Here is a 47,627-nt window from a genome sequence, read left to right on the forward strand (position 1 = left end):
GCTGTCCTAGATGACGCAGCCACGTCGCCGCATGCACTTCCTGGGCGCATAACGTGTTGTTGAGCCGCGCGCCGTCTTTGCGCGTCGGCTCGAACTAAAAGTTAGATCACGATGCATATAGCGTCACTAAAGTAGTAACCAGGGATAGCAGAACAGTTGCGACAAACCACAAAACGCCGTCTTTATGCGTTTTATAAAAGACGTTCAATCTGCCAAAGCAGGTATCTAGCTCTCTGGCCAAATCTGCCCCTGTTCCTGTTACAGCGATACGAAAACCACCGCCATCTTTTCTATACCGAATAGACCCAGATGCCTGAAGATATGCTAACGGTCTAGCAGCTGCTGCAGATGTAGCGCCGATAGTGGCTAGGTAGTTATCGGTTTCATTTTCTACCGACTGTGGCTTTCCGTCGGTGCCTCGCCATTCTTTTCCTTTTGAAATGGGGTGATGCACCAGCCAATTAATCTCGGCCGCTGAATACAGCACCTCCTCTTCAACGATTTCGCGATAGTAGTACAGACCGTGAAGAATGCTCGCTTCTTCTTTGTTCATGTGAGATCTAACGATGATTGAACGGCCCATCCACGGTATATTCAATATACCGTGGCCGGGAAATAGCTGAAAGCCGTTTGAGGTCAGGCATCTGGGATGAATACCTCGAAGAGTGTGTATCCGCAATATACTGCAAACCCACGGGATAAGTGAATTGAACCGCGATGTGACGGTTTAACAGTACCTACAGCGAACTGTATTCGCTACGGCGGGAATGACCTAACTTAGGAAGGTTTTGCTAATCACCCCGTATGGCGCGCTGTGTACCGAAGCCAAGCCGGGGGTCGTCGCAAGACTCAATGTATTGTCATTCCGGCGAAAGCCGGAATCCAGTTATAACAAAGCGGGATACAAATCCTTCCACTCTGGATTTTCATGTTCGATCAACTCCAGTTTCCAACGGCGTTTCCATTCCTTGATCGCTTTCTCGCGCACAATTGCGGATTCCATGGAATCATGTAATTCATACCATACCAGCTCGTGCACGCTGTAACGTTTGGTAAAGCCGGGGACCAGGTCATTCTTGTGCTCCCAGACACGTTTTATGAGATCAGAAGTCACGCCAACGTAAAGCGTTCCATTGCGGCTGCTGGCCAGAATGTAAACACACGGTTGTTTGAACATGGTTTATTTATGATTCTGGATTCCGGCTTTCGCCGGAATGACAGCAATTCTCCCGCAAAAAGTCAAAAGCCGCCAAAAGGCGGCTTTTGATTATTTACTTCCTGGGTCCCCGCCTTCGCGGGGACGACGAAAAATAATCAAACGCTCATCGGCCGGCTGCGCGCCCAGCGTCGCACCTGCGCCGTGTGCCGACGGCTGACGTCGAGTTTCTTGTCAAATCCCTTGAGCCGGATCTGCCAGGTGCCGGCGGGATTTTTCTCGATCCCTTTGATCGCCCCGGTGGATACCAGGGCGTTGCGATGGATGCGCAGGTACCGGTCGCCAAATTCCTTTTCCAGGTTCACCAGCGAATCCTCTATCAGGTGTTCCTCGGTCTCTGTGCGCACCACGACATATTTGCTGTCGGCCAGGAAATAAAGAATCTCGGGAAGCGGGACGAGACGGATGTTGCCGCGCAGATGCACGCTGATGTGCGTGCGCGAGGCCGGTTCCGAGCGCGCCTGGTTGATCTCGACGACCTGTTTCATGGTGAGCTTGTGCGCCTTGGAGAGCGCTTTGGCCAGTCGATCCTTGCGAATAGGTTTCAGCAGATAATCCACCGCATTGACATCGAAGGCGTCCAGCGCATGCTGGTCGTAGGCCGTGGTAAAGATCACCGCAGGCGGATTTTCCATGCCCATCAGATGCATCGCCGCCTCGAGACCGTCCATGCCCGGCATGCGGATGTCCATCAGCAAGACGTCAGGATTGAGTTCGCCGGTTTTTTCCACGGCCTCGGCCCCGTTCATGGCTTCACCGACCGCGGTGTAACCGCCAATGTCGTTCAGCAGTTCACGCAGTCGATCACGCGCAAGTTTTTCGTCATCTACGATCAATACTCTCATGGGTTACCTCCACGCGTAGGCAGCACGACTGTGACGGTAAATCGACCGTCTTCCTCAGTACTATGTAGTGTAGCCTCCTCGCCGTAATGGCTTTGAAACCTCTGACGTATGTTTTCCAATGACTGGCCCGGCATTGTTTTCGGCGGCCTGCTTCTGACCTGGGGAAGCGGGTTGGACACCCGGATATATATCCGGTCGTTTTCCTCCCACAGCCGGACATCCACGACGCCGCCCGTGGCCAGGTCCTCGATGCCGTGCCGGATGGCGTTTTCCAGCAATGGTTGCAGCGTGAGCACCGGCATCACCGCCTTGCGCGGGAATTTGCCGATATCCCAGTTGACCGTCAGCCGGTTTTCCAGCCGCAGCGCTTCGAGCGCCAGGTATTTGTTGGCGACATCGATTTCATTTTTTACCGGCACCAGGTTCTCGTCCTGGGAGAGCATCATGCGAAACAGGTCAGCCATGTTTTCGATCGCGGCTTCGGCCTTCGCGGGTTCGCTCCGCGTCAGGGAGGCGATGATATTCAGGCTGTTAAAGACGAAATGCGGACGAATGCGCGATTGCAGCGCCTGGAGTTTGGCGCGCGCCTCCGACATCGTGCGCTGCGTCAGTTCATGCTTGGCGAGAAACAGTCGCAGCAACAGTCCGTTGACGATGGCGCTGATGGTCAGATTCAGGATATGAAAATCGGCATACCAGGCCGGACGCGCCGTCTGTATCCGTCCGATGCCCCACAGCAGCCACACGGTGCATTCGCTTACCACAAAGGTGGTGAGGAGCAATAACAGATAGGCCAGGCCGAGCGCGGGCAGGTTGGGCAAACGATTGAGGTATCGGCGGGTGTAACACAACACGGCCGTGCCCGCGAGCGCCACCCACTGGATGAAAATCGAGACAAGCAGCAGATCCTGCAACGCGGTGGGCGAGAGAAAATTGCGCGGAATAATCAGGTTGATGACGATGGCCAGCATTTCCGCAACGACAACGACGTTGAACACCACCTCGCCGGTGCAGAAATTCGGCAGGAACTCGGTTTTTTCGCCCGGTACCGTTTCGGTGCTCGGCAGCTTTCGATCCAGGTACTCCAGGACGGCGCGTTTACTCACCTTGAGGCGATCGAGAAACATCCGGCTTTTGGTGGCGAGTTCCATGATTCAGCCCCGGATAACCGGCATTTTTACCTTGACATGATATTGGCCGCCTTCTTGTATGACCTGCATGCTGGCCGCATCGCCGAACTGCGTGGCGAGCCGCTGGCGGATGTTTTCCTGGGCAATCTTGTTGCCTCTGCCGTGAGTTTCTTTTTGCACATCGGGCAGCGGGTTGCTGATCATGATGTTCAGTGTTTCGCCCTCGTGCCACATCTCGATTTTTATCAAACCGCCGGCAAACCGCGGTTCGATGCCGTGATAAATCGCATTTTCCAGCAGCGGTTGCAGGGTCAGCGCCGGCATCAGGGCGGCTCGCGGAATATTGCTCACATTCCACTTGACCTGCAGCCGGTCTCCCAGGCGCAATTTTTCGAGTTCCAGGTATTGGCGCGAAATCTCGCGTTCGGCGGTCACCGGTACGAGTTTGCGCGCGTCCGCGAGCAGGACGCGGAACAAATCCGCCAGATCGTGTAAAACCGCCTCGGCTTTGGCGGGATCGCTGCGAGTGAGGGAAGCAACGCTGTTCAGGCTGTTAAAAAGAAAATGCGGACGGATGCGCGATTGCAGGGCCTGGAGCTTCGCTTCCTGCTGGAGCTTGCCTTCAACTACAGCTCGTTCCTGATATATAAGGTAGCGGACACCGAACCAGCCGATGATACCGGCAATCATGAGGCTTCTGATCAGAAACGATTCGCGCCACGGTGGCCAACGCTCTTGAATCAGCCCAATGTCGTGGAGCAGGTAAATTACGGCGTCGGTCACGAGAGTCGTCACCAACAACAGCACCAGTAATGTAAATACCGAGCCCGTGGTCGTCGAGGTTCGCTTAAAGAGCGGCGAAGCGACTTTCAGAACGATGATGCTGCACAGTGCGATGAATACGGCAAAAAGAGACAACAGCGTGAAGTCTTGCCAGGCCTGATCGTTGAATTCGTTGTTCCGCCCGATCGTGGTGACGATGGCGATCAATTCGGCCAGGAGAACGAATTTTATTATCATGCTGAACGACCCGAACTCGGGAATATAATGGGATCTTTCAGCAGTGGCGTTGGGCATGGAGTCCGTTCGAGCGAGCAGCAGTCAGGTGTTCATCATGAATCGGTTATTTAAATTGGCGCGACGGCGCGAGTGCCGAATATATATTTCCCGGTACCGGGGGACTTTGACGAATGTGTCGAATCAGTCTCACTGCGACGCTCATGGCTTAATTATATGATTTTCAGCGAGTTGGTGGGCGTTAGAACTGCAAAAATCACCGCTTCATTTGCCGGACATCTCCAGTATACTTCCGGCGGCGAGGGCGAAAAAAACCCCCCGTTTTTGAGGCGGGGGGCCTAATCCCTGGTTCGGAATTCGGGGTGGGGGTGCACAAAGGAGAGTCCGAACCAGGTGCTACAGACCAGAAACATAGCCCCGTTATATCACGGCAACAATGCAAGGCCGATAATCGTCAGACGAGTACGGACAGGCGGTGCCCGACACGTACATGCCCCTGTCGCGGATGAACACATTCATGGCTAACGAAAAACCTTGGAGTGGACGCTTCACGGAACCCACCGATGCCGTCGTTGAGAACTTCACGGCATCGGTGAAATTCGATCGCCGTCTATATCGCCACGACATCATGGGGTCAATCGCCCACGCGCGGATGCTGGCGCACGTGGGCGTGCTTACGGAAAAAGATCGCGATGTCATCATCAAGGGTTTGCAGGACATTGAATCCGAGATTGATGCAGGCAATTTTGCCTGGAGCACGGAACTTGAAGATGTACACATGAACATCGAAGCGCGTCTTATCGTCCGCATCGGTGAGATTGGCAAAAAACTTCACACGGGCCGCTCGCGTAATGACCAGGTGGCGACCGATTTGCGTCTCTATCTGCGTGATGGGGTGGATGCCGTCATCCGGGCGACGGTAACACTGCAGAATGTGATTCTGGATCTTGCCGAGCGTGAAGCGAATACGCCGGCGCCCGGGTACACGCATTTGCAAATCGCACAACCGGTTACTTTCGGCCATCATCTCCTGGCATGGTTTGAAATGCTCGCGCGCGATGCCGATCGACTGAGCGACTGCCGGCGTCGTCTGAACATCATGCCGCTGGGCGCGGCGGCACTGGCCGGCACAAGTTTTCCGATCGATCGGTCTTATGCCGCGAAACTCCTCGGGTTTGACGCACCGGCGGAAAACTCGCTCGATGCGGTTTCCGACCGTGACTTCGCCATCGAATTCGTTTCGAATTCGGCCCTGTTGATGACCCACCTCTCGCGCATGTCGGAGGAACTGGTGCTGTGGTCTTCGACCCCGTTTGATTTTGTCGAGTTGTCCGATGCCTACTGCACCGGCTCGTCGATCATGCCGCAAAAGAAAAATCCCGACGTGCCCGAGCTGGTGCGTGGCAAGACTGGACGCGTGTATGGCCATCTGGTGGCACTGCTCACGCTCATGAAAGGACAGCCGCTCGCGTACAACAAGGACAATCAGGAAGACAAGGAACCGGTGTTCGATACACTCGATACCGTTCTCGGCAGTCTGCAGGTATTTGCCGGAATGATTCCGTCCATGACGGTTAAACGCGAAAATCTCGCGCGCGCCGCGGCATCGGGTTTTTCCACCGCCACCGATTTGGCCGATTATCTGGTGCGCCAAGGGGTGGCCTTCCGCGACGCCCATGAAATCGCGGGCAAGGCGGTGCGCCTTGCCATTGACACGGAACGCGACCTGACGCAAATCGATATCAAGGAATACCGGAAGCTGACCCCGGCCATTGGAGAAGATGTATTCGACGTGCTGAGCGTGGAGGGTTCGCTGAAGGCGCGCGCCCATCTGGGCGGGACGGCGCCGGTACAGGTACAGGCCGCCATCATTCGTGCCCGCCAGCGCATCAAGAAATTCGGCCAATAACGGGTTGTAGCGAGGTAATATCGGTATGGATACCCTCGGCGAACTCCAAAAATGTCTGCGTGATTTCGCTCACCAACGCGACTGGGAGCAGTTTCACTCGCCCAAGAACCTTTCGATGGCGCTGATCGTTGAAGCCGCGGAACTGGTGGAGCATTTCCAGTGGCTGACGCCCGAGCAGAGTCATGCACTTCCTGAAAATGTCCGGCACGAAGTCGAGCTGGAAATGGCGGACGTCTTTATTTATCTCTTGCGTCTGGCTGACCTATTGGGTGTGGATCTGGTGAAGGCCGCGAATCACAAGATTGAAATCAATGCCGTAAAGCATCCGGTATCCACGGTGCGCGACAGAGCGGATAAAAAATAATCCTAAAGCTAGAGAATTACATTCCGATTGATGATAACAGTCTTGCATTATTTCAGCTGATTTTGGAGGAGCCATATGTTTAAAGGAGTCTTGGAAGAACACGGTGATATAAAAATAATCGGCATGGACTCGATCACCCATGTTGAAAAAGAAGACTCTGGTCACCTTATACTGTCCGCCTCGCACGGCGGTTCAAGCGCCGGATCCTATGGCTTGAAATATCCCTTCGCGGCGGTGTTTTTCAATGACGCCGGCGTGGGCAAGGACAACGCCGGCATCACCGCGTTAACCATGCTGGAAGAGGCGGGGATAGCCGGGGGCACTTACAGCCACATGACCGCGCGCATCGGGGAAGCCAGGGATAGCTGGGAAAATGGCGTGATCTCCCACGTCAACCAGGCGGCGCAGAAGCTGGGATTTCGTCAAGGTGACTCGATTAAAGAAGCCTTGCGACGCGTCGCCAAAGCCATTTCAAAAAAATGAGAAACGACATTGTTGTTTCTCATTCTCGGAGTTCGTCCGGTTGGTGAACGGCAGATCGTTCTCGAGCCATGTGGCAATACACAATAAAAATTATTCTTACCCTGGTTGTTATCGTCGCGGTTTCTGAAATTGCCAAGCGCAGTTCATTCTGGGCCGCGGCGCTGGCCTCCTTGCCGCTGACTTCATTGCTCGCGTTCGTTTGGCTTTACGTCGAAACCGGCAACACGCAGAAAGTCATGGCGCTGTCGCACGGGATTTTCTGGCTGGTGATTCCATCGCTGGTGTTGTTCGTCTTGTTTCCGTTATTCCTGCGGACCGGCTGGAATTTCTGGATAAGCCTCGGAATGGCTTCCGTTGCAACTGCCTTGGCTTATTTCTGCATGGTCTGGCTGTTGGGCCGATTCAACGTTAATTTATAGTTGTGCATGCCCGGCTATCGTCCGGGACGACCTGATTCCCCGGCACGTGGGCGCTGACCGCGTTCACCGTATACATCGTGACTTTTCCACCGTTTTTCTCTGATGCGCTGCCGTTCCTCCGGCGTCATGTTTTTCCACTTTTCGCGAAGTTCGGCACGCCGTTCCGGGGACAGACTTTTGAACCATTCATGCCGGCGGCGAAGCCGCTCTTTTTCTTCGGCAGGCAGTTGTCGGTAACGCTCGTAGCGTTTCCGGGCTTGCTCGCGTTGTTCCGGTGTCATCGATTGCCAGCGCTCGTAGCGTTTCCGGGCTTGCTCGCGTTGTTCCGGTGTCATCGATTGCCAGCGCTTCGCGCCTTCGCGCAGTTTCTCCTGTCGCTCCGGAGCCAGATTAATCCAGCGCTCCTGAAATGGTTTCAGGATTTCCCGTTCTTCCGTACTCAGCTGGTCCCAAGATGAGGCCGTATTGCTGTCTGCGGCGAAGAGCATTAGCGGCCACAGCAATAGCAGACAGAAAATTCGACGTTTATGAGCGCTCATGTATGCTTTCGTTGGGTGAATCCCGATTAAATTTCCACAATTGAGGCAGCCTATGCTTCGACTCCGGGCGCCTTGCCGGCTTGATAGTTGTTGAACATGCATTCATGTTCAGGTATCGGATAAGGGATGCTTCCATGAATGGGCCTCGAACAAGATCGGCCGGTCGGTACCGGATCGTGTATTTCAACTGGAATCGGAGTTGTCGAGCCACGCGAAAAAATCCAGATCAGCGAAAAAATCCGGATTTTCGCGCGCCATCAGTAATTCAATGTCGTCCACGCTTGCCTGCCAAGGCGGAAGTCCGTTCGGTGAACCGAGCCAAAATAGTCCAGCCACGGCAATCACGATGCCTGCGGCGGCTATCCCGCCCAGCGGCAGAAGCCAGATTGGCTGTTTGCGAACCCGCTTATTCAGCCTGTTTTCGAGGGCTTGTCTGCGGGCGATACGCAAGCGCGAGACAGTTGTGGCATCAAGATCCATCACTGCTTGCTCAAAGATACTTTTGACTTTGCCCAGAAATTTCGGTTCGTTTTCGATCATTCCAGATGCCCTTCCATTTTTTTACGCAGTGCCTGAACCGCGCGTGAGTAGTGGGTTTTAACGCTGCCCTCGGAGCAGCCCATGACCTTTGCTGTTTGCGCCACATCCAGCCCTTGCCAGACCCGTAACTGGAACGCTTGTTGTTGTCGCGTCGGCAACTGCTGCCATGCGGCTTCAAGGATCGCCATCGCCCGTTTGTCCCCCATTCGTCCTTCCGGATCAGGACTGCGTGCGTCGGCAATATTTTCCAGTTGATCGCCGATATCGTCTTCGTCTCGGCCTAACCAGACGCGTAACCGGTTGCGTACCTTGGTCCGTCGCCGCCAGTCGCTGATGCGGTTTTGCAGAATGGTGTAGAACAACGCCCCCCATTCCTGCTCGCTGCGATCGGCATAGCGCCTTGCCAGTTGCATCATCGCATCCTGGACGATGTCGAGCGCTTCGTCGGCATTACCGATCGCCAGTCGCGCCATGACAAAACCGCGCCGTTCCACGCTGGCGAGAAAACGATCCAGGGCTTTCGTAGGCTCCAGCAGCGATTCCTCGTTTGGTTGGTTCCCGGCCTTGTCCCGTGCGGGTACCTGACATGCCTCACGGCCAAGTCCGGTGATGAACTTATATCTTCTGACAGTAGCGCGATTGTCGCCAGCACGCTCAAGGTTTTGTTGCCCTTTAATCCATTGTAATAACGTTGGATACGTCTTCCGGTTGACCGGGAGAGCGCCAAGGATTGGGATTATTCAGCCGGGAATGGTAGATTTCGTTGCTCAGGGCGGGCGGGTATAGTTTCGGCCCGGGGGTAAGGGGTGCATGGTGGTGCCGGATAGCAACACGAAAGTTTCCGATTTCCGTAATCATGGCGATCGGCGTAAGACCGAACGCCGCGGGCAGGAGAGCGACCGGCGAGGCATACTTCGCTGGGACCCGAATATGAAAGACCGGCGGGCGGAGCAAGATCGGCGAGACGGCTTTTCCGGCAAAACTCGAAGAAGCTGAACCAGCCTCATACCCTCCAGAACGCGCCCAGGATATTTTCCAAGGAAGGCGGCGAGAGGGGAAACTGTTCGTGCCGCATCGTATTCAGCGTGCTGGAAATCTTCCCGAAATCATGGTGCAGATGCCAGTACACCTGCCGTTGTCGCGGGTTTAATTCGCAATCGGCACAGCGCCAGTAGGCGCTGCTTCCATGGGCGATGTAATAATCGAGTTCTCCGCGCCGGCGCAGACGTTCGCGAAATAACCCGCTCATGAACAAGGCGTATTCTCCCACATGCCGCAGGATGAAACGTCCACGCACCGCGCTGGCTGTCTCGCTTTCGGCCTGTTGCGATGCTTCAAGCATATCGACGATGTACTCAAGCGGTCTGCCCGAGATATCCTGAAGCGGATAAAGCCGCCGAGTTTCGGCGAAACGAGTCAATATCTCACTGACGTAATCCACGGTCGCCGATTCCGTTATACCCTGGCGGTTAAAGCCATGGCTTACCTGGTGTCGGAAAAACTGATAAAGCGAAGGCAGACGCATCGTTACCTCCTCTTGCTGCTTTGACCGGAGAAGTCGGCCGTGAATTTCCCGGATTGAGCGCGCTGTCCGACTGCGCAGTTCATTAAATCCTGGACGCTCGGCAATTTTCACCTGTGACGAAAACCATCACGCGCTTGTATAACCTGTATCAAGATAAATAATAGTCGATCTGGTGGGAAGTGTATAAACCGTACAGTGCGGCTCAGGAAGCGGCGTGATTTACTAGGGTTCCCTTAAAAAGGGACTCCTAAATATAGCGGAGAGATAATTCCTAAACCCTCGCCGCCTTTTTACACGAGCGAGTTAAATATGTTCTTACCCGAGCACGATGTCCTCGCCTGACTGGTCATGAATCAACCGCGACAGATCGCTCATGAGTTCACCTCCGGTCTGCTGGTTAATCCATTTACCATCGACGTACCCGTAGTGAAAACCACCGGACTTGGCGGCTACCCAGATTTGTCCGGCCGCGCCCTGCTTGTTGATGATGATCTTCGACCCATTCTCAAATTCGAGCGTCAGGACACCGCCGGTAGCCGCTAAATCTATTTCCGCGCCGCTTCCATCGATCGCCTGCTCGATGTTGAGCATGATATCGGTTGCCATTTTATCGAATTCAGAATCGTTCATGGCATCGGTAATTCCTTGAGTCTGGGCGAGCATGTTAGCGGAGGAGGGTACTCATGAACAGGCCATCTGATATGATGCGCCGCAGTCATGGGAAAGAAAATTCTCGTTCTGGGAGGGTATGGAACATGCGGACGGCGAATCAGCCGGTCGCTTGCCACGATGCCATCCGTGGAATGCGTCATCGGCGGTCATCATCCCCATAAAGCCGGGCAATCCGCAGCTGGAGAAATTTCGGCCATCACCGTAAATATCAACGATCCGGCGAGCCTGCGACGGGCGTTTGACGGAGTTTTTGCGGTGGTCAACACCGTTGGTCCATTTCAGGAACGCGACTATATGGTGGCGGAAACCTGTGCCGGCATGGGAATTCATTATGTGGACCTCGCCGATGCCCGCACCTATGTCGAGGGGATCTCGCGCCTGCAGCGGCGAGCATCGAATAAAAATTGTCTCATTGTCTGCGGCGCGAGTGCTGTTCCCGCTGTATCCTCCGCCCTTGTCGATACCGTTGTTTCCGAATTCGATCGTATCAGCGAGATTCATACCTGTATCTCACCGGGAAACAAAAATCCGTATGGCATGGCCACCGTCCGCGCGCTGTTGAGTTATACCGGAAGCCCGCTTCGTATCAAGGAAAATGGACGCTGGCGCTATGGCTACGGCTGGAGCGAATCGCAAGTGGTCTCATTTCCAAAACCGGTGGGGAGGCGAAGGGTGTATCTCTGCGACGCTCCGGACCTCGATCTGTTCCCGACACGCTACGGTGCGCAAACGGTGACCTATCGCGCCGGAACGGAGTTGAAGCTGTTCAATTACGGATTGGCGGTCCTCGGGAGATCGAGACGGTCGGGATTGATAAAAAATCTGCCGGGTTGGGCAAAAGGATTAAACGCGGCCAGCCATCTGTTTCGCGGTTTCGGCAGTAGCTTGGGCGGCATGCAAATCCGGGTACAGGGCCGAAAAAACGGAGACGAACTGGCGCACACCCTGTGTTTGATCGTGCGCGATGACAACGGCCCGGCGATCGCTTGCAGCCCGGCCGTGGCACTGATCCGAAAATGGGTCGAGCATGGTGTTCCGGAGAGCGGTGCCATGCCCTGTGTCGGATTACTGACTTGGAATGAAATCAAGGCAGAAATGGTCGATTACAATATCACCCTGGTGAGGGTTTAAAATTCATACCACTGGATGTAGCGCAAACAGGCGAGGTAAGCTTCGATTATGAGATCTCGCGAAAATCTTCCTTCATCCCGATGCCGGTGGCGAATCATTCTGCCGCTGGGCGCACTGGTTGTGCTGATGTTTTCTGCATGCGGGAAGAAAGGGCCTTTGTATCTGCCGGATGAGGCCGGCACGCCGGAGAAAACGATTCAACCCGCCGACAAGAACAAGGCTACGGAATCGTATCAATAACGCCATTCCCCCTGCCATGAATCCCTTTGCCTATCAGGACCGGCAGCTTTATGCCGAAGATGTAAGACTTGCCGATGTTGCGGAGAAGATCGGTACGCCTTGTTACGTCTATTCACGCCGCTATATTGAAGACCGGTTCCGCGCCTTTGACGGGGCGCTCGCGGGGCGCGACCATCTCATCTGCTACGCGGTGAAAGCCAACTCCAACCTGGCCGTTCTGAACCTCCTCGCGCGTCTCGGTTCGGGTTTTGACATTGTTTCGGGGGGCGAACTTGACCGCGTGCTCGCGGCGGGGGGCGATCCAGCCAAAGTCGTTTTCTCGGGTGTGGGCAAGACTCGCGAGGAGATGCAGCGCGCCCTTGCGGTTGGTATTTATTGTTTCAATGTCGAATCTCAAGCGGAACTCGATAGCTTGAATCGTGTGGCGGAGCAGCTCGGCAAAACCGCACCTGTGGCACTGCGCGTCAACCCGGACGTCGATCCCGTCACGCATCCCTACATCGCCACCGGGTTGAAGCAGAACAAATTCGGGATTGATATCGCCCAGGCGGAGTCGGTGTATCAGCGGGCCCGGTCACTGCCAGGCCTGCGCATTCTGGGTGTTGCCTGTCATATCGGATCGCAGCTGACCGACATGGTGCCCATCATCGAGGCGTTGGACCGGGTGATGCTTCTTGCCGGAAAATTGCTCGATCAGGGAATGCATTTGGAACATCTCGATCTCGGCGGCGGACTCGGCATTCGCTACAACGAAGAGCAACCACCGGAACCGGGCGATTACGTCCATGCACTGCTTGACCGGCTGCGGGCGTCGGACTCGCGTTTTCAGAACTTGCGTCTGCTGTTCGAACCGGGCCGCGCCCTGGTGGGAAACGCCGGGGTGTTATTGACACGGGTATTGATTCTCAAGCATGGACCGGAACGAAACTTCGCCGTGGTCGACGCCGCCATGAACGATCTGCTGCGCCCGGCACTGTACGATGCCTGGCACGACATTACCCCGGTTGATGTCAATGAACCGCGCGAATTTGGGAATTATGACGTTGTCGGCCCGGTGTGCGAAAGCGCGGATTTTCTCGGGCACGATCGCAAACTGGGGATCGCGGCCGGCGATCTGCTCGCGGTGATTTCCACGGGCGCCTACGGTTACACAATGAGTTCGAATTACAATACCCGTCCACGAGCGGCGGAAGTAATTGTCGACGGCAACCGTTTCCACGTCGTCCGCCGCCGCGAAACCGTGGCAGAGCTGTTGGCATCCGAATCCGTGCTGCCAAAGAAAAAATAAACCGCCGCGCCGGATCGGCCTTCCTTCATGAATAGATTGGAACGCATCCCGGAGCCGGAACTGATGGACGATCCGGAACAGGCTCGTGCCTATGCCAACGCCGATTTCTCCGAGCCGCATCAGGCTTTCATCGAACGTTTTTCCCGCTGTTTTCCGGAGCATCGCCCGCAACGCGTACTCGACCTCGGGTGTGGCGCTGCGGACATCACGATTCGTTTTGCCCGTGCCTTTCCCGAATGTGTGCTCCATGGCGTGGATGGTGCGCCGGCCATGTTGTCCCACGCGCGTACCGCACTCGCACGGGCGAAACTCGAAGATCGTATTTGCTTGACCGAGGCGCGTCTGCCTGAGGACCGTTTGCCACGCCGCGCCTTTGATACGCTGATCAGCAACAGCCTGTTGCATCATCTGTCCGATCCATTGGTGCTCTGGCAAGCGGTCAGGTGCTATGCCGCGCCGAACGCAGCGGTGTTCATCATGGATTTGCGCCGGCCGGATACACGCGTGCAGGCGGGGCGGTTAGTGGATGAGTACGCCGGCAATGAACCGGAAATACTGCAGCGAGATTTTTTACAATCGCTGCTCGCGGCTTATCGTCCGGAAGAAGTATCCGCGCAACTTGAACACGCCGGCATTAATGGATTTCATGCAGCACCCGTGGGTGATCGCCACCTCGTGGTGTACGGTCGAAATTGAAATTCCACATGGAAATATTTCACAATCCACCGGAAGCGGAAATCAGGGAACTGCTGAGTCGGACGCACGTCATCGCCGTGGTGGGTCTATCGCCCAAACCGCATCGACCGAGCCATCAGGTCGCGTCCCGCATGCAGCAATTCGGCTACCGGATTATTCCGGTTCGACCGGCAGTGGATTCGGTATTGAATGAAAAGGCCTATGCGTCGCTTCGGACGGTACCGGAGCGAATCGAGCTCGTGGATGTCTTCCGGGCGCCGCAACATGTGGACGAAATTGTCGATCAGTGCATCGAACTCCGTCTGCCGGCGATTTGGCTGCAGGATGGCGTGGTCAATCCCCGGGCGGCCCGCAGGGCCCGTGACGCGGGCATCAAAGTCGTTATGAACCGCTGTGTCTACCGAGACTACGTGAACTTCTTCGGCACGGCACCGCATTCTTGAAGCACCAAACACGCAGTTTATTTGGCGCGCGGCAATCGGTAAGCTTGGACCATGTCAGTTCCATTTACCAAGATGCAGGGGGCCGGGAACGACTTTGTGGTGTTTGACGGTTACTCCCGACCCATCCGTCTCACCCCGGAGAATATTCGCCGCCTCGCCGATCGTCATTTTGGCATCGGCTGCGACCAGGTGCTGGTCGTGGAACGCCCCACCGTGCACGGCGCGGATTTCCGGTACCGGATTTATAACGCAGACGGGGGCGAGGTTGAACAATGCGGTAACGGCGCGCGCTGTTTTGTCCGCTTTGTCCGCGATAAACGGCTCACCGCCAAGGATGAAATCGCGGTGGAGACGCTCTCCGGCATGATTTACCCGCGTCTTGAGCCGGACGGGAAGGTGTCGGTTAACATGGGCGCGCCCGTGTTTGAACCGGCGGCAGTGCCGTTTGAGGCAAGTCATCGAGAAAGCGTCTATGATTTGATCGTGGGCGGGAATACGGTAAGCGTGAGCGTTCTTTCCATGGGCAACCCCCACGCCGTGCAGGTTGTGCCGGATGTGGACGCAGCGCCGGTAACAAGCCAGGGCCCGTTAATTGAACGGCACCCGCGGTTCCCCAAGCATGTGAATGCCGGTTACATGCAGATTATGGACCGACGTCACATCCGCCTTCGGGTGTATGAGCGCGGCGCGGGCGAGACCCAGGCTTGCGGAAGCGGGGCGTGCGCGGCCGTGGCGGCGGGACGTCAGCTGGGATTGCTCGATGAGAAAGTTGCAGTGAAACTTCCAGGCGGCACCCTGCACGTTTCCTGGGCCGGAGAAGGGCAGCCGGTATGGATGACCGGTCCGGCGACGACGGTGTTTGATGGTACAATCGAACTGGATCGGCTATGAAACAGAAATCACCCAGCAGTGAATTGCAGACGGAACTTTCCTGGGAAGAAGCCATCTCGCGTTATCTTGAAGATCATCCTGATTATTTCCAGCATTATCCCGAAATCCTTTCGCGGCTGGTGTTGTCCCACGAGCACGGCGGCAAAGCGGTATCGCTGATCGAGCGTCAGGTAAAGGTGTTGCGCGAACAAAGTCAGGCGCTACAACGTCAACTGCGTGAATTGGTCAATAATGCCCGCGAGAATGACATACTGAGCGGCCGGCTTCACCGCTTTGCCACCGCCATGATCGGCTGCACATCTCTCGATGATAAGCTGGACACCACTTACGATCTGTTGCGCCAGGAATTCAAACTTGATGCGGTCGTGATACTACTTCAGGGAAAACCCGTCCAGGGCGGTCGCCCGGAACTGGTTCCGGAAGACGACAAGCGGTTGAACAGCCTGTTCGAACAATTCAATTCCGGCAAGCCGATCGTCGGCGGTAAATTTGACGACAGCCTGATGAGTTATCTTTTCGGCGGGCGTGCAGCGGAAATCAGATCCGTCGCGCTGATCCCGCTCGGAGAGAAACATCCCAGGGGGATACTGGGTCTCGGCACATCCGATCCGCACCGTTTTCATTCCGGAATGGGAACCGTCTACCTCACGCGGCTGGGAGAATTGCTGACCCACAGTCTCGCTCGTCACCAGGAATAGAACATCACGCGTGCCACGGATGCACGAGGACGCCCAACAGCATCTGGACAGGTTTTTCCGCCACTTGAGCACTGAACGTCAATTATCTCCTCTGAGTTCAGTTCATTATCGCCGTGATCTCACGCAGTGTATGCGTTACTGCGATACCGTCGGCATCCAGGACTGGGATCGCCTGACCACCCCAGAGGTACGAGGTTGGGTGGCATCCATGCACCGGCGGGGGCTTGCAGGAAAAAGCATACAGCGCGCCCTTTCGGCTTTGCGTACCTTTTTCCGGTATTTGCTGCGTGAGCAGGTCGTGACAAGCAACCCCGTCGGCGGCGTGACGGCTCCCAAAACCGCACGCCGGCTGCCCAAGACACTGACGGCCGACCAGGCGACAAAGCTCGTGACGCGGGATGACCGAGCTCCGCTGATGTTGCGCGATCGCGCGCTGTGGGAACTGATGTATTCTTCCGGCTTGCGTTTGTCAGAGGTTGTCAATCTCAATCTGGCCGAGCTTGACCTCCCAAGCGGCACTGTCCGCGTGACCGGCAAGGGAAAAAAGGTGCGCGATGTCCCGGTTGGCACCAAGGCATGCGAAGCGCTGCGCGCCTGGTTGTCGTGGCGTCAGCAAGTTGCCGATACGGATGAGCCAGCCGTATTTGTCACTCGCAACGGAGAACGGCTGACGGGTCGCGCGATTCAAGCCCGCTTGAGACAGTGGTCGGTCAAGCAAGGGATGGAAGTCCCGGTGCATCCGCACATGCTGCGTCATTCTTTTGCCAGCCATGTTCTGGAGTCGAGCGGCGATCTCCGGGCGGTGCAGGAAATGCTCGGTCATGCCAACATTTCCACCACGCAGATTTATACCCATCTCGATTTCCAGCATCTGGCGAGCGTCTATGACAAGGCGCACCCACGGGCGCGCAAAAAAACCAAGCCATGAACCAGGCCCGCTATTACAGCATTCGCCGGTTTCCCCCCTACCAGGGAACGGCGCAAGTGGTGGAAACTCCGGACTTTCGGGCTATAACGACCGATGGCATCTCCTGGCGCGTGCAGTTTCTGAATCAGCGTTCGCGGTTGTCCAACAACGCGGTTTGGCGGGCCGACGATGCTGTCGAAACGGTGGCGGACGGGCGCGCCAAGAATTTCACCGAGGTGATGCGGAATCATCCACCCTTTCCATTCCCGCCGGCGGATAATCTCGAGTTGTGGTTACTGGATGCCAGCGTGCGCAATCCCCTGGCGATTCTTGCCAGCACGCTGGACCGCGGTTCAACGCCCCGCGTGGGAGACACCGTCTGGCGTGCCGCGCTTGAAGGCGATGACAGTTTCACCGCGCCAAGTCTTTCATCAAGTCCCGATGGTCAAGTTCCGATGACGCCAATCCCTCACAGCGAAGTGCTGAATCGCTGTGTCCAAAAGGCCGCAGGACCGCTCGACCGTGCCCAGTGGTTTCGGCGCGAATCCGACGGCAGCGGTACCGGTCTTCACGGCAGCCGCATCGATCCGGAACAGATCGGCAGAAAACTGGATCGCGACGCTTTCCCCGAGTTGCTGCTGCGCGAAGCATGGGAAGACGCGCGGGAGAAAAATCTGGTCGATGACTATCATGACTGGCAGGCGCCGAATCTGCTGACTCACTTGAACATCAAGCGCGACACGCGCCACCGTCTCGAACTCGCCGCCTGTCGTCAGGCGGAAAAGCTCTACAGGCTTCGTCATTTTCTGCCTGAAATAGTAAATACCGACAAGATGAATGTCGCATTTGTCGAGGCTGTGATCCGTGGCTCCGCGTAGTTGTATCGACGCAGGATTTTCTCGTCTTACCACCCCGGCTGGAAAGGACTAGAATAGTCCGACCCGTCAACGTGGAGATCGTGTCTTGGCCGTCAAACCAACGCGGGACAAAATCCTCGATGCCGCGCTCGATCTGGCCGGTAAAAAATCCTGGGAGAGCGTGCGTCTCCACGATGTGGCCGCGGAGATGGGGATCACGCTGAATGACATCCGCGAGCATTTTCGCGAGAAAGAAGATCTTACGGATGCGTGGTTCGACCGGGCTGACGCCAGCATGTTGCAGGAAACCGCCAAGACCGGATTTCAAAAATTGTCATCACGTCAGCGGGTGCATCGCTTGATCATGACGTGGTTGACGGCATTGACGAGGTATCGGCGCGTCACGCGGCAGATGATCTATGGAAAGCTCGAGCCCGGTCATGTCCATTACCAGTTTTCCGGATTGTTGCGGGTCAGCCGGACGGTGCAATGGATCCGTGAAGCGGCGCACCGTGACGCCGAACTCCCGTGGCGGGCGATCGAAGAAACGGCGCTGACCATGATTTACCTTGCGACATTTTTCCGCTGGATGCGCGATGATTCGGAAAATGCCGTGCGGACATCGGATTTCCTGAACGAGATGCTGAGACAGGCTGAGCGTGTCGCGGCCTGTATTCCAGGGATTGACGGTTCGTCAAGGGAATCCGGCGCTCGTTCTGCGGCACCTTGACCGGGAGATACCGGTTTTTCGGCCGAATTGCCACCATGCCCGATCAGCTCAAATTCATTCCAATCGTTTCCGCCGGGGCGGCCCAGGAAAATCTGGAAATAAAAAGCTGCGCCGAGGCTGAACCGTATGCACTGCGCGTGATCGGCGACAGCATGGCCCCCGAATTCCTCGATGGACATATCATCGTCGTGGATCCCGTCATGTCACCCCGGGATGGCGCTTTTGTCGTAATCGATTACCGGGGAGAAACCCTCTTTCGCCAGTTTATGGTGAAGCACGACAAAAAATTACTTAAAGCGCTTAACGAGGCTTATCCAACGGTCGAAATGGAGGAGAATTACCGGGTGCGCGGCGTTGTTATCCAACGTGCCGGCCCTCGGCGCTCAGATCACAAGCATTATGTTTGAAGTGGAACGGAAGGTTTATCCGCAGGCAGGGGCCTTCGAAGATCTACTCGGTGAATGCGCTTTTGTCGACCTTAGAGAGATTCATACAAATGCGCGCGCGTCCAGGGAAGATTATTGTTGGTACCCCGGGTGAATGAAATCTGAAACAGTTGTAGCGAGCCGGTAGTGAAGGCGGCAATGGAGCCAGCCAGATACAGCCGCCAGGCGCGCATGAACGCCCGGTCAAATTTCTGTTCGATTAAATCCGCATTCCGGTTAAACCTCTCGAGCCAATGTCCCAGTGTCTTGGCGTAGTGCATTCGCAGGTTTTCGACATCGAGTACGGAAAATTCGTGGTCTTCGAAAACATCCATCATTTCACGCAAGGTGGGTGGATAGGCCCCCGGGAAAATACGCTTTTCGATCCAGGCGTTCATTAATTCGGGCTTGTTTCGTCCGATAGAATGAATTAGCCCGCGTCCTTTCGATGTCAGAGTGCGGTGAATGACATCTCCCAGTACACGGTAATTATCCCGGCCGACGTGCTCAAGCATGCCGATGGTTACGAAAACATCGTATTTTCCCTCAATATTGCGGTAGTCGTCCTCGACGTAATCCACGCTCCCTTCGAGCCCGTCGGCCTTGGCCTTTTCCCGGGCGTAGAGGATTTGTTGACGGGATATGTTGTAAGACCTGACTTTGGCGCCGTACTGTTTCGCCATGTGGCGTGCGAGACCGCCCCAGCCGCATCCGGCCTCGACCACACGGTCTCCCGGCTTCAATCCGAGCTTGCGACAGATATAATCCATCTTGGCACGTTGCGCCTCCTCGATTGTCAAATCCGGAGACGGGAAGTAGGCACAGGTATATTGCAGGGCTTCTCGATCAAGCCAAAGCTCGTAGAAATCATTGCCGATGTCATAGTGATGATGAATATTTTCGCGGGAATTCAAAAGTCGATTCTGACTGGGCCGGTAGAATAGACGCGTTTGAGCAATCTTGAGTTTTATATATTTCGGCGAGCGGGCGATTGCGGAATAGACGGTTTTCAGAAATTCCGCGAGATCACCCTCGATTTTAATGCGACCTACGCTGTAGAGATCGCCGAAATGCAGGGCAGGATTGATTAAGAGTTGATGTAATACCTCGTTATCATGAATGTGAACCCGGGCGACCAGGGACTGGTCAGAAGTTGTGATCTCCTCGGCGTTCCACAGCACGAGACTAATGGGAGGATTGCCGAGCAGGTCCAGGAGTTTACGTGCCAGCCACCGATAGAGCGAGGAAACACGAGCGCGCGAGGGAGCCAACTCAGCCGTATAGGCTCCCCCACCCCTCGGCGGAATATTGAGCGACGTACCCTTGTTTTTCTGAAAGTCCTTTGCCATAACGCAAACGATCAATGCCTGTCGGCTTTTATCCTACCTCGCTTGAGCAACGTAATTCAAATCTTCTTCGCGATATGTTATTTTCACAGGATTATTGGCAACTTTATGCCAGAATCCCGATTGAAAGCTCCCAAAAACGATATTGATTTTTCGCGGTTGCCTCACTTTAAACGATCAAAGCATGTAATATTTACGCATGACAGGCACACGGGTTACTCCCTGTTTTTCGTATTTCGCTCTTGGTCTGTGCCGGATTTTTTTGGCCTGTCTGCTCATCATGGGGATGGTTCCCTCAAAGGCCATGGCGGATGAAACGGGAGAATATGTTCGCGGTTATGTGGATGCATTGCTGGACAGCCGCTATCCGGGACTGGGCCTGCGTGTGCTGGCGCTTACCCGAGATGGCAGAGTCACGTTAACCTCCACCGCGTGTCTTGGTCCGTCGCAAAAACGCGACATCGTGCATATGCTGTCCAATGCGGGAAATGTCAAAACCGTCCGTTGGACCCTGCCTGCGGTCTGCAACGAGCCTGCGACAGATGAGCAATCTGCCGATGCAGCTTCAGAGGATGTATCCCCCATCACTATCGACATCCGCGCATTCCCGGAGCAGGAACAGTTCGCGCCGCTGCTCGCCGATCCACGCCAACCACGGTTTTCCGTGAGCTATCAACACTACCGCGGCCCGTCCAGAGAATTTGCCGCAGCCAGTGTCGCATTGGGTGAATACTTCGGCATCGCTTCAGGATTTTTCGGCGAAGCAGGCAGCTCACAAATCGGAATTCAGGCGGCTGTTTTTGCCTTATTCAACCTTGATGCGCCTTCCAGCGATCTTATCAATGCGGATTACTGGATCGGGTTGCCGATGAGTTATCGTCGCGGCCCCTGGTCTTATCTCGTGCGGCTGTATCATCAGAGCTCACACCTGGGTGATGAATTCATACTCGGCAACCCGGGAATTAACCGCGTAAATCTGAGTTATGAGGATCTTGAAGGGCTTGTGTCCCATGAATGGGAACGCTGGCGGGTGTATGGCGGAGGCGGGTATCTGCTAAACTCGGAGCCGGATTTGTCCCCCAAGCATCTTCATGCCGGAGCCGAGTACATCAAGCATAACGCCGTCGGCAACCTGAATTTCATTGCCGCCGCCGACGTGCGCGCGTCCGAGGAGCTTGATTGGCGCCGCAGCCGTTCCTATCAGGCGGGATTTGACTACCGCAGCGCCGGCAAGCGACGAATCCGCCTGATGCTGGAGTATTTTCGCGGCCACTCGCCAAATGGCCAATTTTTTCGGGAATCGTTGCGTTATACCGGGCTGGGTCTTTATTTTGTTTTCTGATGGATGCATTGCCGGAGAGACCGTATAGCCGGGATAATAGCGATTGGCAGAATATGCCGGGCATACTATTCTTAATTTAACTTGGAAATCACAGGCAGGTGGTCCATGAGTCTCGATAAAAAATCCCTCATTCAAATCGTCATATTGGTCATACTCGTGGCGGTTGGCGGCGGCGCCTATCTGATGCAACAGGACGACGGATTAAATCTGGACTTCATCACTGAATTGTTTGAGAGCAAACCCGCGGTGACGCGTGCACCGGTTGCCAAGGCACCGGCCCCGGTCACTAAACCCTCTGCCACGGTTGTGGTTCCGCCTGTTGCCAAGTCCAGGCCCGATGCCCCCGCCATCCCGTCAACTCCGGCGAAGGGACAGATTCAGGGCAAACCGTTCATGGTCGATGCCAGCACGATTGAGAACGGCGTCCTGTCATTGCATCAGGGCAGGGACGTAACGTCAGAGCTCGAAGTAAGGCTGATGCTGGGTACTTCACCCTGGGACGTTCCCGCGGGAAAGAATTTCAGGATTTCCGGGGGGAATGCAACCGATGCACCGCAAATCTTGCTCGCCTGGAAAGAGAAAGATAACGTCGCGCCCACGGAAAAAAAATTCTCGGGTAATTATTCGCTATTACTCGAGCTGGGACAGGAGAAGGATGGGAAACTTCCGGGAAAAATTGCGCTCACCCTGCCGGATGAAGAAAAAAGCAATGTTGCCGGAACTTTTGAAGCAACGATCAAGGGTTTTCGGATCGTCAGCGGCAAACCCGATCTCACCGTGGATTCCGTGGATACGCTGCAATATCTGGCGCTTCGCGAACTGCTCAAGGATGATGCGAACAAGACCCTTGAGGTGCTCGGATTTCGCGACGGTCGTTATTCTCAACCCGATTCATCGTCCAAGAACATGACCGGATATATCGAAGCGGAATACCGCAAAAACCAAAGCGCACCTTCGGTTCGCCGATTTCAATTTGAAAAAGGCGCGGGAACGTGGAAGCTGGTTAAGACCCTCAAGGAAAATCAGCTGAATGAGGCGCACCCGTTACAAGCGCCCAACAAGAAGGATTCGCCGGCTAAGGTGCTGACTCATCTTGCCGCCAAGAAGCTGGAGGTGGATATCCGTAAGAAATTCCCGGCCAAGGGAATTTATGAGCCCATTTTTGTAACCCGGCACAGTGATAAATTCAAGATTGGCGTGTGCGAGGCCAATTACCGCCTCGAACCGGCCGGAGTGCCGGTGAAAACAGCTTATCTCTTCAGGCGCAAGGCCGACGGCTGGGCGCTTGATCGCGAACTCGGCAAAAAGGAAAAGGTCGATTTCGACAACGGACGCATCGTGAAACGTTAAGACACGAATCTCAGTCCGGAAAAATAAATAGGCGAGACCCCGCCGTTATGACGGGATTTTTAGTTTCAGCGGAAGCAACGGCGAAACGGACAGCGCTAAGCCATCGGTTTTACAACCGTCGCCTGCATCCCCTTTGGGCCCTTTTGACTCTCGAACTCGACCTGCTGGCCTTCGGCAAGTTTTTTGTAGCCTTCGGATTGAATGACTGAGTAATGCACAAACACATCCGTGCTCCCATCCTGTGGAGCGATAAAACCAAAACCCTTAGCCTCGTTAAACCACTTCACTGTTCCAATACGCATTACGAATGTCCTCACTTATTGATTTAATTGATTGAATTATTTCGTGTTGAAATGCCGGATAAATCGCCTGAAGCGGTTGGGAACGCCGCAGGCACCGTCATTGACAACATACGGCAGCTCTCCACTGCGGATGCAGTATAACTAATTTCATCCATGTGTATGGTCAGACTCACCACTGTTGCCACTCTATTTATACGGTCATCCGTTGATTAGGCACGAAACTTGCCTTTCCCGCCAACATAGCGGTGAGCGATGAAACATATCCTCGCGATGATGATTTGATGCCGATCCAAGCAGACGCCCGGTCGCCCGCTTGGATTAAAAACGATTCAAAGATTGTAACCCGACTCGTTATGCAGCACGGTATCAAGACCTTCGGTCTCGTGCTCGGGCATAACGCGCAGGCCCACCATGACATCGATCACCTTGAGCAGCAGAAAGGATATTCCGCCGGACCACACGAGCGTCGCGAGGATGGCGGTAAGCTGGGTCATGACCTGTTTGCCCATCCCGACCCCCTCGGCGAAACCGACGCCACCGAGCGCCGAGGCCGCAAACACGCCTGTGAGCGTGGTACCGATCATTCCTCCCACCCCGTGCACCGGAAACACATCGAGCGAATCGTCCACGTTCAACGTCCGTTTCATGTAGTTTGTCGCGAAAAAGCAGACTGCGCCGGCGGAGATCCCGATCACGAGCGCACCCAGTGGGCCGACAAAGCCGGATGCCGGTGTAATGGTGCCGAGACCCGCCACCATGCCGGTGACAATGCCGAGCACGGAGGGTTTGCCGAAACGTATCCACTCGCAAAACATCCACGTCAGCGAACCCGCCGCCGCGCCAATGTGCGTTACCAACATGGTCATGCCGGCGGTACCGTTGGCCGCCAGGGCGCTTCCCGCGTTAAAGCCAAACCAGCCCACCCACAGCATGCAGGCGCCGGTCACGGCCATGGCGAGATTATGCGGCGGCATCGCGGTCCCCGGAAATCCCTTGCGCCTGCCGAGTACAAGGGCTGCCACCAGCGCCGCCACGCCGGCATTAATGTGCACCACGGTCCCACCCGCGAAATCCAGCACGCCCATTTTCTGAAGCCAGCCGTCGCCCCACACCCAGTGGCATATCGGTACGTAAACGAGCAGCAGCCAGAACAGGCTGAAGAGCATCATGGCGGAAAACTTCATGCGCTCGGCAAACGCTCCGACCACGAGCGCCGGTGTGATGATTGCGAAGGTCATCTGAAACATGACAAACACGGTTTCCGGGATGTCGCCTTTCAGGGTGTCCACTCCGATTCCGGCCATCAATGCCTTGCTCGTGCCGCCGAGCCAGGCGTTACTGGCGCCACCGTCGGTAAAGGCCAGGCTGTAAGCGAGCAGCACCCAAACGATGGATACCATGCAGGTGATGGCAAAGCATTGCATCAACACGGACAGCACGTTTTTGGCGCGCACCAAACCGGCATAGAAGAGAGCAAGCCCGGGTATCGTCATGAACAGGACGAGCACGGAAGATGTCAGCATCCAGGCGGTATTGGCCATGTTCAGCGTCGGGGTATCGGCCGCTGACACCAGCGCAGGCGTCATCAGTAGCAACAAGGTGACAAACAACCTTATTGGAATGTCAACCGTCATGTGTTTTTCTCCTCTCGTGTGTTTTTTGTTTAGTTTTATAGTGCGTTCTTTCCGATTTCACCGGTGCGGATGCGGATGACCTGATCCAGGTCATAAATGAAAATTTTCCCATCCCCGATTTTTCCGGTCTTGGCGGACTGTGCGATGGTTTCGATAACGCGATCCACCAAGCTTGAATCTACAGCGACTTCAATTTTTGTCTTGGGCAGAAAATCCACGACGTACTCCGCACCCCGATAAAGTTCCGTGTGGCCTTTTTGTCGACCAAAACCCTTGACCTCGGTAACCGTCATGCCCTGGACGCCGAGATTTGACAGCGCTTGACGCACATCTTCCAGTTTTGAGGGTTTGATGATGGCGCTGATAAATTTCATGTGGTGCTCCTCCGTATCTTTGTTCTTGTTACACGTTCGCGCGGTTGTGAAATATTATTGTTATTCAAATCTGGCTAGCTGCCGCGGCCGTTTACCAGAGACGGCATCATACAAAAGTCGTGACCCATGTAGGAATAGCGGATCATCTGGACAGGCTTGTCCCCACGGACAGAAAGTCACGCATGCATTTCAAGCGAACTCCCGGCCGATTGATAAAAACCCGTTAGAATTCATTTGGTTAGGCTGAGTGACGAAATTTTCCGATCCAGGGCGGCACGCAGGAATCGCTTTATTGAAGTCGATCATTTCGACGTCCGTGATGAGCGGGGAAATGGTACGCCGGGCGCGGCCCCGACCGCCGAATCGTCGCAGGTCAAAACGCGGGAATAAAAGCGGCAAAACCTGTTCAATAACGCATCGTGAATCGGGAAGAGATGGCGAAACGGGCCGATGTTCGAAGGATTACGCGTCGCCGGGGACTCTCAGGCATCAATGGGAATGCCCGCCGGCTCCGTGCACGTGGCCATGCTCGAGCTCCTCCCTTGTCGCCGAGCGCACCCCGGTGATCTCGATATCAAAATGGAGCGTTTTTTCAGCTAGCGGGTGATTGGCATCGAGCACGGCGCCCTTCTCCGTCAGTGTCACCACGGTAAGCGTGATCGGACCGTTGGGTCCATCCGCATAGACGCGCGCGCCGACTTCCAGTTTCATCTCGGCAGGAAAATGTTCGCGCGGTGCTTCGAAAATCGCCTCGGGATTTTTTTCACCATATCCATTCGCCGGTGATACGGTTACTTTGGATTTAAAACCGGCCTCGGCGCCTTCCAAAGCTTTTTCCAGCCCCGGGATAATATTGCTGTGCCCGTGAAGATAATGGAATGGTTCGTTCCCGTGGCTGGAGTCGAGAGTCGCGCCGCGGTCATCGGTGAGGGTATAGTGCATGGAAACCACCATGCCATGGGCTGCCTTCATATGGGGATCCTCTCGATGGTAGAAAGAATCTTGGACTATAACGCATTTCAGGACATGAACCCAACGCGAATTATGTCCATCACGGGTCGATAATTTAGATATTCCCGACGTCAACATGACTATCTTTTAGAGTATGCTTATATTGAAATCGCGCATATAGATTGTATTTGATTGCAGTGACTTGAAGATCGCAAAACTCCGCTTCGCAATCGATCATTGTCGTAGCTCCCGCTTGTCGAAGCGAACACCGGCGGAAAACGACGGTTGATGCGGTTTTTTCTAAAGAACAGGCCGGTTATTTTCCAGTATCGAATTCGCGCAAGATTTTTTTATACGTCAGCGCATTACCCTCCGGGAAAAACCTTTATTAAAGCGATAACAGGAGGCCAGCATGATTCGCCACCTTACGATTAACACTCCGGGGATGGGGCTGCATGAATTTACCGACCGGCTCGAAATGCTGATGCGAGAATCGGGCATGACGGAAGGCCTTTGCACGTTATTCGTGCAACACACCTCGGCAAGCCTGTTAGTCCAGGAAAATGCCGATCCATCGGCGCGGCGTGACCTCGAGGCCTGGCTGAATCGGCTGGTGCCGGAAAACGACCGGCTCTATTCACACGATACGGAAGGTCCGGACGACATGCCGGCGCACATCAAGGCGGCACTGACGGCAACCTCGCTTTCCATCCCTGTTAGCGGCGGGAAGCTCGGGCTGGGCACCTGGCAGGGTGTCTACCTCTGGGAACACCGTCGCCGTGGCGGGGCGCGCCGGATCGTCGTACATCTCAGCGAGTGAAAGCAGAGCAGAAAATCGCCCCGTACGGTTCCTGGCTTTCGCCGATCTCGGCGGATCTGATCGCTGAAAACTCGTTGAGCCTTGGCCAGATCGTGCTCGACGGTCAGGATATTTACTGGAGCGAAATGCGCCCGGCTGAAGGCGGACGCAACACCATCATGCGCTGGCGGCGGGGCGCGCCGGAGGAGGTTCTGCCTGCTCCCTTCAACGCGCGTACGCGTGTGAATGAATATGGGGGTGGTGCGTTTACCGTTGCCGAGGGCGTGGTCTATTTCAGCCATGACAATGATCAGCGCCTGCATCGGCTCATGCCCGGCCACCCCCCGCAACCGATTACTTCCGAAGCCGGAAGGCGGTATGCCGACGGCGTGTATGACCGTCGTTTTAACCGGATCATCTGTGTGAGCGAAGATCATCGCGCCTCCGGCGAACCGGTGACTTCAATCGTGGAAGTGGATGGCACCGGCATGGGACAAGTCCGCACGCTGGTTTCCGGTCATGACTTCTACGCCGCGCCGAAAATAAGTCCGGACGGGTTGCGCATGGCGTGGCTTGCCTGGAACCATCCTGACATGCCTTGGGACAGCACTGAGCTGTGGCTGGCAGATGTGGCGGCGGATGGTTCACTCATGAACCGGCGCCGTGTCGCCGGGGGCCGTGAAGAATCCATCTTTCAGCCGGCCTTTTCCCCGGGCGGTGAACTTTACTTCGTATCCGATCGCAGTCAGTGGTGGAATCTTTACCGTGCTCACGAGCAAGGGATGGAAGCCATGGCGCCGATGGAGGCGGAGTTTGGCCTGCCGCAGTGGGTTTTCGGCATGTCGACCTACGCATTTGATTCTGAGAAACGGATGGTATGCAGCTTCAACCGTGAGGGAACATGGCATCTGGCAACGCTCGATCTCGACTCGCGCCATTTCAACCATATTGAAACGCCGTTTACTGATATCCACGGTTTGGTGGTGAGTCATGGGCGGGCAGTTTTTGTCGCGGCGTCGCCGACGCTGCTGCCGGCCGTGGTTCGAATGGACCTCGCGACATCCCGATACGAAATTCTCCGCTCGTCCAGTACTACCGTAATCGATACCGGCTATTTATCGGTTCCACGTTCACTCAGCTTTCCGACGGCCAACGGGATGACGGCACACGCCTTTTATTACCCTCCCGAAAACCGCGATTTTCAGGCGCCCGCGGACGAAAAAACGCCGTTGCTGGTAATGGGACACGGCGGACCGACATCGGCGGCATCCAATTCGCTCAGTCTCAAGATTCAGTACTGGACCAGTCGCGGGTTTGCGGTACTAGATGTGAATTACCGCGGCTCCACGGGTTACGGACGCGATTATCGCAGCCAGCTTAATGGCCAATGGGGTATTGCCGATGTGGAGGATTGTATTGCGGGCGCGCGCCATCTTATCCAACTTGGCGTGGTGGACGAAAAACGACTCTGCATCCGCGGCGGCAGCGCCGGCGGTTATACGACCCTGTGCGCGCTCGCTTTTCATGACTGTTTTCGAGCCGCCTCCGTTTATTACGGCGTGAGCGACCTGGAAGCGCTGGCGCGCGATACCCACAAGTTCGAGTCACATTATCTCGATCGGCTGATCGGCCCTTATCCCGCGCGCCGGGATTTGTATCGAAAACGGTCGCCCATTCACCATGTGGACCGCGTGTCCTGTCCGGTGATTTTTTTTCAGGGATTGGAAGATAAAGTCGTCCCGCCGGATCAAACTGAGAAAATGGTTTTTGATTTGCGCCGGAAAGGAATCCCGGTGGCCTATGTCCCGTTTGCCGGCGAGTCGCACGGACTTCGCCGCGCCGAAAACATCAAGCGTTCCCTGGAGTCGGAGTTGTATTTTTATTCGCGTATTTTTGGATTCATGCCGGCAGATCCCCTCGTCCCCGTGGCGATTGAGAATCTCTGAATGATCGGATTTTCCGCCGGCAACGGCGAATTGACCGAATAATCGGGAACAGCCGTGTCGTGTTGCGTACGACACGACGCGGCCGCCCGCGACACCGGGTAAAAAAATTAATTTTCGCTGTGGTAATGGAAAGCGAGGAGTTACCAGCGTCGACCGCCACCGCCACCGCGGTTTCCGCCGCCGCCACCGCCGCCGCGGTTCCCCCAGCCGCCACGGCCACCACCACCGCCGCCGCCACCGCCACCCGGACGCTCGGTTTTCGGGCGCGCTTCATTTACGTTCAACGCCCGTCCTTTCAGATCCTTCTGGTTCATGCCGTTGATGGCCGCCTGGGCTTCCGCCTTGGCTGGCATCTCGACGAACCCGAATCCGCGCGGTTCACCGCTGAACTTGTCCTTGAGAATGGTCACCTTGCTGACTTGCCCGAAGGCACTGAACGCGGACCGCAACTCTTCTTCAGTGACGTCGCGCGCCAGATTTCCTACAAAGATATTCATATAAAGCTCCTGAGATAAAAGGGTAAGGCATGACAGACCGTGTGTCTTTTTCTGAAATGATGCCTCGAAAGAAGCGCGCGGCCGGATAGGGGGATGAACGGGCGTGAACCAGGCTCCTTGATGTCAGCATAGGGGAGGTCGACTTAGAAGACCCCGCATCTTTATCCGTCGCAGATAATACGCCTGTGTATTGCCGGCGTCCAAGCGCCCGTTGATGGCTAAGCTATCTTCGGTCCGCCACGGTACGCATGGAAGTTTTGCTTTCCTGGCGGCTTGGCGCCACGTCGGGCCTCGGTGGATGAATGACGCCGCCCCTGACCGGACCATGAATGGTATTGGCCCGGATCCCCTTTGAAAGGGCGCTGGGCTTTACCAGGCTGGCGTGGTTTCTGACCGAAAGATCCGCCCCGTCGCTGATTTGTCAGGGCCTGTTGCCGCGGTTTGGCGGAGGGTTCCTGTCCGGGTATCACGTGGGCGGGTATGGTCTGCCGGGTGTAACGCTCGATATCTCGCAGCTGCTGGCGATTCTCCGGAGACGCGAAGGAGATCGCAATGCCCTTGGCGCCCGCGCGGCCGGTACGGCCGATGCGATGCACGTAGTCTTCCGCGTTCTTCGGCAGGTCATAATTAATGACATGGGTGATGCCGGCGACGTCGATGCCGCGCGCGGCCACGTCGGTCGCGACCAACAGGCGCACTACGCCCGAGCGCAGGCTGCTGATGGTGCGGTTGCGTTTGCTCTGGTTCATGTCGCCGTGCAGCGCCGCGGCGGGATGACCCTTGGCATGCAGCGCTTTGGCCAGCCGGTCCGCGCCGCGCTTGGTGGCGGTGAACACGATCGCCTTGTCCATGTTGCAATCGTCGAGCAGATGCGCCAGCAAGCGGTGTTTATGCGCGCCATCGTCCACGTGATGCAGACGCTGCTCGATGTTCTCGTGCCGTTCCTGCACCGTCGAGATCTGGATGCATCGGGGATTTTTCAGCAAACGGCTCGCGAGCTTGGCGATGCTGCCATCCAGCGTCGCGGAGAATAACAGTGTCTGGCGCGTGGCCGGCGTGGCGGCCGCGATTTTTTCCACCGCGTGGATGAAGCCCATGTCCAGCATGCGGTCGGCTTCGTCCAGCACCAGCACTTCCAGGCGCGAGTAATCCACGCGCCCGCGCTCCATGTGGTCGAGCAGACGGCCCGGTGTCGCCACCAGAATGTCGAGCGGTTGCGACAGCAGGCGCATCTGCGGCGGATAGGGCATGCCGCCGACAATGCTGCCGATGCGAAAGCGCATGTGCTTGCCGTATTTGACGGCGGCATCGGTTACCTGATTGGCGAGCTCGCGCGTGGGCGTCAGCACCAGTACGCGCGGCCCGCGAGAAGGTTTTGCCGCGGGTGTGCTCAGCCGATGCAGCGAGGGCAGCACGAAAGCCGCGGTCTTGCCGGTACCGGTCTGGGCCGAGGCCATGAGGTCATGACCTTCGAGCGCCGGCGGGATTGCCTGTGCCTGGATCGGGGTGGGCACGGCGTAGCCGCTCTCGCGGATGGCCTGGAGGATGGAGGGATGTAACGTCAATTTTTCAAAAGTCACGGTGTTTCCTTGAGTGCAAAAAATAATTGGCGCGTAAGCGCCGACCGCCAGATGCCGGACTCCGGCAACGGCGATCACAGCACTATCGGCGCGAATACATCCTCGCTAACCGGAATGCTGAAATCTCAGGGAAACTGAAACCAGAAGGTGGGTCAGAGAGCGATGAAATAATCGGCTGGTTCAGACTATACGGTCTGGATCGCTCAGCCGGGGCGCACCTTACAGGATTAGCCGGGGGAAAGCCAGCGAATCAGCAGGAAGGCGCGTGCCGGCAGGATCATGACCGGGTGTACCCGCTATGGGCGCCATCCGGTCATCTGAACCAGCCCAAACGGGCCAGACCGTTTACGATCCGGTCGGAACCGCAATACGTGGCGGTAACCGCGGGGGCTGCGCCAGGTAGAATGCCCTCGCCGTACGACCGGTGTCCTGAATGTTATAAATAGAATGTCTGGTCAAAGAGACGTGGATCGAGGGAAAGCCGCAATGAAGCCACCGAAAACTGTCAGCTGGCCACGCCGGATTGCCGCAGCGCGCCGTCTTCAGGAGCAGTTGCGCACAAAGGTGATCACGGAGGATATGTTCGAAAAAATCCATACTGTCGCCGGCATCGACGTGGGATTTGAAAAAAACGGCACGGTCACGCGTGCCGCCGTGGTGGTGCTGGACTTTCCCGGTTTGACGTTGCGGGAGCAAGTCATTGCCCGTCGCCCGACGCGCTTTCCGTATGTTCCCGGTTACCTGTCATTTCGTGAAGCACCTGCGGCGCTGGCGGCCTTGAAGAAACTGCGAACCCGGCCGGACCTGGTGTTATGCGATGGCCAGGGTCTGGCCCACCCGCGGCGTTTCGGGCTGGCGTGTCATCTGGGGTTGCTTGCCAATATACCCAGTATCGGCGTGGCCAAATCGAGGTTGATCGGTACCCACGAAAAAGTTCCGGAGAAAAGGGGATGCTGGAGACCGCTTGTGGATAATGGCGAAATGATCGGTGTCGTGCTGCGCACGCGCACCGGGGTCAAGCCGGTTTACGTGTCAGTCGGGTACGGCATCAGTCTGACCACCGCGATTGCGTACGTGATGCACTGCACCACACGTTACCGTCTTCCCGAAACCACGAGACTGGCGCACAAGCTGGCATCAACATGACACATTCCACGACTTGACTCCCGCCCAGACCTGACCGGGAACCGACCCGGTAATAATTTTTACCGGGTAACAATAATTCCGGGATCCGGCACGCAAGCAGACTTGATTTAAATCAATGACGGCGCCGTTATTGTCAGTATGGTTACGTGCGCTTAGGCCTCGTTTCATAGAGGCAAGCCGCCGTCCGGTGTCTCCGCACGGTCGCCACTTCTCCCTGACGATCGAGTATTGGACGGCGGTATTTTTTTGTCCATGCGGCCCGATTATTTCCGCTGATGACGGTTACCGCCCCATTGAGTAATTTCCACCAGGAGGTAAAGTGCGTCTCATTACCGCACCGCGAGATCCGTCATGTTCGATTTGTTTTTGGATTCGCTCATTATAATGTTGGTGGTCGTAGATCCCGTTGGGCTCGCCCCGGTTTTCGCAGCGCTCACGCAGGGAGAGTCGCCCGCCGCCAAGCGCCGGATGGCCATTCGCGGGACGTCGATAGCCGGCGCCATACTCGTGATTTTCGTTCTCATCGGCGACACGCTGCTGAATGCGCTCGGAATCGGGATGCCGGCGTTCCAAATCGCCGGGGGGCTGTTGTTGTTTCTATTGGCAGTTGACATGGTGTTTGCCCGCCATTCGGGGCTCCGTTCAACGACTGACAGAGAGCAACGGGAGGCGGAGGCAAAAAAAGACATATCGGTATTTCCCTTGGCGATTCCCCTTATCGCCGGACCGGGAGCGTTGACTACGGTGCTCCTCATGGTCGGCGAGCAGGGGTATGAACCGACGATTATCGCAACCGTGCTGGCCGTGCTCCTTGTGGTGCTGCTCGCCACGCTCGCATCATTATTGTTATCCACGAAGATCTTGGCCTTCATGGGAGAAACCGGCGCCAATGTGATTTCGCGCGTGTTGGGGATTATTCTGGCGGCGCTTGCGGTTCAGTTCGTGTTGAACGGCTGGTCCGCCGGGTTTTCGTTACTCGAGGGAGTGAGGACGGAGGCCCTGATTATCTGACGGCAAAGGCTTTATGCCGCGGCATTGATCGGGAGATACTGAACGGGATTGATTCCATACACTCCTGGCTCGAGCACGCGATCGATTTCGCACGGCCGGCCGTCGCGTGTCTTGTAACTCATGAGATCTATGACGGTAGCATTCGGGATCGGGTAATAATCGGCTTGGAGCACGAGGTTCACTCGCGGTTTCAAGCGTCGTTGTCGGTTCATCGTCACCACGACCCCGATTTCGCCGGTATTGAGTTCCACCACGCTTCCGATCGGGTAGATTCCCATGCATTGGATGAACTGTTCCACGAGACCGGAATGAAAATCGCGGTTCCGCCATTCGTACATTTTTTTCAACGCGGTGTGTGCCGACATGCCGGTGTGATAGGCACGATCGCTGGAGATGGCATCGTAGCAATCGACAATTCCCCCGATCATGCCGAACAGGCCGATTAGGTCGCCTTTTAATCCGAGGACATAACCACTGCCGCCGTAGCGTTCATGATGACAGCGCGCCACATCGATAGCCGGGCGCGGAATCCCGGCATTGTCCTCGAGAATTTCCACGCCGCGCGGGACGTGGCTTTTCACTATCTCATATTCCTTGTCGTCGAGCGCGCCCGGTTTATTGAGAATATCGGCGGGCACTTTCATTTTTCCGATGTCATGCAACAATGCCCCGAGGCCGAGCAAATTCAACTCGTGTTTCTCAAGTCCCAGATGGCGCCCGAATGAAAGCGCCAGAATGCAGACCCGCATGCTGTGTTGCGCTGTGTATTCGTGTTTCCGTTTTAACAACGCAAAGCAAGCGAGCGCATCCGGGTTGCGGATGACGCTTTCGACCATTTCACTGACGATTTTTTTCGCGCCGTTGCTGTTGATATTTTTACCCATTCTCACATCTTCCAGGATACTGTAGACCAGGTCGCGAATTTCATGATGAATCTTCCGGGCAACCTCCGCCTCGGTCTCGAGGGCGGTTTTATCCTGGTAAACGGGTTTGAGCAGCGGTTGGGTTTTTATATTGAGCAGGAGGTCGCGCTCGATTTTTCTGTGACGCTCCTTTTCATTTGCGATGGCGATTTCTGCCGGTGTCCGGGAAGACGGCTTCTCATTAGGATCGGGAGTTAATACATAGACATGCCGGCAGAAACGCTGCAATTCCCGGATTTGCTCTGCGGAGCGAATTTCAAATCCCTGGAAGAGGAACGGTGCATCGCGCCACGGACGGTCCAACTCGCTGACGTACATCCCGATCTCGAGATGTTGAACGTCGAGTTTTTTTCTCATGCTTTTGACAGAACCGGCATCTTGTACGCTTGGAAGTCGCACGATACCGTCATTTCGGCTAGCACGGCGCGACATTCTATTACAGAACCTCCGGTTCCTCAATGAGTTATCGATGCCGCATCAAAAATTTCCCCCGTTTACTTCGATGGCGGACAGGAAACGGGGAAGATGCCAAAATGCCGGTTTGCTAATCACGATCGGAGGGAAAAAAATGAGTGAACATGCTTATAAAATGCTCGAGCTGGTGGGCTCATCCACCAAGGGGTCGGACGCGGCCATTCAAAATGCGATCATCCGCGCCGCCAAATCAATGCGGAACCTGGATTGGTTCGAGGTGGTCGAAACCCGCGGTCATCTCGTGAACGGCAAGGTGGCGCACTGGCAGGTCAAGATCAAAGTAGGGTTTCGCATGGATGATTAGCCTGCCGTCATGATGCGGCTTTATTCGGCGTCCAACTTGCCTGAGGCCCACCTGCTGTTGCATCGACTCGTTCGTGCCGGGATTGAGGCGTGCGTATTGAATGAACACGCGCAAGGGGGATTGGGCGAGATACCTTTCACCCATGCCTATCCTGAAATCTGGATCATGGAGGAAGCGGATGAAGGCCGGGCACGTGCGATAATTGCCGAATTCGAGCGTGCTCCCGTTATCCGAGACGCGACGTATTGCAAAAGCTGCGGAGAATCGAACCCACCGGAATTCGAAATATGCTGGCACTGCGGCAAGCCGTTAGACTGACAAATGAAATTTCTCGGCAGCAATATCAGCCGGCACATGAGTCTTGCCAACGGTCGCCACCGGCGAGATGCTAGCCGCGCGTGAATCAACCATTGGTAATATTGAAAAAATTCGGACTCTATATAATCGCTATCCTGATCATCGTGACGGTGATTGTGGTATTCACGTTGCGCTCGCTGACGGCTGTTCAGACGTCTCCAATCGTGCGCGGGCCCGCGGTCGAGGCGGTTTATGCCACCGGTATCGTCGAACCGGTGCTCTGGGCCAAAGTCGGGCCCAAATCCACCGGCCGTATCGCTGAAATAATGTCCCATGAAGGCGACACGGTAAAACGCGGTACGGCGCTCGCACGCCTCGATGACCGGGAAGCGCGGGCCAATACCAAGCAGTTGGCGGCACGGGAAGCATTTCTGCGCGATGAGGAAAAGCGATATCAGGAACTGTTTACCAAGCAACTCATCAGCCGGCAAGTTTATGAAAAAGCGGTCAGCGATCATGAACAGGCGCTGGAGTCGCTCAACGCGGCACGCCAGGCGCTATCCGACCTCACGCTGGTTTCTCCGCTCTCGGGAAAAGTATTACGCCAGGACGGTCAAGCGGGCGAGGTCGTCACCAATACCAGCGTGTTGTTCTGGGTCGGCGAATCCGACCGGTTGTGGGTAGTGGCCGATGTGGATGAGGAGGACATTCCGCGTATCCATCCGAAGCAGCGTGTGCTGATCAAGGCGGATGCCTTTGCCGGCCGGACGCTCGAAGGGACCGTCGTGGAAATCACGCCAAAAGGCGATCCCGTCAACAAAACCTACCGGGTGCGCATCGGTTTGACCGCCGGCACGCCGCTTAAAATCGGCATGACCACCGAAGTCAATATCATTGTGAGCGAAGCGCAGGACACCCTCCTGGCACCGGCGTCCGCGGTGGTTGACGACCATGTGTGGCGGGTTCAAAACGGCCGTGCCGTTCGCCGGGACATAAAAACCGGAATTCTCGGTGATCAAAAAATCCAGATTCTTTCGGGAGTGGAAGCAGGCGATAAGGTGATACTTTATCCTCCCGCGACGTTGAAAGACGGTCAACGCGTGCGCGTCACCGGAACCTGACGGAATTCGGCAGGCGAATTGGACCATGCGCCTGATACTCGACATCGCCATCACGCATCTTGTCCACCGCAAGCGCCAGACGCTTGTTTCCGTGCTGGGTGTGGCCATGGGCGTTGGTTTTTTCATCGCGATGGCGGCGATGATGCAGGGTTTCCAGCGATATTTCGTCGCCAAGACCATCGATGTCTCGCCGCACATCATCATCAAGGATGAATTCCGCATTCCCCCATTGCAACCGGTGGAGCAATACTATCGTGATGGCGCCATCCGTCTGCTCAACGTGCGCCCGCGGGAAGAGCGGCGCGGGATCAAAAACGGCGGGGCCATGGTGGATGCGATTGGACGTCAACCGGGCGTGGCGGTGGCCCCGACGCTCGCGGGTCAAATCTTCCTGCGTTATGGCACCAAGGATGTCTCGGCGACGTTGTACGGTATCGATCCCGTTCGGGAACGCCGGGTGACGTATCTTGAACAGGACCTGATCGCCGGCAGCCTGAACGGACTGTATACCGCCGCCAACGGCGTGATCCTGGGAAGCGGACTGGCTGACAAGATCGGCGTGGCGCTGGGTGACACTTTGTCTGTCATTTCACCCGCCGGGGTTATTCTAAAGATGAAAGTCGTTGGAATCTTTAACAGCGGTGTTACGGCCAAGGACAATTACGAGTCGTTTGCATTGCTCAAAAAAGCGCAAATCCTCCAGGACCGCGCGAATGTGATCAACCAGATTCGAATCCGACTGCGGAACATCGATCAGGCCGCAGAGTTGGCGCGTTCACTGGAGGCGCGTTACGGTTATCGGGCTGAATCGTGGGAGGAGACCAACAAGAACGTATTGGGCATTTTTGTCATTCAGAACGGGATCATGTACTCGACCGTCAGCGCCATCCTGATCGTGGCGGCTTTCGGCATTTTCAATATCATCACCACCGTGATTCATGAGAAGGCCCGGGATATCGCCATTCTCAAATCCATCGGATTCGAGGAAGCCACGATCCGCGGGATATTTCTGCTCGAAGGGGCCGTTGTCGGTGTTGTCGGAACGCTGATCGGCTGGGCACTGGGCTACGGCCTTACCGAACTGCTGGCTTCCATACGTTTCAATATCGAGGGGTTTGTGAAAACCGAAGGATTCATACTGTACTACACCATTCGGCATTACCTCATCGCGGGTGTCTTCGCGATGGTGGCTTCGTTGGTGGCGTCTTACCTGCCGGCGCGCAAAGCGGCGGCGGTCAATCCGGTGGATATCATCCGCGGCGGTGCCTGACCCATGGCGAACGCGCCACTCATCGAAGTCCGCGACGTCAGCCGTGTGCTGCCGGGGCCGGTGCCCGTCACGCTGGTGCGAGACATCAATCTTACGGTCCGGCGCGGCGAGTTCATCGCCATTGTCGGCCCATCCGGTTCCGGAAAGTCATCGCTGCTGTATTTGCTGGGTTTGCTGGATATGCCGTCCCAGGGTGCTATTTATCTCGACGGAGCCAACACGACCGAACTGAATCGTCAGCAACAGGCGCATATGCGCCTGTCCCGCCTGGGGTTTGTATTCCAATTTCATTTTCTGTTGCATGAATTTACCTCGCTCGGCAATGTCATGATTCCCATGCGCAAACTGGGCGGCAAAAACGAATCGCAAATTGAGCGGCAGGCCCGCGCGCTGCTGGGTGAGTTGAACATGGAAACGTACGCCGATCGGCTTCCGGAACAGCTTTCCGGCGGCGAGCGCCAGCGGGTGGCGATTGCGCGGGCGCTGGCGAACGACCCTGCCGTCATCCTGGCGGACGAGCCCACGGGGAATCTCGACAGCAAAAATGCGCAGCAGGTTTTCGATATTTTCAAGCGCCTGGTGGAGTTAAATGGCCAAACGGTGATCGTGATTACCCATGAAATGCATCTCGCGCAGCAGGCGCATCGTCGTATCCGGCTCATCGATGGGCTTATCGCCGAGGACGGTTGAATCCGACCAGCGATCCAAAGCTACAAGCGGGTGCTCAGATCGGCCTCGGCCTGTACCTTCGCGCGCAGCAAAAACTCGGTTATGTGGGACCATGGCGCGCGTTTTTCCGATATGATGTCGGAAATTTTCCGGGAGAATTTGCCATAACTGAGAACTTCATCCTTGGTGACGGCCGCGGCACTGTGTTCCAGGAACGGTATCAGTCCCTCGATCAATTTGAGTTTCTCGCGTTTGGTCTGGATGTCCCGGTCTTCCTCCTTGGCATCGAAGTAAGCCTCCGAATTGTCAAGCATGGTATCGATCGCCTTGCTTAAGTTATTGCAATCCAGCCGAAACATGCCGTACGAGTTCTGATAAAGCTTGAATAGCTCGAGCACGATTTCCTTAAGCTGCAGCAGTCGCGGATAGGTGTGCAACGCCGTGGAGTAAAATTTGAAGACGTCATCGTATTCGACTTTGGGTTTGGACGCCTCGGCCCCGGGAAGGCCGGAATAAGACGACACCGTGGCGCTCGAAGAATCCTCGGTTTTGTCGCGCATCTTCGGGTTTTTGGCCATCTGACACATCACGCGTATGTCCTCAAGCTGTGCGAGGATTTCCTCTTCTTTGTTGCGCGCGTCGCGCTGGGCAAACTGTAAATTGCTTTCGGCCTCGCTGTAGTCGAAGGAGGACACGACATTCTGTCGGATACGCGACTCGACTGCACCGTGGTCGCGGGTACCCAACACGCCGGCCAGCCGTTGTTTCAGACGCTCGCGCGCCTCGATGGCGATGTGATAGATACTGGAATAGCGCGCTTCGGTTTCCTTGAACTGCACGTACTGGTGCATGTTCTTCTCGAAGTTATCGATTTTTTCCAGAAATATCTGCGAGAAGGACAGAAAGGGACCGGCGAACGCCGCATTTTCCTCGGCGCTCAATGTCAGCCTCGCGAGGAGCTGCTTGCAGGCGGCGATTTTTCCGTCCACGGTCTGAACACCGCGAGTTATCCCGGCCAGGACATTGGAGATGCTGGCGAACGACTGGTGTATTTGTTTGGTGGTTTTGAGAATGTCAATCAGCTTGCGCAGCATGGTTTCCTCGCCGCTGGTGTGCAGGAACAGCGCCTGGAGGCTGTTCTTCGCATCGTCCAGCTGGTTCGGACGCAAGAGCGCGTGTTCTTCGATGAAGTAAAGCGCCGTCATCGAGATGAGCGCCTCTCGATATTGGGGTTCGGCGGGCTTGTCGTCGAGCTTCATGGCATAACAAAGGCAGGCGCGACACTTGCTACTCGGATCGGCCGGAAATCACGATTCAGCCGGTATGGATTGCCCGGGCGATTGATCATCCTTTAATATAGTATCAACAGACAGGGGGCTTGTCGCGGCGGCTTGCCTGAATGGAGCACACGGCGGGGGATTGAACTTGTGCGGCGTTATCCCCATCTAATGATCCGAAAAAGAAACGGGTTTTCAACTGGAGAGTCTACATCGATATGAAGCGTATTTTCTTGTTCGTAGCGACCAACATCGCCGTACTATTGGTTCTCAGTATTACGGCGAATATTCTCATCAAAGCCTTTGGCGTGGAAGATATGCCCGGAGGGCTGAATCTGCAGGCCCTGATTATCTTCGCGGCGGTGCTGGGTTTCGGCGGTTCATTTATCTCGCTCGCCATGTCCAAATGGATGGCCAAGAGGGCGACCGGCGCCCAAGTGATCGAACAACCGCGCAACAGCACGGAGCAATGGCTGTTTGAAACCGTCCGCCGTCAGGCCAAACAAGCCGGCATCGGCATGCCGGAAGTCGCGGTATATAACGCGCCCGACATCAATGCCTTCGCCACCGGCATGCGGCGCGATTCAGCGTTAGTCGCGGTCAGCACCGGTTTGCTGCAGGCCATGGACAAGGACGAAGCCGAAGCGGTGCTCGGACATGAAATCACGCATGTGGCCAATGGCGACATGGTGACCCTCGCGCTCATTCAGGGGGTGCTGAATACGTTTGTTATCGTGCTTTCACGCGTCATCGGTTATTTTGTCGACCGCGTCCTGTTGAAAAACGATCGTGGAGTAGGCATCGGATTTTTTGTCACCAGTATCGCGGCCCAGATCGTCCTCGGTATTCTCGCGAGCATGATTGTCATGTGGTTCAGTCGCCAGCGCGAATTTCGCGCGGACGCCGGCGGTGCAAAACTGGCTGGTCGCGACAAAATGATCGCGGCACTCGAGCGCCTCAAGGCGGCGCATGAACCGGCCCAGTTGCCGGACCAGATGGCGGCCTTCGGTATTTCCGGGCGGCGCGACGGCGGCTGGAAGCGGCTGTTTATGTCGCATCCGCCGCTGGATGAGCGCATCGTCGCGCTGCAACAGGGACGCTGATCGACGAGGATTGATGAAACAAAAACCCGCCGCGCGCAAGCGTTGCGGGTTTTGATTTGAATAACTGCACCGGTATCAGGAGCAAAGCGGCTGCGCCAGCGCCTGCCATACCTCCCCGTTGTCGCGATCCTGCACGAAGGCCGCAACGCCGAGATCGTTCACCTTCCATGTTCTGTCGAGTTCCAGCCGTTGCGTGACATGCAACGTGCCGTCGTCGCTCAGCGGCTTTGGCCCCAGCCAGCGACGCGCGACGAAATCATGCCGCAACGTCCGTCCTTCATTTTCACCGGCGCGGATATGGTTGGCGAGATCATTTTCATACAGTACGATGAACAGGTCCGGGACGCCGCGCTCAGCGGCGCGCGCCTTGACGGTGATGTTCAGCACGTTTCCTTCGCGCTCAAGCGTCAGCGTGAGATCGGCGCGCGCCGGAGTCATGATGGCGCTCTCAACCGCGGTTATGCCCCGGTGTCGCCAGTGAAGGAATTCCTTTCCGTTCAGCAGCAATTGCGGAGTGTAGACGGTGCGCGACCGATTCCGGCGCGCCACGGAATATTGACGCTGTGTATGACGCTTGTCTGAAAAGGGATCCTCCCAGCCAAGGTAGTTCCAGTAATCCACGTGCAAGGCGAGTGGCACGACGCGGTCCGGATAGAGTTTGCTGGCGCGAAAACGCGCGAGCCATTCGTCAGCCGGAGGACAGCTGCTGCAACCTTCGGAAGTGTACAATTCCAGTAACGCGTTGGCGGTTTTGCCGCTCGTGGCGGTGCACGAACCGGAGTTGGTTTGCGCCGCCTGTACCGACCCGGCAATAAGGCTGATACCCAGGATTATCGCTGTTTTTTGCACGCTTTTCCTAACGATAGATTATTTTTGCCCGAAGTGATCCGGCGGATACGTTTCTTAGTCCCGCCATGGCGCCATTGGTTCAAAAAGGCCCGCAATCAATCAGCGCAGCCGATGTCAATTATTCGGTCCATGGTCGTCCCTTCGCCGGGATTTCTATTGCGCGATCTGATCCTCCGCTGTGAACCGACATTGTGCTCCCGGTTCCTGGAGTTCACCACGCTGTATGATCCGGAACCGATTCCAAACCGACAATCGGCTCTGTTCGGGCCCGCCCCCTTGATCGAACAATCCTTGAGTAAATCCATTCAAAAGAAGTAATTGGCGCGGGCATGAAAGTTGACAAGGACGAGAATTATTGTCGGACTTGCCAGCATTTCGGTGAAATGAAATGATTAACACGATTAAGATTATTTCTGCACCTAAATGGATATAGATCTGCTTCGGACTTTCCTCGAGGTCAATCGAACGCGTCACTTCGGCAAGACCGCGGAAAACCTCTATCTCACCCAGTCGGCGGTGAGCGCACGCATTCGCCTGCTCGAAGCGACGCTGGGAGCGCCGCTGTTTACCCGCACCCGCAACGACATCCAATTGACACCCGCCGGTTCGCGCATGCTGAAATACGCCGAATCAATTTTGAATTCGTGGAACCGCGCGCGCCAAGACACCGCGATCAGTGAGGAGAATACCGCCTCGCTTGCCATCGGCGCCTCGTACAGTTTGTGGGATATTTTGCTGCAGAATTGGTTGCACACGCTCAACCGGGAATTGCCCCACGTGACCCTGCAGGCGGAGGCCCACGGTTCGGATACGCTCATCCGCCGCTTGCGGGATTATGCGCTCGATATCGCCTTCATGTTCGAGCCCCCGCAAATGGCGGAGCTGGAAGTACGCGAAGCCGGGATGATCAAATTAACCATGGTTTCGGATCGTCCCCATATTCGCGGGCGCGAGGCGGTCGGCAGCGGGTATATCATGACCGATTGGGGGATTGCGTTTTCCATTGCTCATGCCCGGCATTTTCCGGATATGCCGCCGCCCAAAATTCACATGGGCCTGGGGCGGATGGCGCTGGCATTTTTGTTGCACAACGGCGGCACTACGTATCTGCCGCAGCGAATGGTCAAGGATTATCTGCGAACCAAACGTCTGTACCGCGTGGATGACGCGCCGGTGATCGACCGCCTGGTCTATGTTGTCTATCTCCATGCAAATGAGCGCAAGGAATTGCTGGAGCAGGTTTTGGGTTTCCTCAACGGGTATCCCACCTCTGAAGCAGACAGTACTGCCGCGGTGATGCCGGTTGCCTGATCCAACGCATGCCGTTTATCACAGCCGCTATTTAATCATGCCGAACAATCTTGCGATGTCGGAACGTTGAGTTCACGGGAGGACACTGAATTGGAGCCGAATCTTCAGGGTACAACCATTCTATCGGTACGCCGGGATGGGCGCGTGGTCATCGGTGGCGATGGCCAGGTTACCATGGGGAACACCATCATGAAGGCGAACGCCCGCAAGGTCCGTCGTCTGTACAAGGATCAGGTGATCGCCGGGTTTGCCGGCGGCACGGCGGATGCCTTTACCCTGTTTGAGCGTTTCGAAGCAAAACTCGAGAAGCACCAAGGCCATCTTGTGCGTGCCGCCGTGGAATTGGCGAAGGATTGGCGCACCGACCGTATTCTGCGCCGCCTTGAGGCCTTGCTGGCGGTGGCTGACAAAACCGCGTCGCTTGTGATCACCGGACAGGGGGATGTAATTGAACCGGAAGGCGGGCTCATTGCCATCGGTTCCGGTGGCCCGTATGCCCAGGCGGCGGCCCGGGCGCTCATGGAAAACACCGAACTGGATGCCCGCGCGATTGCCGAAAAGGCATTGAATATTACCGCCGACATCTGCATATATACCAATCGCAGCCTGACCATCGAGGAATTAAACTGCTAAGAATTTTTTTACAAACCGCCATGACGCCAAGAGCGCCAAGAAAGGCAAAATTGGACAGGATTCACAGGATTAAAAAGCACGATTAACAGGATTATTTAATTTCTAAAATCTTAATCCTGACAATTCTGTATGGAACAGAATTGGACGGCCGAAGGCCGCCCGCAGGGTGCGCACCAGGGATGGTGCGTATCAAAATCCTGAGAAATCCTGTTAATCCTGTCTATTTCTTTTTAGTTAGAGACTTTCCAGGTAACAGATATGTCGGAAATGACCCCGCGTGAAATTGTCCAGGAATTGGACAAACACATCATTGGACAGACCGCGGCCAAGCGCGCCGTGGCCATCGCGCTGCGCAATCGTTGGCGGCGGGCCCAGGTGGCGGACGAAATCCTGCGGTCCGAAATTACCCCCAAGAACATCCTGATGATCGGTCCCACGGGCGTCGGCAAGACCGAGATTGCCCGCCGGCTGGCCAAGCTTGCCCATGCCCCGTTTATCAAAGTCGAGGCGACAAAATTTACCGAAGTGGGCTATGTCGGACGCGACGTCGACTCGATCATCCGCGACCTGGTTGACATGGCGGTCAAGATGACACGAGTCGAGGAGATGACGAAGGTCCGCACCCGGGCAGAAGATGCCGCCGAGGAACGGATCCTGAACATTCTGGTGCCGCCGGCGCGTGAGGTGGGCTTCGCCGTGGGCGCGGAATCGCGTCCGTCGGATGGCGCCGCGCGCCAAATGTTCCGCAAGAAATTGCGTGAAGGCGCCATGGACGATCGGGAAATCGAAATTGAACTCTCTTCGCCGGCCATCGGTGTTGAAATTTTCGCGCCACCCGGCATGGAAGAGATGACCAGCCAGTTGCAGGGTCTGTTTCAGAACATGGGCGGCCGGCGCGCTCGGTCGCGCACGGTACCCATTCGCGAGGCCAGAAAACTGCTGACGGAAGAGGAGGCCGGACGACTGATCAACGAGGAGGACATCAAGAGCCGGTCGCTCCAGCGGGTGGAACAACATGGCATCGTTTTCATCGATGAACTCGATAAAATCGCCGGCCGCACCGAGACGCGCGGCCCTGATGTCTCGCGCGAGGGAGTACAGCGCGATCTGCTGCCGCTCGTGGAGGGTTGCACCGTTACGACGAAATACGGAATGGTGAAAACCGACCACATTCTTTTCATCGCCTCCGGCGCGTTTCATATGTCTAGACCTTCGGACTTGATCCCCGAATTGCAGGGACGCCTGCCGATACGCGTGGAACTCGAGCCATTGACCGCCGAGGATTTCGTGCGCATCCTGACGGAAACGGATGCCTCGCTCACCGAACAATATATTGCGCTGCTGGCCGCCGAAGGACATGTCCTGGAATACACCCCTGACGGCGTGCGCCGGATCGCCGAGGTGGCGTGGCAGGTGAACGAGCGCACCGAGAATATCGGCGCTCGGCGTCTGCATACCGTCATGGAACGCCTGCTTGAAACCATATCGTTCGAGGCGGCGGACCGCGGGAAGGAAGAAACCGTGATCGATGCCGCGTATGTGAACCACCACTTGAGCAACCTCATCGACAACGAGGACCTCGCGCGCTATATCCTCTGACGGCAGGGGCCGCTGTATTTAATTTGCTTGATTTTCCGCGATTTTTTCGTGCTTGAAATTTTTCCCGTCATCCCCATTTTAAATCCGCAGACGGCAGAATGAGCCTGAAAGATCGTGATATCAGGTTCAGCGGATGCCGGGAGTTCAATCAATTTATTTGGAGGTGTTTTATGACCAGACTGATGCGACGTGATGACCGTACCCCGCTGGCCCGTTGGGGGTTGTGGGATAATGATATTGACCGTGTATTCCAGGGTTTTCTTAGCCCGATGCGCTGGGTGGAAGAGGCGCGCGGCGAGGACCTGTTTCCGGCCATGGACATGAAGGAACGCGATGACGCCTATGTCATCATCGCCGATGTTCCGGGCGCGAAAAAAGAGGACATCGATGTAACGCTGGAAAACGGCATTCTCACCATTACCGCCGAGACCAAGAGCGAGACGGAAGAGAAGGAAGGTGAGCGTGTGCTGCGCCAGGAACGCCGGTATGGCAAATATGTCCGCAGCCTGCGTCTCGGGACCCAGATCGAAGAGAAGGGGGTCAAGGCGAACTACAAGGATGGGGTGCTGGAGTTGACCCTGCCCAAAGCCGAGGAAGTGAAACCCAAGAAGATTTCGGTAGACGTCGATTAATCCTCCTTGACGGGAGATCACCGGTAGTAGAGAGGCCGCGCCAGCGGCCTCTCTTTTTTGGCTCCGGCTCCGGTGCGCTCCTCCGCGAAATTTGCCGGAGCTGGCATCGCCGGAATCATTCACGCGATTTTGTGACTCCCTGCTGACTTTAATGTGAATATGCGCTAACTTTTAAGTTTGATTCCACGATCTTGCCCACAAATAACCGGGAACCAATGCCGCTGACCCCCCAATCCGCCGCCGAACGAGCGCGCATTCTGACCGAGGCGCTGCCTTACATCCAGCGATTCCAGGGCAAAACCATCGTCATCAAGTACGGTGGTAACGCCATGATCGATGAGAACCTCAAGCGCGGGTTCGCGCGTGATGTGGTGCTCATGAAACTTGTCGGCATCAATCCGGTTGTCGTTCACGGCGGAGGACCGCAGATCGGACAGCTGCTCGATAAAATCGGCAAGAAAAGCGAGTTTGTTCAGGGAATGCGCGTCACCGACCGCGAAACCATGGACGTGGTCGAGATGGTTCTCGGCGGCCTGGTGAACAAGGAAATCGTCAATCTCATCAGTCAACAGGGCGGTAAGGCCGTCGGACTTTCGGGCAAGGACGGCGGTCTGATCCGGGCTAAAAAGTTGGTACTGCAGAAACCACAGGACCGGGCGGAACTTCCGAGCGAGATCATCGATATCGGGCATGTGGGCGATGTCAGCAGTATTGACCCCAGGTTGGTGGCATTGCTCGACACCGGAGATTTCATCCCGGTGATCGCGCCCATCGGGGTGGGCGAGGACGGGCAGACATACAATATCAACGCCGACGTCGTCGCTGGCAAGCTCGCCATCACGCTCAAAGCCGAAAAACTCATTTTACTGACCAACACCGCCGGCGTGCTGGACAAGGAAGGGAAGCTGCTCACGGGCTTGTCCATCAAGAAAGTCAAAGACCTCATTACCGATGGCACGGTTCATGGCGGCATGCTGCCCAAGGTCAACTACGCCCTGGATGCGGTCAGTAGCGGCGTTAAAACGGCGCACATCATCGACGGGCGCGTGGAGCATGCCTTGCTGCTTGAGATCTTCACCGATGTCGGTGTAGGCACGCTCATAAAATCCTGACCGAAAATCGGATCTTTCCGGTCAGGATGCGATTAATCCTAAATTATTTGCCGCTTTGCAAAAATAGAAGGCAGGTTTTGAACCGGATCCACCGTGGGAATCCGTAACTAATCATTTTATTTTATGGCCAGACCGCGCCGCGGCGAACGCCGCCAGCTGATTCTCGAAGTGCTCGCACGCATGCTGCAAGAGAGCCAGGGCGAGCATATCACCACTTCACAACTCGCGCGCGCCGTCGGCGTATCCGAGGCAGCGCTCTATCGGCATTTTCCCAGCAAGGCCAAAATGTTCGAGGGTCTGCTCGAGTTCATCGAAGAGACGCTGTTCACCCGTATCAACAAGATTATTGCGGAAGAATCCCGCGCCGAGCCGCGCGTGCAGAATATCCTGTTCCTGCTACTCGGCTTCGCCGACAAGAACCCCGGCATGGCGCGTCTGCTGTATGGCGATGTGCTGGTGGGCGAGACCGAGCGCCTGCGCAAGCGCGTGGCGCAGATATTCGATCGCATCGAGACTCAATTGAAGCAGATCCTGCGCGAGGGCGAAGCCAAGGAAAATTTGCGCGTGCCGATCGGTGATACGGCGGCAGTGCTGCTGGCCGTGATTGAAGGCTCGATTACCCGCTTTGTGCGCAGCGAATTTAAATCTTCTCCCGTGGCGGGATGGGAGAGACAGTGGGATTTATTGCGGAAGGGTGTTTTTGGTTGAGAGGGCTTCGCCCGCGTAACGCAGTCGTCATTACGGCGAAAGCCGGAATACAGGTTTTTAATTGTTCGCGCGCTTTTCGCGCGACTCAAAAGCATAATTTCG

At 56.0% G+C, this 47,627-nt stretch carries 53 protein-coding genes; 33 read left to right on the top strand and 20 right to left on the bottom strand.

Annotation, left to right across the window (positions count from 1 at the left end; all coding sequences use genetic code 11):
* Positions 1-106 precede the first annotated feature (106 nt).
* The 5 genes from WD823_RS02615 to WD823_RS02635 all read right to left on the bottom strand — a co-directional run bounded on the left by WD823_RS02615 (position 107) and on the right by WD823_RS02635 (position 4,211).
* On the bottom strand, positions 107-553 hold the full coding sequence (locus WD823_RS02615) for a hypothetical protein (RefSeq protein WP_368427930.1): 447 nt from the start codon (positions 551-553) through the stop codon (positions 107-109).
* Between the two features lie 333 nt (positions 554-886).
* Complete coding sequence (locus WD823_RS02620; protein WP_368427931.1) at positions 887-1,177, bottom strand: GIY-YIG nuclease family protein; 291 nt, start codon at positions 1,175-1,177, stop codon at positions 887-889.
* A gap of 137 nt (positions 1,178-1,314) precedes the next feature.
* A complete protein-coding gene (locus WD823_RS02625) occupies positions 1,315-2,061 on the bottom strand; it encodes a LytR/AlgR family response regulator transcription factor (RefSeq protein WP_368427932.1) in 747 nt (248 codons plus the stop codon).
* On the bottom strand, positions 2,058-3,212 hold the full coding sequence (locus WD823_RS02630) for a sensor histidine kinase (protein WP_368427933.1): 1,155 nt from the start codon (positions 3,210-3,212) through the stop codon (positions 2,058-2,060). Before WD823_RS02630 ends, WD823_RS02625 begins: the two co-directional genes overlap by 4 nt.
* Positions 3,213-3,215: 3 nt before the next feature.
* The gene (locus WD823_RS02635) at positions 3,216-4,211 is read right to left on the bottom strand and encodes a sensor histidine kinase (RefSeq protein ID WP_368427934.1); all 996 of its coding nucleotides are present in this window, start codon (positions 4,209-4,211) and stop codon (positions 3,216-3,218) included.
* 514 nt (positions 4,212-4,725) lie between these two features.
* Between WD823_RS02635 and argH the strand changes: the two genes are divergently transcribed.
* The 4 genes from argH (at position 4,726) to WD823_RS02655 (ending at position 7,383) form a co-directional block, all read left to right on the top strand.
* The gene (gene argH, locus WD823_RS02640) at positions 4,726-6,117 is read left to right on the top strand and encodes an argininosuccinate lyase (RefSeq protein ID WP_368427935.1); all 1,392 of its coding nucleotides are present in this window, start codon (positions 4,726-4,728) and stop codon (positions 6,115-6,117) included.
* Positions 6,118-6,142: 25 nt separating this feature from the next.
* Positions 6,143-6,481, top strand: a complete 339-nt coding sequence (locus tag WD823_RS02645; protein ID WP_368427936.1) for a nucleotide pyrophosphohydrolase — start codon at positions 6,143-6,145, stop codon at positions 6,479-6,481.
* A gap of 75 nt (positions 6,482-6,556) precedes the next feature.
* Positions 6,557-6,964 (top strand): hypothetical protein, encoded by a 408-nt coding sequence (locus tag WD823_RS02650; RefSeq protein WP_368427937.1) that lies wholly within the window; start codon positions 6,557-6,559, stop codon positions 6,962-6,964.
* A 68-nt stretch (positions 6,965-7,032) separates the two neighbouring features.
* Entirely contained in the window at positions 7,033-7,383 is a 351-nt protein-coding gene (locus WD823_RS02655) for a DUF3147 family protein (RefSeq protein WP_368427938.1), read from the top strand.
* A gap of 14 nt (positions 7,384-7,397) precedes the next feature.
* Here the strand turns inward: WD823_RS02655 and WD823_RS02660 are convergent, their stop codons facing one another.
* From WD823_RS02660 to cyaY, 5 genes are all read right to left on the bottom strand, one after another.
* Positions 7,398-7,922 carry a DUF3106 domain-containing protein gene (locus tag WD823_RS02660; RefSeq protein WP_368427939.1) on the bottom strand — a complete coding sequence of 175 codons (525 nt, stop codon included), beginning with the start codon at positions 7,920-7,922 and terminating at the stop codon, positions 7,398-7,400.
* Positions 7,923-8,105: 183 nt separating this feature from the next.
* Positions 8,106-8,462, bottom strand: a complete 357-nt coding sequence (locus WD823_RS02665; RefSeq protein ID WP_368427940.1) for a hypothetical protein — start codon at positions 8,460-8,462, stop codon at positions 8,106-8,108.
* Entirely contained in the window at positions 8,459-8,998 is a 540-nt protein-coding gene (locus WD823_RS02670) for an RNA polymerase sigma factor (protein ID WP_368427979.1), read from the bottom strand. Before WD823_RS02670 ends, WD823_RS02665 begins: the two co-directional genes overlap by 4 nt.
* 467 nt (positions 8,999-9,465) lie before the next feature.
* On the bottom strand, positions 9,466-9,987 hold the full coding sequence (locus WD823_RS02675; RefSeq protein ID WP_368427941.1) for a hypothetical protein: 522 nt from the start codon (positions 9,985-9,987) through the stop codon (positions 9,466-9,468).
* A 315-nt stretch (positions 9,988-10,302) separates the two neighbouring features.
* The gene (cyaY, locus tag WD823_RS02680; protein ID WP_368427942.1) at positions 10,303-10,617 is read right to left on the bottom strand and encodes an iron donor protein CyaY; all 315 of its coding nucleotides are present in this window, start codon (positions 10,615-10,617) and stop codon (positions 10,303-10,305) included.
* A gap of 87 nt (positions 10,618-10,704) precedes the next feature.
* Between cyaY and WD823_RS02685 the strand changes: the two genes are divergently transcribed.
* From WD823_RS02685 to WD823_RS02735, 11 genes are all read left to right on the top strand, one after another.
* Complete coding sequence (locus WD823_RS02685) at positions 10,705-11,790, top strand: saccharopine dehydrogenase family protein (RefSeq protein WP_368427943.1); 1,086 nt, start codon at positions 10,705-10,707, stop codon at positions 11,788-11,790.
* Positions 11,791-11,883: 93 nt separating this feature from the next.
* Positions 11,884-12,030 carry a lipoprotein gene (locus WD823_RS02690; RefSeq protein WP_368427980.1) on the top strand — a complete coding sequence of 49 codons (147 nt, stop codon included), beginning with the start codon at positions 11,884-11,886 and terminating at the stop codon, positions 12,028-12,030.
* Between the two features lie 16 nt (positions 12,031-12,046).
* Positions 12,047-13,318, top strand: a complete 1,272-nt coding sequence (gene lysA / locus WD823_RS02695; protein ID WP_368427944.1) for a diaminopimelate decarboxylase — start codon at positions 12,047-12,049, stop codon at positions 13,316-13,318.
* Between the two features lie 27 nt (positions 13,319-13,345).
* Complete coding sequence (locus WD823_RS02700) at positions 13,346-14,014, top strand: trans-aconitate 2-methyltransferase (protein WP_368427945.1); 669 nt, start codon at positions 13,346-13,348, stop codon at positions 14,012-14,014.
* Positions 14,015-14,022: 8 nt separating this feature from the next.
* Positions 14,023-14,457: a CoA-binding protein gene (locus tag WD823_RS02705; protein WP_368427946.1), complete on the top strand. Its 435-nt coding sequence runs from the start codon at positions 14,023-14,025 to the stop codon at positions 14,455-14,457.
* Positions 14,458-14,508: 51 nt separating this feature from the next.
* Positions 14,509-15,348, top strand: a complete 840-nt coding sequence (gene dapF / locus WD823_RS02710) for a diaminopimelate epimerase (protein ID WP_368427947.1) — start codon at positions 14,509-14,511, stop codon at positions 15,346-15,348.
* Positions 15,345-16,046 carry a DUF484 family protein gene (locus tag WD823_RS02715; protein ID WP_368427948.1) on the top strand — a complete coding sequence of 234 codons (702 nt, stop codon included), beginning with the start codon at positions 15,345-15,347 and terminating at the stop codon, positions 16,044-16,046. Before dapF ends, WD823_RS02715 begins: the two co-directional genes overlap by 4 nt.
* 19 nt (positions 16,047-16,065) lie before the next feature.
* Positions 16,066-16,974 (top strand): tyrosine recombinase XerC, encoded by a 909-nt coding sequence (xerC, locus tag WD823_RS02720; RefSeq protein ID WP_368427981.1) that lies wholly within the window; start codon positions 16,066-16,068, stop codon positions 16,972-16,974.
* On the top strand, positions 16,971-17,831 hold the full coding sequence (locus WD823_RS02725) for a hypothetical protein (protein WP_368427949.1): 861 nt from the start codon (positions 16,971-16,973) through the stop codon (positions 17,829-17,831). Before xerC ends, WD823_RS02725 begins: the two co-directional genes overlap by 4 nt.
* Before the next feature lie 85 nt (positions 17,832-17,916).
* Complete coding sequence (locus WD823_RS02730) at positions 17,917-18,540, top strand: TetR/AcrR family transcriptional regulator (RefSeq protein WP_368427950.1); 624 nt, start codon at positions 17,917-17,919, stop codon at positions 18,538-18,540.
* A gap of 35 nt (positions 18,541-18,575) precedes the next feature.
* The gene (locus WD823_RS02735; protein ID WP_368427951.1) at positions 18,576-18,947 is read left to right on the top strand and encodes a S24 family peptidase; all 372 of its coding nucleotides are present in this window, start codon (positions 18,576-18,578) and stop codon (positions 18,945-18,947) included.
* 71 nt (positions 18,948-19,018) lie between these two features.
* On the opposite strand, the gene WD823_RS02740 is transcribed toward WD823_RS02735, so the two are convergent.
* Entirely contained in the window at positions 19,019-20,314 is a 1,296-nt protein-coding gene (locus WD823_RS02740; protein ID WP_368427952.1) for a class I SAM-dependent methyltransferase, read from the bottom strand.
* Positions 20,315-20,510: 196 nt separating this feature from the next.
* Between WD823_RS02740 and WD823_RS02745 the strand changes: the two genes are divergently transcribed.
* Positions 20,511-21,653 carry a DUF1207 domain-containing protein gene (locus tag WD823_RS02745; RefSeq protein WP_368427953.1) on the top strand — a complete coding sequence of 381 codons (1,143 nt, stop codon included), beginning with the start codon at positions 20,511-20,513 and terminating at the stop codon, positions 21,651-21,653.
* A gap of 105 nt (positions 21,654-21,758) precedes the next feature.
* Positions 21,759-23,003 carry a hypothetical protein gene (locus tag WD823_RS02750; RefSeq protein WP_368427954.1) on the top strand — a complete coding sequence of 415 codons (1,245 nt, stop codon included), beginning with the start codon at positions 21,759-21,761 and terminating at the stop codon, positions 23,001-23,003.
* A 95-nt stretch (positions 23,004-23,098) separates the two neighbouring features.
* Here WD823_RS02750 and WD823_RS02755 read toward each other — a convergent pair whose 3' ends face one another.
* The 4 genes from WD823_RS02755 to WD823_RS02770 form a co-directional block, all read right to left on the bottom strand.
* Complete coding sequence (locus tag WD823_RS02755) at positions 23,099-23,305, bottom strand: cold-shock protein (protein WP_368427955.1); 207 nt, start codon at positions 23,303-23,305, stop codon at positions 23,099-23,101.
* 329 nt (positions 23,306-23,634) lie between these two features.
* A complete protein-coding gene (locus tag WD823_RS02760; protein WP_368427956.1) occupies positions 23,635-24,939 on the bottom strand; it encodes an ammonium transporter in 1,305 nt (434 codons plus the stop codon).
* A 35-nt stretch (positions 24,940-24,974) separates the two neighbouring features.
* Entirely contained in the window at positions 24,975-25,313 is a 339-nt protein-coding gene (locus WD823_RS02765; RefSeq protein WP_368427957.1) for a P-II family nitrogen regulator, read from the bottom strand.
* Between the two features lie 489 nt (positions 25,314-25,802).
* Positions 25,803-26,285, bottom strand: coding sequence for a peptidylprolyl isomerase (locus tag WD823_RS02770; RefSeq protein WP_368427958.1), 483 nt, complete (start codon positions 26,283-26,285; stop codon positions 25,803-25,805).
* A gap of 391 nt (positions 26,286-26,676) precedes the next feature.
* Between WD823_RS02770 and WD823_RS02775 the strand changes: the two genes are divergently transcribed.
* Both WD823_RS02775 and WD823_RS02780 read left to right on the top strand, forming a co-directional pair.
* On the top strand, positions 26,677-27,084 hold the full coding sequence (locus tag WD823_RS02775; RefSeq protein WP_368427959.1) for a secondary thiamine-phosphate synthase enzyme YjbQ: 408 nt from the start codon (positions 26,677-26,679) through the stop codon (positions 27,082-27,084).
* On the top strand, positions 27,081-29,009 hold the full coding sequence (locus WD823_RS02780) for a prolyl oligopeptidase family serine peptidase (RefSeq protein WP_368427960.1): 1,929 nt from the start codon (positions 27,081-27,083) through the stop codon (positions 29,007-29,009). Before WD823_RS02775 ends, WD823_RS02780 begins: the two co-directional genes overlap by 4 nt.
* Before the next feature lie 140 nt (positions 29,010-29,149).
* Here WD823_RS02780 and WD823_RS02785 read toward each other — a convergent pair whose 3' ends face one another.
* Both WD823_RS02785 and WD823_RS02790 read right to left on the bottom strand, forming a co-directional pair.
* Positions 29,150-29,506 (bottom strand): RNA recognition motif domain-containing protein, encoded by a 357-nt coding sequence (locus tag WD823_RS02785; protein ID WP_368427961.1) that lies wholly within the window; start codon positions 29,504-29,506, stop codon positions 29,150-29,152.
* A gap of 218 nt (positions 29,507-29,724) precedes the next feature.
* Positions 29,725-31,086: a DEAD/DEAH box helicase gene (locus WD823_RS02790; protein WP_368427962.1), complete on the bottom strand. Its 1,362-nt coding sequence runs from the start codon at positions 31,084-31,086 to the stop codon at positions 29,725-29,727.
* 486 nt (positions 31,087-31,572) lie between these two features.
* On the opposite strand from WD823_RS02790, the gene nfi reads away from it, so the two are divergent.
* Complete coding sequence (gene nfi, locus WD823_RS02795; RefSeq protein WP_368427963.1) at positions 31,573-32,232, top strand: deoxyribonuclease V; 660 nt, start codon at positions 31,573-31,575, stop codon at positions 32,230-32,232.
* 351 nt (positions 32,233-32,583) lie between these two features.
* Complete coding sequence (locus tag WD823_RS02800) at positions 32,584-33,243, top strand: MarC family protein (RefSeq protein WP_368427964.1); 660 nt, start codon at positions 32,584-32,586, stop codon at positions 33,241-33,243.
* An 11-nt stretch (positions 33,244-33,254) separates the two neighbouring features.
* On the opposite strand, the gene WD823_RS02805 is transcribed toward WD823_RS02800, so the two are convergent.
* The gene (locus WD823_RS02805) at positions 33,255-34,523 is read right to left on the bottom strand and encodes an HD-GYP domain-containing protein (protein WP_368427965.1); all 1,269 of its coding nucleotides are present in this window, start codon (positions 34,521-34,523) and stop codon (positions 33,255-33,257) included.
* Positions 34,524-34,734: 211 nt separating this feature from the next.
* On the opposite strand from WD823_RS02805, the gene WD823_RS02810 reads away from it, so the two are divergent.
* From WD823_RS02810 to WD823_RS02830, 5 genes are all read left to right on the top strand, one after another.
* The gene (locus WD823_RS02810; RefSeq protein ID WP_368427966.1) at positions 34,735-34,944 is read left to right on the top strand and encodes a dodecin; all 210 of its coding nucleotides are present in this window, start codon (positions 34,735-34,737) and stop codon (positions 34,942-34,944) included.
* Between the two features lie 12 nt (positions 34,945-34,956).
* Positions 34,957-35,262 carry a DUF2007 domain-containing protein gene (locus WD823_RS02815; RefSeq protein WP_368427982.1) on the top strand — a complete coding sequence of 102 codons (306 nt, stop codon included), beginning with the start codon at positions 34,957-34,959 and terminating at the stop codon, positions 35,260-35,262.
* Between the two features lie 101 nt (positions 35,263-35,363).
* Complete coding sequence (locus WD823_RS02820; RefSeq protein WP_368427967.1) at positions 35,364-36,362, top strand: efflux RND transporter periplasmic adaptor subunit; 999 nt, start codon at positions 35,364-35,366, stop codon at positions 36,360-36,362.
* A gap of 25 nt (positions 36,363-36,387) precedes the next feature.
* Positions 36,388-37,632, top strand: coding sequence for an ABC transporter permease (locus WD823_RS02825; protein WP_368427968.1), 1,245 nt, complete (start codon positions 36,388-36,390; stop codon positions 37,630-37,632).
* Between the two features lie 3 nt (positions 37,633-37,635).
* The gene (locus WD823_RS02830; protein ID WP_368427969.1) at positions 37,636-38,322 is read left to right on the top strand and encodes an ABC transporter ATP-binding protein; all 687 of its coding nucleotides are present in this window, start codon (positions 37,636-37,638) and stop codon (positions 38,320-38,322) included.
* Between the two features lie 20 nt (positions 38,323-38,342).
* Here WD823_RS02830 and WD823_RS02835 read toward each other — a convergent pair whose 3' ends face one another.
* Entirely contained in the window at positions 38,343-39,560 is a 1,218-nt protein-coding gene (locus WD823_RS02835; RefSeq protein ID WP_368427970.1) for a hypothetical protein, read from the bottom strand.
* A 236-nt stretch (positions 39,561-39,796) separates the two neighbouring features.
* Here WD823_RS02835 and htpX point away from each other — a divergent pair, with 236 nt between their 5' ends.
* On the top strand, positions 39,797-40,681 hold the full coding sequence (htpX, locus tag WD823_RS02840) for a protease HtpX (protein WP_368427971.1): 885 nt from the start codon (positions 39,797-39,799) through the stop codon (positions 40,679-40,681).
* 75 nt (positions 40,682-40,756) lie between these two features.
* Here the strand turns inward: htpX and WD823_RS02845 are convergent, their stop codons facing one another.
* Positions 40,757-41,530 carry a DUF1223 domain-containing protein gene (locus WD823_RS02845; RefSeq protein WP_368427972.1) on the bottom strand — a complete coding sequence of 258 codons (774 nt, stop codon included), beginning with the start codon at positions 41,528-41,530 and terminating at the stop codon, positions 40,757-40,759.
* Between the two features lie 423 nt (positions 41,531-41,953).
* On the opposite strand from WD823_RS02845, the gene WD823_RS02850 reads away from it, so the two are divergent.
* From WD823_RS02850 to slmA, 6 genes are all read left to right on the top strand, one after another.
* A complete protein-coding gene (locus WD823_RS02850; protein WP_368427973.1) occupies positions 41,954-42,841 on the top strand; it encodes a LysR family transcriptional regulator in 888 nt (295 codons plus the stop codon).
* A gap of 90 nt (positions 42,842-42,931) precedes the next feature.
* Positions 42,932-43,474: an ATP-dependent protease subunit HslV gene (gene hslV / locus WD823_RS02855; protein ID WP_368427974.1), complete on the top strand. Its 543-nt coding sequence runs from the start codon at positions 42,932-42,934 to the stop codon at positions 43,472-43,474.
* A gap of 258 nt (positions 43,475-43,732) precedes the next feature.
* The gene (gene hslU / locus WD823_RS02860) at positions 43,733-45,073 is read left to right on the top strand and encodes an ATP-dependent protease ATPase subunit HslU (RefSeq protein WP_368427975.1); all 1,341 of its coding nucleotides are present in this window, start codon (positions 43,733-43,735) and stop codon (positions 45,071-45,073) included.
* Between the two features lie 170 nt (positions 45,074-45,243).
* Entirely contained in the window at positions 45,244-45,705 is a 462-nt protein-coding gene (locus tag WD823_RS02865; protein ID WP_368427976.1) for an Hsp20/alpha crystallin family protein, read from the top strand.
* 215 nt (positions 45,706-45,920) lie between these two features.
* A complete protein-coding gene (gene argB, locus WD823_RS02870; RefSeq protein ID WP_368427977.1) occupies positions 45,921-46,817 on the top strand; it encodes an acetylglutamate kinase in 897 nt (298 codons plus the stop codon).
* Positions 46,818-46,940: 123 nt separating this feature from the next.
* Positions 46,941-47,525 (top strand): nucleoid occlusion factor SlmA, encoded by a 585-nt coding sequence (gene slmA / locus WD823_RS02875; protein WP_368427978.1) that lies wholly within the window; start codon positions 46,941-46,943, stop codon positions 47,523-47,525.
* The last annotated feature ends 102 nt before the right edge of the window (positions 47,526-47,627 follow it).

The organism is Sulfuricaulis sp., assembly GCF_040901545.1.
Taxonomy (GTDB): Bacteria; Pseudomonadota; Gammaproteobacteria; order Acidiferrobacterales; family Sulfurifustaceae; genus Sulfuricaulis.

What these genes read in the sequence shown, in the direction of transcription:
- WD823_RS02615 (WP_368427930.1), bottom strand. Translation starts at nt 553, where the DNA reads ATGAACAAAGAAGAAGCGAGCATTCTTCACGGTCTGTACTACTATCGC.
- WD823_RS02620 (WP_368427931.1), bottom strand. Translation starts at nt 1,177, where the DNA reads ATGTTCAAACAACCGTGTGTTTACATTCTGGCCAGCAGCCGCAATGGA.
- WD823_RS02625 (WP_368427932.1), bottom strand. Translation starts at nt 2,061, where the DNA reads ATGAGAGTATTGATCGTAGATGACGAAAAACTTGCGCGTGATCGACTG.
- WD823_RS02630 (WP_368427933.1), bottom strand. Translation starts at nt 3,212, where the DNA reads ATGGAACTCGCCACCAAAAGCCGGATGTTTCTCGATCGCCTCAAGGTG.
- WD823_RS02635 (WP_368427934.1), bottom strand. Translation starts at nt 4,211, where the DNA reads ATGATAATAAAATTCGTTCTCCTGGCCGAATTGATCGCCATCGTCACC.
- argH (WP_368427935.1), top strand. Translation starts at nt 4,726, where the DNA reads ATGGCTAACGAAAAACCTTGGAGTGGACGCTTCACGGAACCCACCGAT.
- WD823_RS02645 (WP_368427936.1), top strand. Translation starts at nt 6,143, where the DNA reads ATGGATACCCTCGGCGAACTCCAAAAATGTCTGCGTGATTTCGCTCAC.
- WD823_RS02650 (WP_368427937.1), top strand. Translation starts at nt 6,557, where the DNA reads ATGTTTAAAGGAGTCTTGGAAGAACACGGTGATATAAAAATAATCGGC.
- WD823_RS02655 (WP_368427938.1), top strand. Translation starts at nt 7,033, where the DNA reads ATGTGGCAATACACAATAAAAATTATTCTTACCCTGGTTGTTATCGTC.
- WD823_RS02660 (WP_368427939.1), bottom strand. Translation starts at nt 7,922, where the DNA reads ATGAGCGCTCATAAACGTCGAATTTTCTGTCTGCTATTGCTGTGGCCG.
- WD823_RS02665 (WP_368427940.1), bottom strand. Translation starts at nt 8,462, where the DNA reads ATGATCGAAAACGAACCGAAATTTCTGGGCAAAGTCAAAAGTATCTTT.
- WD823_RS02675 (WP_368427941.1), bottom strand. Translation starts at nt 9,987, where the DNA reads ATGCGTCTGCCTTCGCTTTATCAGTTTTTCCGACACCAGGTAAGCCAT.
- cyaY (WP_368427942.1), bottom strand. Translation starts at nt 10,617, where the DNA reads ATGAACGATTCTGAATTCGATAAAATGGCAACCGATATCATGCTCAAC.
- WD823_RS02685 (WP_368427943.1), top strand. Translation starts at nt 10,705, where the DNA reads ATGGGAAAGAAAATTCTCGTTCTGGGAGGGTATGGAACATGCGGACGG.
- lysA (WP_368427944.1), top strand. Translation starts at nt 12,047, where the DNA reads ATGAATCCCTTTGCCTATCAGGACCGGCAGCTTTATGCCGAAGATGTA.
- WD823_RS02700 (WP_368427945.1), top strand. Translation starts at nt 13,346, where the DNA reads ATGAATAGATTGGAACGCATCCCGGAGCCGGAACTGATGGACGATCCG.
- WD823_RS02705 (WP_368427946.1), top strand. Translation starts at nt 14,023, where the DNA reads ATGGAAATATTTCACAATCCACCGGAAGCGGAAATCAGGGAACTGCTG.
- dapF (WP_368427947.1), top strand. Translation starts at nt 14,509, where the DNA reads ATGTCAGTTCCATTTACCAAGATGCAGGGGGCCGGGAACGACTTTGTG.
- WD823_RS02715 (WP_368427948.1), top strand. Translation starts at nt 15,345, where the DNA reads ATGAAACAGAAATCACCCAGCAGTGAATTGCAGACGGAACTTTCCTGG.
- xerC (WP_368427981.1), top strand. Translation starts at nt 16,066, where the DNA reads ATGCACGAGGACGCCCAACAGCATCTGGACAGGTTTTTCCGCCACTTG.
- WD823_RS02725 (WP_368427949.1), top strand. Translation starts at nt 16,971, where the DNA reads ATGAACCAGGCCCGCTATTACAGCATTCGCCGGTTTCCCCCCTACCAG.
- WD823_RS02735 (WP_368427951.1), top strand. Translation starts at nt 18,576, where the DNA reads ATGCCCGATCAGCTCAAATTCATTCCAATCGTTTCCGCCGGGGCGGCC.
- WD823_RS02740 (WP_368427952.1), bottom strand. Translation starts at nt 20,314, where the DNA reads ATGGCAAAGGACTTTCAGAAAAACAAGGGTACGTCGCTCAATATTCCG.
- WD823_RS02745 (WP_368427953.1), top strand. Translation starts at nt 20,511, where the DNA reads ATGACAGGCACACGGGTTACTCCCTGTTTTTCGTATTTCGCTCTTGGT.
- WD823_RS02750 (WP_368427954.1), top strand. Translation starts at nt 21,759, where the DNA reads ATGAGTCTCGATAAAAAATCCCTCATTCAAATCGTCATATTGGTCATA.
- WD823_RS02755 (WP_368427955.1), bottom strand. Translation starts at nt 23,305, where the DNA reads ATGCGTATTGGAACAGTGAAGTGGTTTAACGAGGCTAAGGGTTTTGGT.
- WD823_RS02760 (WP_368427956.1), bottom strand. Translation starts at nt 24,939, where the DNA reads ATGACGGTTGACATTCCAATAAGGTTGTTTGTCACCTTGTTGCTACTG.
- WD823_RS02765 (WP_368427957.1), bottom strand. Translation starts at nt 25,313, where the DNA reads ATGAAATTTATCAGCGCCATCATCAAACCCTCAAAACTGGAAGATGTG.
- WD823_RS02770 (WP_368427958.1), bottom strand. Translation starts at nt 26,285, where the DNA reads ATGAAGGCAGCCCATGGCATGGTGGTTTCCATGCACTATACCCTCACC.
- WD823_RS02775 (WP_368427959.1), top strand. Translation starts at nt 26,677, where the DNA reads ATGATTCGCCACCTTACGATTAACACTCCGGGGATGGGGCTGCATGAA.
- WD823_RS02785 (WP_368427961.1), bottom strand. Translation starts at nt 29,506, where the DNA reads ATGAATATCTTTGTAGGAAATCTGGCGCGCGACGTCACTGAAGAAGAG.
- nfi (WP_368427963.1), top strand. Translation starts at nt 31,573, where the DNA reads ATGAAGCCACCGAAAACTGTCAGCTGGCCACGCCGGATTGCCGCAGCG.
- WD823_RS02800 (WP_368427964.1), top strand. Translation starts at nt 32,584, where the DNA reads ATGTTCGATTTGTTTTTGGATTCGCTCATTATAATGTTGGTGGTCGTA.
- WD823_RS02805 (WP_368427965.1), bottom strand. Translation starts at nt 34,523, where the DNA reads ATGAGAAAAAAACTCGACGTTCAACATCTCGAGATCGGGATGTACGTC.
- WD823_RS02810 (WP_368427966.1), top strand. Translation starts at nt 34,735, where the DNA reads ATGAGTGAACATGCTTATAAAATGCTCGAGCTGGTGGGCTCATCCACC.
- WD823_RS02815 (WP_368427982.1), top strand. Translation starts at nt 34,957, where the DNA reads ATGCGGCTTTATTCGGCGTCCAACTTGCCTGAGGCCCACCTGCTGTTG.
- WD823_RS02825 (WP_368427968.1), top strand. Translation starts at nt 36,388, where the DNA reads ATGCGCCTGATACTCGACATCGCCATCACGCATCTTGTCCACCGCAAG.
- WD823_RS02830 (WP_368427969.1), top strand. Translation starts at nt 37,636, where the DNA reads ATGGCGAACGCGCCACTCATCGAAGTCCGCGACGTCAGCCGTGTGCTG.
- WD823_RS02835 (WP_368427970.1), bottom strand. Translation starts at nt 39,560, where the DNA reads ATGAAGCTCGACGACAAGCCCGCCGAACCCCAATATCGAGAGGCGCTC.
- htpX (WP_368427971.1), top strand. Translation starts at nt 39,797, where the DNA reads ATGAAGCGTATTTTCTTGTTCGTAGCGACCAACATCGCCGTACTATTG.
- WD823_RS02850 (WP_368427973.1), top strand. Translation starts at nt 41,954, where the DNA reads ATGGATATAGATCTGCTTCGGACTTTCCTCGAGGTCAATCGAACGCGT.
- hslU (WP_368427975.1), top strand. Translation starts at nt 43,733, where the DNA reads ATGTCGGAAATGACCCCGCGTGAAATTGTCCAGGAATTGGACAAACAC.
- WD823_RS02865 (WP_368427976.1), top strand. Translation starts at nt 45,244, where the DNA reads ATGACCAGACTGATGCGACGTGATGACCGTACCCCGCTGGCCCGTTGG.
- argB (WP_368427977.1), top strand. Translation starts at nt 45,921, where the DNA reads ATGCCGCTGACCCCCCAATCCGCCGCCGAACGAGCGCGCATTCTGACC.
- slmA (WP_368427978.1), top strand. Translation starts at nt 46,941, where the DNA reads ATGGCCAGACCGCGCCGCGGCGAACGCCGCCAGCTGATTCTCGAAGTG.